At 67.0% G+C, this 57,671-nt stretch carries 43 protein-coding genes (1 of these 43 running past the window's edge); 15 read left to right on the top strand and 28 right to left on the bottom strand.

Annotation, left to right across the window (positions count from 1 at the left end):
• On the bottom strand, window positions 1-3 hold the beginning of the coding sequence (locus tag AC56DV_RS30340; RefSeq protein WP_496317924.1) for a TIGR03862 family flavoprotein. It extends 1,257 nt beyond the left edge of the window; only the first 3 of its 1,260 coding nucleotides appear in the window; it begins with the start codon at window positions 1-3; its stop codon lies off the left edge, out of view.
• A gap of 81 nt (window positions 4-84) precedes the next feature.
• On the opposite strand from AC56DV_RS30340, the gene AC56DV_RS30335 reads away from it, so the two are divergent.
• Entirely contained in the window at window positions 85-318 is a 234-nt protein-coding gene (locus tag AC56DV_RS30335) for a hypothetical protein (protein WP_496317923.1), read from the top strand.
• A gap of 13 nt (window positions 319-331) precedes the next feature.
• Here the strand turns inward: AC56DV_RS30335 and moaD are convergent, their stop codons facing one another.
• The 3 genes from moaD to thrC are packed head-to-tail and all read right to left on the bottom strand — an operon-like array spanning window position 332 to window position 3,273.
• A complete protein-coding gene (gene moaD / locus AC56DV_RS30330) occupies window positions 332-589 on the bottom strand; it encodes a molybdopterin converting factor subunit 1 (protein WP_496317922.1) in 258 nt (85 codons plus the stop codon).
• Window positions 586-1,794 (bottom strand): molybdopterin molybdotransferase MoeA, encoded by a 1,209-nt coding sequence (locus AC56DV_RS30325; RefSeq protein WP_496317921.1) that lies wholly within the window; start codon window positions 1,792-1,794, stop codon window positions 586-588. Before AC56DV_RS30325 ends, moaD begins: the two co-directional genes overlap by 4 nt.
• Window positions 1,795-1,797: 3 nt before the next feature.
• Window positions 1,798-3,273: a threonine synthase gene (gene thrC, locus AC56DV_RS30320; RefSeq protein WP_496317920.1), complete on the bottom strand. Its 1,476-nt coding sequence runs from the start codon at window positions 3,271-3,273 to the stop codon at window positions 1,798-1,800.
• Window positions 3,274-3,483: 210 nt separating this feature from the next.
• Here thrC and AC56DV_RS30315 point away from each other — a divergent pair, with 210 nt between their 5' ends.
• Entirely contained in the window at window positions 3,484-7,929 is a 4,446-nt protein-coding gene (locus AC56DV_RS30315) for a DEAD/DEAH box helicase (protein WP_496317919.1), read from the top strand.
• On the opposite strand, the gene AC56DV_RS30310 is transcribed toward AC56DV_RS30315, so the two are convergent.
• From AC56DV_RS30310 to kbl, 3 genes are read right to left on the bottom strand one after another with little or no spacing between them, the layout of a single operon-like run.
• The gene (locus AC56DV_RS30310; protein ID WP_496317918.1) at window positions 7,926-9,305 is read right to left on the bottom strand and encodes an L-serine ammonia-lyase; all 1,380 of its coding nucleotides are present in this window, start codon (window positions 9,303-9,305) and stop codon (window positions 7,926-7,928) included. The two genes, AC56DV_RS30315 and AC56DV_RS30310, sit on opposite strands and share 4 nt — an antisense overlap.
• A gap of 35 nt (window positions 9,306-9,340) precedes the next feature.
• Entirely contained in the window at window positions 9,341-10,303 is a 963-nt protein-coding gene (locus AC56DV_RS30305; RefSeq protein WP_496317917.1) for an NAD-dependent epimerase/dehydratase family protein, read from the bottom strand.
• Between the two features lie 22 nt (window positions 10,304-10,325).
• Window positions 10,326-11,531 carry a glycine C-acetyltransferase gene (kbl, locus tag AC56DV_RS30300; protein WP_496317916.1) on the bottom strand — a complete coding sequence of 402 codons (1,206 nt, stop codon included), beginning with the start codon at window positions 11,529-11,531 and terminating at the stop codon, window positions 10,326-10,328.
• 183 nt (window positions 11,532-11,714) lie between these two features.
• On the opposite strand from kbl, the gene AC56DV_RS30295 reads away from it, so the two are divergent.
• Window positions 11,715-12,290 carry a helix-turn-helix domain-containing protein gene (locus AC56DV_RS30295; RefSeq protein WP_496317915.1) on the top strand — a complete coding sequence of 192 codons (576 nt, stop codon included), beginning with the start codon at window positions 11,715-11,717 and terminating at the stop codon, window positions 12,288-12,290.
• Window positions 12,291-12,334: 44 nt separating this feature from the next.
• Here AC56DV_RS30295 and AC56DV_RS30290 read toward each other — a convergent pair whose 3' ends face one another.
• The 4 genes from AC56DV_RS30290 to AC56DV_RS30275 all read right to left on the bottom strand — a co-directional run bounded on the left by AC56DV_RS30290 (window position 12,335) and on the right by AC56DV_RS30275 (window position 19,605).
• Window positions 12,335-13,393: an oxidoreductase gene (locus AC56DV_RS30290; protein ID WP_496317914.1), complete on the bottom strand. Its 1,059-nt coding sequence runs from the start codon at window positions 13,391-13,393 to the stop codon at window positions 12,335-12,337.
• A 72-nt stretch (window positions 13,394-13,465) separates the two neighbouring features.
• Window positions 13,466-14,668, bottom strand: coding sequence for an ammonium transporter (locus AC56DV_RS30285; RefSeq protein WP_496317913.1), 1,203 nt, complete (start codon window positions 14,666-14,668; stop codon window positions 13,466-13,468).
• Between the two features lie 175 nt (window positions 14,669-14,843).
• Complete coding sequence (locus AC56DV_RS30280) at window positions 14,844-17,363, bottom strand: zinc-dependent metalloprotease (RefSeq protein WP_496317912.1); 2,520 nt, start codon at window positions 17,361-17,363, stop codon at window positions 14,844-14,846.
• A gap of 70 nt (window positions 17,364-17,433) precedes the next feature.
• Window positions 17,434-19,605 (bottom strand): prolyl oligopeptidase family serine peptidase, encoded by a 2,172-nt coding sequence (locus tag AC56DV_RS30275; protein ID WP_496317911.1) that lies wholly within the window; start codon window positions 19,603-19,605, stop codon window positions 17,434-17,436.
• A gap of 247 nt (window positions 19,606-19,852) precedes the next feature.
• Here AC56DV_RS30275 and AC56DV_RS30270 point away from each other — a divergent pair, with 247 nt between their 5' ends.
• Window positions 19,853-21,391, top strand: coding sequence for a peroxidase family protein (locus tag AC56DV_RS30270; RefSeq protein ID WP_496317910.1), 1,539 nt, complete (start codon window positions 19,853-19,855; stop codon window positions 21,389-21,391).
• Here AC56DV_RS30270 and AC56DV_RS30265 read toward each other — a convergent pair.
• Complete coding sequence (locus AC56DV_RS30265; protein ID WP_496317909.1) at window positions 21,388-23,844, bottom strand: putative bifunctional diguanylate cyclase/phosphodiesterase; 2,457 nt, start codon at window positions 23,842-23,844, stop codon at window positions 21,388-21,390. The genes AC56DV_RS30270 and AC56DV_RS30265 overlap by 4 nt on opposite strands.
• Before the next feature lie 8 nt (window positions 23,845-23,852).
• A complete protein-coding gene (locus AC56DV_RS30260; protein ID WP_496317908.1) occupies window positions 23,853-24,482 on the bottom strand; it encodes a methylamine utilization protein in 630 nt (209 codons plus the stop codon).
• Window positions 24,483-24,618: 136 nt separating this feature from the next.
• On the opposite strand from AC56DV_RS30260, the gene AC56DV_RS30255 reads away from it, so the two are divergent.
• Window positions 24,619-26,421 carry a GGDEF domain-containing protein gene (locus tag AC56DV_RS30255; protein ID WP_496317907.1) on the top strand — a complete coding sequence of 601 codons (1,803 nt, stop codon included), beginning with the start codon at window positions 24,619-24,621 and terminating at the stop codon, window positions 26,419-26,421.
• A gap of 18 nt (window positions 26,422-26,439) precedes the next feature.
• On the opposite strand, the gene AC56DV_RS30250 is transcribed toward AC56DV_RS30255, so the two are convergent.
• From AC56DV_RS30250 to AC56DV_RS30240, 3 genes are all read right to left on the bottom strand, one after another.
• Complete coding sequence (locus tag AC56DV_RS30250; RefSeq protein ID WP_496317906.1) at window positions 26,440-27,858, bottom strand: SEL1-like repeat protein; 1,419 nt, start codon at window positions 27,856-27,858, stop codon at window positions 26,440-26,442.
• A gap of 102 nt (window positions 27,859-27,960) precedes the next feature.
• A complete protein-coding gene (locus AC56DV_RS30245; protein WP_496317905.1) occupies window positions 27,961-28,599 on the bottom strand; it encodes a 3'-5' exonuclease in 639 nt (212 codons plus the stop codon).
• A complete protein-coding gene (locus AC56DV_RS30240) occupies window positions 28,599-29,855 on the bottom strand; it encodes an Hsp70 family protein (RefSeq protein ID WP_496317904.1) in 1,257 nt (418 codons plus the stop codon). The genes AC56DV_RS30245 and AC56DV_RS30240 overlap by 1 nt, the downstream gene beginning before the upstream one ends.
• 198 nt (window positions 29,856-30,053) lie before the next feature.
• Here AC56DV_RS30240 and AC56DV_RS30235 point away from each other — a divergent pair, with 198 nt between their 5' ends.
• A complete protein-coding gene (locus tag AC56DV_RS30235) occupies window positions 30,054-31,148 on the top strand; it encodes a LacI family DNA-binding transcriptional regulator (RefSeq protein WP_496317903.1) in 1,095 nt (364 codons plus the stop codon).
• Window positions 31,149-31,154: 6 nt separating this feature from the next.
• Here the strand turns inward: AC56DV_RS30235 and AC56DV_RS30230 are convergent, their stop codons facing one another.
• The 4 genes from AC56DV_RS30230 to AC56DV_RS30215 all read right to left on the bottom strand — a co-directional run bounded on the left by AC56DV_RS30230 (window position 31,155) and on the right by AC56DV_RS30215 (window position 36,875).
• Window positions 31,155-31,628 (bottom strand): hypothetical protein, encoded by a 474-nt coding sequence (locus AC56DV_RS30230; protein ID WP_496317902.1) that lies wholly within the window; start codon window positions 31,626-31,628, stop codon window positions 31,155-31,157.
• A gap of 77 nt (window positions 31,629-31,705) precedes the next feature.
• Window positions 31,706-32,071: an MmcQ/YjbR family DNA-binding protein gene (locus AC56DV_RS30225; RefSeq protein WP_496317901.1), complete on the bottom strand. Its 366-nt coding sequence runs from the start codon at window positions 32,069-32,071 to the stop codon at window positions 31,706-31,708.
• A 16-nt stretch (window positions 32,072-32,087) separates the two neighbouring features.
• Window positions 32,088-34,658, bottom strand: a complete 2,571-nt coding sequence (cphA, locus tag AC56DV_RS30220; protein WP_496317900.1) for a cyanophycin synthetase — start codon at window positions 34,656-34,658, stop codon at window positions 32,088-32,090.
• Window positions 34,659-34,709: 51 nt separating this feature from the next.
• Entirely contained in the window at window positions 34,710-36,875 is a 2,166-nt protein-coding gene (locus AC56DV_RS30215; protein ID WP_496317899.1) for a cyanophycin synthetase, read from the bottom strand.
• Window positions 36,876-37,087: 212 nt separating this feature from the next.
• Here AC56DV_RS30215 and AC56DV_RS30210 point away from each other — a divergent pair, with 212 nt between their 5' ends.
• From AC56DV_RS30210 to AC56DV_RS30190, 5 genes are all read left to right on the top strand, one after another.
• Window positions 37,088-39,370: a cyanophycin metabolism-associated ABC transporter gene (locus tag AC56DV_RS30210; RefSeq protein WP_496317898.1), complete on the top strand. Its 2,283-nt coding sequence runs from the start codon at window positions 37,088-37,090 to the stop codon at window positions 39,368-39,370.
• The gene (locus AC56DV_RS30205) at window positions 39,360-39,851 is read left to right on the top strand and encodes a cyanophycin metabolism-associated DUF1854 family protein (protein ID WP_496317897.1); all 492 of its coding nucleotides are present in this window, start codon (window positions 39,360-39,362) and stop codon (window positions 39,849-39,851) included. The genes AC56DV_RS30210 and AC56DV_RS30205 overlap by 11 nt, the downstream gene beginning before the upstream one ends.
• Before the next feature lie 10 nt (window positions 39,852-39,861).
• The gene (locus AC56DV_RS30200; protein ID WP_496317896.1) at window positions 39,862-40,305 is read left to right on the top strand and encodes an NUDIX domain-containing protein; all 444 of its coding nucleotides are present in this window, start codon (window positions 39,862-39,864) and stop codon (window positions 40,303-40,305) included.
• A gap of 143 nt (window positions 40,306-40,448) precedes the next feature.
• Window positions 40,449-40,994 carry a hypothetical protein gene (locus tag AC56DV_RS30195; protein ID WP_496317895.1) on the top strand — a complete coding sequence of 182 codons (546 nt, stop codon included), beginning with the start codon at window positions 40,449-40,451 and terminating at the stop codon, window positions 40,992-40,994.
• A gap of 90 nt (window positions 40,995-41,084) precedes the next feature.
• On the top strand, window positions 41,085-42,098 hold the full coding sequence (locus AC56DV_RS30190; RefSeq protein ID WP_496317894.1) for an alpha/beta fold hydrolase: 1,014 nt from the start codon (window positions 41,085-41,087) through the stop codon (window positions 42,096-42,098).
• A gap of 9 nt (window positions 42,099-42,107) precedes the next feature.
• Here the strand turns inward: AC56DV_RS30190 and AC56DV_RS30185 are convergent, their stop codons facing one another.
• The 4 genes from AC56DV_RS30185 to AC56DV_RS30170 form a co-directional block, all read right to left on the bottom strand.
• Window positions 42,108-44,207: a TonB-dependent receptor plug domain-containing protein gene (locus AC56DV_RS30185; protein WP_496317893.1), complete on the bottom strand. Its 2,100-nt coding sequence runs from the start codon at window positions 44,205-44,207 to the stop codon at window positions 42,108-42,110.
• Between the two features lie 70 nt (window positions 44,208-44,277).
• Window positions 44,278-45,921, bottom strand: a complete 1,644-nt coding sequence (locus AC56DV_RS30180; protein ID WP_496317892.1) for a M56 family metallopeptidase — start codon at window positions 45,919-45,921, stop codon at window positions 44,278-44,280.
• A 2-nt stretch (window positions 45,922-45,923) separates the two neighbouring features.
• On the bottom strand, window positions 45,924-46,298 hold the full coding sequence (locus AC56DV_RS30175) for a BlaI/MecI/CopY family transcriptional regulator (RefSeq protein WP_496317891.1): 375 nt from the start codon (window positions 46,296-46,298) through the stop codon (window positions 45,924-45,926).
• A 99-nt stretch (window positions 46,299-46,397) separates the two neighbouring features.
• Window positions 46,398-46,595 carry a hypothetical protein gene (locus AC56DV_RS30170; RefSeq protein WP_496317890.1) on the bottom strand — a complete coding sequence of 66 codons (198 nt, stop codon included), beginning with the start codon at window positions 46,593-46,595 and terminating at the stop codon, window positions 46,398-46,400.
• A gap of 237 nt (window positions 46,596-46,832) precedes the next feature.
• On the opposite strand from AC56DV_RS30170, the gene AC56DV_RS30165 reads away from it, so the two are divergent.
• Together AC56DV_RS30165 and AC56DV_RS30160 are read left to right on the top strand one after the other, a co-directional pair.
• Complete coding sequence (locus AC56DV_RS30165; RefSeq protein WP_496317889.1) at window positions 46,833-47,333, top strand: hemerythrin domain-containing protein; 501 nt, start codon at window positions 46,833-46,835, stop codon at window positions 47,331-47,333.
• A 93-nt stretch (window positions 47,334-47,426) separates the two neighbouring features.
• Entirely contained in the window at window positions 47,427-47,666 is a 240-nt protein-coding gene (locus AC56DV_RS30160; RefSeq protein WP_496317888.1) for a YodC family protein, read from the top strand.
• Here AC56DV_RS30160 and AC56DV_RS30155 read toward each other — a convergent pair.
• Complete coding sequence (locus AC56DV_RS30155) at window positions 47,647-48,039, bottom strand: YbaN family protein (protein ID WP_496317887.1); 393 nt, start codon at window positions 48,037-48,039, stop codon at window positions 47,647-47,649. The two genes, AC56DV_RS30160 and AC56DV_RS30155, sit on opposite strands and share 20 nt — an antisense overlap.
• Window positions 48,040-48,430: 391 nt before the next feature.
• Complete coding sequence (locus AC56DV_RS30150) at window positions 48,431-48,574, bottom strand: hypothetical protein (RefSeq protein WP_496317886.1); 144 nt, start codon at window positions 48,572-48,574, stop codon at window positions 48,431-48,433.
• Between the two features lie 76 nt (window positions 48,575-48,650).
• Here AC56DV_RS30150 and AC56DV_RS30145 point away from each other — a divergent pair, with 76 nt between their 5' ends.
• Window positions 48,651-51,512 carry a glycosyl hydrolase 115 family protein gene (locus AC56DV_RS30145; RefSeq protein WP_496317885.1) on the top strand — a complete coding sequence of 954 codons (2,862 nt, stop codon included), beginning with the start codon at window positions 48,651-48,653 and terminating at the stop codon, window positions 51,510-51,512.
• A gap of 18 nt (window positions 51,513-51,530) precedes the next feature.
• Entirely contained in the window at window positions 51,531-54,506 is a 2,976-nt protein-coding gene (locus AC56DV_RS30140; protein ID WP_496317884.1) for a glycoside hydrolase family 2 protein, read from the top strand.
• 9 nt (window positions 54,507-54,515) lie between these two features.
• Here AC56DV_RS30140 and AC56DV_RS30135 read toward each other — a convergent pair whose 3' ends face one another.
• Together AC56DV_RS30135 and AC56DV_RS30130 are read right to left on the bottom strand one after the other, a co-directional pair.
• Window positions 54,516-55,163, bottom strand: a complete 648-nt coding sequence (locus tag AC56DV_RS30135) for a GntR family transcriptional regulator (protein WP_496317883.1) — start codon at window positions 55,161-55,163, stop codon at window positions 54,516-54,518.
• 131 nt (window positions 55,164-55,294) lie between these two features.
• Window positions 55,295-57,589 carry a TonB-dependent receptor domain-containing protein gene (locus tag AC56DV_RS30130; RefSeq protein ID WP_496317882.1) on the bottom strand — a complete coding sequence of 765 codons (2,295 nt, stop codon included), beginning with the start codon at window positions 57,587-57,589 and terminating at the stop codon, window positions 55,295-55,297.
• Window positions 57,590-57,671 lie beyond the last annotated feature (82 nt).

Here is a 57,671-nt window from a genome sequence, read left to right as displayed (position 1 = left end):
CATGGGGGAATTCCGGGTGAAATATTGAGGCAATCCGGCATTCTAGGGCATACTGGCACGCATCTACCAATTTGGGAGGCAGTCATGGGTGCAGCATTCTGGATCAAGCGCTATTTGCTGGCGGCGGTGCCGCTGTTTGCCATATTGGCCGGTGTGGAATATGTGAAGGGAACGCCGACCCAGGCGGACATCCTGAGCGCCGGCGCCTGGGCTGCCGTGGCGGCCGCCATTTTCGTCGGTACGCAATACCGGCGCTACCGCAAGAACCAGGCTTGCGCCCCCTGCGACGCAGTGGGCAAGCCCACCAAGCGGCCCTGACGGCGCGCCGGCGTCAGCCGCCGGTGACCGGGGGGAAGAACGCCACTTCGGCGCCCTCTTGCACCGCCGTCTCCGGCTGGCACATCACCTGGTTGCAGGCCATGCGCAAGGCGCGGCCTTCGCCCAGTGCCTGCGCCCAGGCGCCGCCGCGCGCCACCAGCAGGGTGCGGATCGCAGCGACCGTGTCCACGCCGGCCGGCAATTCCAGCACCTCGGTGGACGTGCCCACCGCTTCGCGCACGCTGGCGAAGAATTTCAATGTAACGTTCATATCAATTCGGAAAACGGAATAAAGCGCACAGTATCGCCGGGCTGGATGGCCTGGCCGGGCGGGTTGTCGATCAGTCCATCGCTCCACACGGTGGACGTGAGCACGCCCGAACTCTGGTTGACGAACAAGTCCAGCCCGCCCTGCTCGTTCAGGCGCGCGCGCAGGAATTCATTGCGGCGGTCCGCTTTCGGCCAGCTGAAGTCGGCGCGCAGCTGGTAGGCCTTGGGCGCCAGCGCTTGCGGATCGCTCACGCCCTGCAGGCGCAGGATGAAAGGCCGCACGAACAGCAGGAAGGTGACGAAACTCGACACCGGATTGCCCGGCAGGCCGACAAAGAATGCGTCCTGCACCTCGCCGAAGGCCAGCGGCTTGCCCGGCTTGACGGCGATCTGCCACATGTTCAGCTTGCCCTCCGCCTCCACCGCGGGCTTGATATGGTCTTCCTCGCCGACGGACACGCCGCCGGAGGTGATGATCAGGTCATTGCCCCGGGCGGCCTGGCGCAGCACGGAACGGGTGGCGTCCAGCGAGTCCGGCACGATGCCGAAGTCGCTGATCTCGCAGCCCAGGTTTTCCAGCAGCGCGCGCAGCGTGAAACGGTTGGAGTTGTAGATGGCGCCCGGCGCCAGCGGCTCGCCCGGCATGGCCAGCTCGTCGCCGGTGAAGAACACCGCCACGCGCAGCTTGCGCCGCACCGGCAGTTCGGCCAGGCCGACCGAGGCGGCCAGCCCCAGCTCCTGGCTGCGCAGGCGCGTGCCCGCCGGCAGGATGACGCTGCCGTTGGTGATGTCCTCGCCGGCGCGGCGTATCCATTCGCCGGCCCTGGGCGCATGTTTGACGGTGACGACACTGCCGGCCAGCTCGCACTGCTCCTGCATCACCACCGCGTCCGCCCCCTCGGGGATCAGGGCGCCGGTGAAGATGCGCGCGGCGGTGCCGGGCAGCAGCGGCAGGCCGACATGGCCGGCCGGGATGCGCTGCGACACCGTCAGCGTGGCCGCGCCGCTGGCGCAGTCGGCCGCGCGCACGGCGTAGCCGTCCATCTGCGTGTTGTCATGCGTGGGCACGTTCATGCCGGAAACCTGCGCCTGCGCCAGCACGCGGCCGTTGGCGGCCAGCGTGGACAGCGTTTCGATGTCCGCCACCGGGCGCGCGGCGGCCAGCATGAAGTCCAGCGCCTCGCGCACCGGCATCAGTGGTTTCATGACTTAGAGTCCCGTGTTGGTGGCGATGTAGTCCTTCATCCTGGCCACGTCGGCCGGCATCACGACGAAGCGCTGCTCCAGCGCCTCGATGTTCTCGAAGCCGGCCGGGCGCTCCGCGTCCTCGCCCAGCGCTTCCAGGATGGTTTCGTTGAACTTGGCCGCCAGCGCGGTTTCCAGCACGATCATCGTCACGCCCGGCTCCAGGTTCTCGCGCGCCACCTTGATGCCGTCGGCGGTGTGGGTGTCGATCACGATGCCGTAGTCGTCGGCCACGTCGCGGATGGTGTCCAGGCGGTCCTTGTGGGTGGACTTGCCGGACTTGAAGCCGTACTGGGCCACCTTGGTGAACTCGTCGCCGTCGCTGCCCGGGTAGCCGGACAGGTCGAAGCCGCCGTGCGTTTCCACTTTCAGGAACAGCGCGCGGGTGCGCTCGGCGTCGCGGCCCACTAGGTCGTAGATGAAGCGCTCGAAGTTGGAGGCCTTGGAGATGTCCATCGACGGGCTGCTGGTGTGGTAGGTCTCGGCCGACTTGCGCACGCGGTACACGCCGGTGCGGAAGAATTCGTCCAGCACGTCGTTTTCGTTGGTGGCGGCCACCAGCTTGTCGATCGGCAGGCCCATCATGCGGGCGATGTGGCCGGCGCAGATGTTGCCGAAGTTGCCCGACGGGACCGTGAAGGATACCTTCTGGTCGTTGCTGGTGGTGGCGGCCAGGTAGCCGCGGAAGTAGTACACCACCTGCGCCACGACGCGCGCCCAGTTGATGGAGTTGACGGTGCCGATCTTCTGCCTGGCCTTGAACGGCAGGTCGTTGGAGACGGCCTTGACCATGTCCTGGCAGTCGTCGAACACGCCTTCGACTGCGATGTTGAAGATGTTCGGGTCCTGCAGGCTGAACATCTGCGCGGTCTGGAAGGCGCTCATCTTCTTGTGCGGCGACAGCATGAACACGCGGATGCCCTTCTTGCCGCGCATGGCGTATTCGGCGGCGCTGCCGGTGTCGCCCGAGGTGGCGCCGAAGATGTTCAGCTCAGCGTTCTTCCTGGCCAGCGCGTATTCGAACAGATTGCCCAGCAACTGCATGGCCATGTCCTTGAACGCCAGCGTGGGGCCGTTAGACAGCGCCTGCAGCACCAGTTTCTTGCCCTTGGATTCTTCCAGCACGCGCAGCGGCGTGATGTCGGCGGACGATTCGCCCTCGCGCGCGTTGCGGTACACGTCGGCGGTGTAGGTCTTCGCGGTCAGCGCCTTCAGGTCCGCCTCCGGGATGTCGGTGGCGAACTTCTTCAGGATCTCGAAAGCCAGTTCGGCGTAGGACAGCTTGCGCCAGGCATCGAGCTCGGCGCCGGTCACTTGCGGGTATTCGGTGGGCAGGTACAGGCCGCCGTCCGGGGCGAGGCCGCCCAGCAGGATGTCGGAGAACTGTTGCGGAGACTGCGATGCGGCCGACGCTGCGGCGCGGGTAGACACATATTGCATAGATGAGAAAGTCCGGTTGGCGTGCGAAATCGAGCGTCTATTATAGTGCGGCTCGGCCATCGCTGTTATATCGCATTGTTTTATGTATATTTCGAATAAGGGCGCGGCGGCTGATCTTATCAACATGGCAATCTGATATGATTGCCACTTTCGCGCCCCGGCAGGCTCGCCGCCCTTGCCATCCACGGCGGCGCCCCCACCTGAACCGCTATGAACAAGCGCACGCCACTGGCCAGCATTGCAGGCGACTTTCATCCCGCCGTCGCGGCGTGGTTCGCTGCGGCCTTCCCATGCGCCACCGAGGCGCAGCTGCGCGCCTGGCCGCTGATCCAAGCCGGCCGCCCCACGCTGGTGGCCGCGCCCACCGGCTCCGGCAAGACCCTGACCGCCTTCCTGGCCGCCATCGACGCGCTGGTGCGCGCCAGCAGCGCCGCGCCGCTGCCGGACGAAACCCGGGTGCTGTACGTGTCGCCGCTGAAGGCGCTGTCCAACGACATCCGCCTGAACCTGGAGGCGCCGCTGGAAGGCATCGGCGCGCAGCTGGCCGCCATGGGTTTGCCCGCGCACGGCATCCGCGCCGCCGTGCGCACCGGCGACACCACCACCGCCGAGCGCAACGCCATGCGCCGGCGCGCGCCGCATATCCTGGTCACCACGCCCGAGTCGCTGTACGTGCTGCTGGGCTCCGACAGCGGGCGCGCCATGCTGTCCACCGTGCGCACGGTGATCGTCGACGAGATCCACGCCGTGGCCGGCAGCAAGCGTGGCAGCCACCTGGCGCTCAGCCTCGAGCGCCTGGACGCGCTATGCGCGCTGCAAGGCGCGCGGCCGGTGCGGGTGGGCCTGTCCGCCACGCAAAAGCCCCTCTCGCTGGTGGCCGAGTTCCTGGTCGGCAGCGGCGGCGAGCATGACTGCGCAGTGGTGGACGTGGGCCATGTGCGGGCGCGCGACCTGGCGCTGGAGCTGCCGCCCGTGCCGCTGGAACCGGTGATGGCCAACGAAGTGTGGGAGCGCGTGTACGACCGCATGGCCGAACTGGTGGTGCTGCACCGGACCACGCTCATTTTCGTCAACACGCGGCGGCTGTCCGAGCGCATCGCGCGCCACCTGGGCGAGCGGCTGGGCGCCGAACACGTGGCCGCGCACCACGGCAGCCTGGCCAAGGAACACCGGCTGGCGGCCGAGCAGCGGCTCAAGAAGGGCGAGCTGCAGGTGCTGATCGCCACCGCGTCGCTGGAGCTGGGCATCGATATCGGCGACGTGGACCTGGTGTGCCAGGTGGGTTCGCCGCGCAATATCGCCGCCCTGCTGCAGCGCGTGGGCCGCTCCGGCCACCATGTGGGCGGCATGCCAAAGGGGCGCCTGTTCCCCACCTCGCGCGACGACCTGATCGAGTGCGCCGCGCTGCTGGACTGCGTGCGGCGCGGCGAGCTGGATGCGCTGCGCATCCCGGCCGCACCGCTGGACGTGCTGGCGCAGCAGATCGTGGCCGAAGTGGCGTGCCGGGAATGGGGCGAGGACGAGCTGTTCGAGCTGCTGCGGCGCGCGCAGCCCTACGCGCGGCTGGAGCGGGCGCGCTACGACGCGGTACTGCGCATGCTGGCCGAAGGCTACACCACGCGCAACGGCGTGCGCGGCTCCTATCTGCACCGCGACGCGGCCAGCCGCTCGCTGCGCGGGCGGCGCGGCGGCAAGCTGGCCGCTGTCACTTCGGGCGGCACCATCCCGGACAATGCGGACTACACGGTGCTGCTGGAGCCGCAGGGGCAGTCGGTCGGCACCGTCAACGAGGACTTCGCGGTGGAGAGCATGGCGGGCGATGTTTTCCAACTGGGGAATACGTCCTACCGCATACTCAAGATCGACGCCGGCAAAGTGCGCGTGGAGGACGCGCATGGCGCCGCGCCCAATATCCCGTTCTGGCTGGGCGAAGCGCCCGGCCGCAGCGACGAGCTGTCCGCCGGCGTGGCGCGGCTGCGCGCCGAAATCGAGCGCGAGCTGGCGGGGCCGGCCGGGGGCGGCGGCGGCGATGACAGCGGCAGCGGCGAAGCAGCGCTGGACCGCGCGGTGGCGTGGCTGGAAGAGCATCTCGGTTTGAGCGACGCCGCCGCGCGCCAGATCGTCGACTATCTGGCGGTGGCGCGCGCGGCACTGGGCGTCCTGCCCACGCAGGACACGCTGGTGATGGAGCGCTTCTTCGACGAATCCGGCGGCATGCAGCTGGTGATCCATGCGCCCTACGGCAGCCGCATCAACCGCGCCTGGGGCCTGGCGCTGCGCAAACGCTTCTGCCGCACCTTCAACTTCGAACTGCAGGCCGCCGCCACCGAGGACGCCATCATCCTCTCCCTGTCGACCAGCCACAGCTTCCCGCTGGACGAAGTGTGGCGCTACCTGCGCTCGAACGGCGCCGAGCACATACTGGTGCAGGCGCTGCTGGACGCGCCGCTGTTCAACGTGCGCTGGCGCTGGAACGCCACCACGGCATTGGCCCTGCCGCGCTTCACCGGCGGGCGCAAGGTCGCACCCCAACTGCAGCGCATGAAGAGCGACGACCTGCTGGCGTCCGTGTTCCCGGACCAGGCGGCGTGCCTTGAGAACATCGTCGGCGAACGCGAACTGCCCAGCCACCCGCTGGTGGACCAGACCCTGGACGACTGCCTGCACGAGGCCATGGACAGCGAGGGCTGGCTGGCGCTCCTGCGGCGCATGGAAGCGGGCGAGGTGCGCCTGATCGCGCGCGACCTGCCGGCGCCGTCGCCGCTGACGATGGAGATCCTCAACGCCCGCCCCTATGCCTTCCTGGACGACGCGCCGCTGGAAGAGCGCCGCACCCAAGCCGTCATCAACCGCCGCTGGACGGATCCCGCCAGCGCCGGCGACCTGGGCGCACTCGATGCGGACGCCATCGCCGGCGTGGCGGAGGAAGCGTGGCCGGCTGCCCGCAACGAGGACGAAGTGCAGGAGGCGCTGGTGGCCTTGGCCTGCCTGACGCACGAGGAAGCACAGCGGCAGGACGGCTGGCCGGCATGGCTGGCCGCCCTGGCGCAGCAAGGCCGCGCCGCCCGCCTGCGCGGCGGCGGCAGCGCGACCAGCGGCAGCGGCGACCGCCCGGGCGCAGATGGCGGCGGACCGGATCTCTGGGTCGCCCTGGAACGCCTGGACTGCCTGCAAGCCGTTTATCCCGGCGCCACCGCGTCCCCAGCGCTGGCCATCCCCGACAGCCATCGCGGCAACGGCCCTGACGACTGGATGCGCGACGCCGCGCTGGTGGAGCTGCTGCGCGCCCGCCTCACCGGCTTCGGCCCGCAGCCGCTGGCCGCCATCGCACGCGCGCTGGCGCTGCCCGAAAGCACCGCCGCCATCGCCCTGGCCCAGCTGGAAAGCGAAGGCTATGTCATGCGCGGCCAGTTCACGCCCGGCGCCGCTGAGGAAGAATGGTGCGAGCGCCACCTGCTGGCGCGCATCCACCGCTACACCATCAAGCGGCTGCGGCGCGAGATCGAACCTGTCGAGCAGCAGGACTTCATGCGCTTCCTGTTCGACTGGCAGCACCTCACGGAAGACACGCAACTGCAAGGCCAGGACGCGCTGCCCGGCGTGCTGGCACAGCTGGAAGGCTACGAAGCCGCCGCCGGCGCCTGGGAGGCCGACCTGCTGGCGCTGCGCCTGCGCGACTACTCCATCCTGTGGCTGGACGACCTGTGCCGCGCCGGCAAAGTGGTGTGGACCCGCGTCGGCGCTCCGCGTTCGGCTGCGGGCGGCCCGGTGCGCAGCACGCCCATCGTGCTGCTGCCGCGCCGCCAGGCCGCGCTGTGGCACGGCTTGAACGGCGCCGGCGAACCGCCCGAGGTGTCGTCCCGCGCCGCCGGCGTGCTGGAGCTGCTGCAGCGCCACGGCGCCATGTTCCTGGACGAACTGCAGCAGGACGCGCGCATGCTGCCGGTGGAGCTGGAAAACGCGCTCGGCGAACTGGTGTCGGTCGGCCTGGTGAACGCCGACAGTTTCGCCGGCATGCGCGCCATGCTGCTGCCCGCGTCCAAACGCGCCAGCAACGACAAGCGCCGCCGCCGGGGCGCCGGGCCCACCATGGAAGAAGCGGGCCGCTGGGCGCTGGTCCGGCGCGACGCCGCAAACGCGGCCAGCGTGGTGGCCACGCCCGCGCCTGGCAAGCCCGCCCGCAGGCCACGCCTGCCGCCCGAAACGCTGGAATACGTCGCCATGACACTGCTGCGGCGCTACGGTGTGATGTTCTGGCGCCTGCTGGAGCGCGAAGCATCCTGGCTGCCGTCCTGGCGCGAGCTGCTGCCGGTCTACCACCGGCTCGAGGCGCGCGGCGAAATCCGTGGCGGGCGCTTCGTGGCGGGATTCTCAGGCGAACAGTTCGCGCTGCCCGAAGCCATCCCCTTGCTGCGCGAAGTGCGGCGGCGAGAGCACAGCGGCAGCCTGGTCTGCATCTCCGGCGTGGACCCGCTCAACCTGTGCGGCACGCTGCTGGCCGGAGACAAAGTGCCCGCCGTTCCAGGCAACCGCATCCTGTTCCGCGAAGGCCTGCCGGTGGCGACCATCGTCGCCGGCAAGATCAGCTACCTGTCCCCACCCGGCGCCGAGCGCGAACTCCTGCACGCACGGCTGGTAGGCAGGCGTACTGTCTAGCAGGCGGCGTGGTTGACGGTGACCACGTGGATGGCGAGGCCGCCCAGCGAGGTTTCCTTGTATTTGACCTGCATGTCGGCGCCGGTCTGGCGCATGGTTTCGATCACGTCGTCCAGGCTGACGAAATGGGTGCCGTCGCCCTTCAGCGCCAGCGAGGCTGCGGTAATGGCTTTCACCGCGCCCATGCCGTTGCGCTCGATGCAGGGGATCTGCACCAGGCCGCCGATCGGGTCGCAGGTCATGCCGAGGTGGTGTTCGATGCCGATTTCGGCCGCGTTTTCGATCTGAAGATTGCTGCCGCCCAGCGCCGCCACCAGGCCCGCCGCCGCCATCGCGCACGCCACGCCGACTTCGCCCTGGCAGCCGATTTCGGCGCCCGAGATGGACGCGTTGCGCTTGCACAGCATGCCGATGGCCGCAGCCGTCAGCATGAACTCGCGCACGCCCTTGACCGGGTCGCTCGGGTGGCAGTCTTCCGCGTAGTAGCGCAGCACGGCCGGGATGATGCCCGCCGCGCCATTGGTCGGCGCCGTCACGACCCGGCCGCCGGCGGCGTTTTCTTCGTTTACCGCCATGGCGTACAGGCTCACCTGGTGCAGCGCGTCGTGCGGCAGCGCGTTGGCGACGTCGCCGCCCTTGGCCTGCAGCCACAGCCCGGCCGCGCGGCGTTTCACATTCAGGCCGCCCGGCAGCTGGCCGGCGGTTTCCAGCCCGTGCGCGATGCAGTCCCGCATCACGTGCCAGATGCGGTCCACGCCCGCGTTCAATTCATCTTCCGACACGCGCATCAGCTCATTGGCGCGCAGCATTTGCGGGATGGTCAGGCCGGTGCGCTTGCCGTGCTCCAGCAGCTGGGCCATGGTGTCGAACGGGTATGGCAGCTCCACTGCGGGCCGGCCGTCGATGCCGCCGGTCTCGCCCTCTTCGCGGATAAAGCCGCCGCCCACCGAGTAATACACCTTGCTCAGCACCGAGCCGTCGGCGCGCTTGAGCGTGAAACGCATGCCGTTCGGGTGCTCCGGCAGCGTCTCGCTCTTGTGGAACAGCAGGTTGGCCGCGCGCGTAAACGGCACCGCGTGGGTGCCGAGCAGCGCCAGTTCCTTTTTCTGTTCGGCCGCCGCCAGCATGGCGTCCACTTGCGTGGGATCGACGTGCTGCGGCGTTTCGCCCATCAGGCCCAGGATCACCGCCTTGTCGGTGGCGTGGCCCACGCCGGTCAGCGCCAGCGAGCCATACAGGGCCGCTTCCACCGCCACGACGTCATCCAGGGGACCGGCGTCGACCAGGAAACGGCGCGCCGCCACCATCGGTCCCACGGTGTGGGAACTGGATGGCCCGATGCCGATTTTAAACAGGTCGAATACGCTCATGTCCATTGGATGTCTCTTTATAGTAGTTAGCGGGTAGCTATTCAGGCGGCCTGGCCCAGGCTGACGTCGATGTTCGCCAGCATGTCCTTGACCATCTCTTCGGTGCCGACCCTGGCTCTCCAGCCCCAGTCGGCAGTCGCGTGGCAGTCGTCCAGACTGTGCGGCCAGGTATCTGCAATCGCCTGGCGGCTGTCCGGCTTGTATTCGATCCTGAACCCCGGCACGGCGCGAGTGATAGCCTCTGCCAGCTGCGCGGGATTGAACGACACGCCGGCCACATTATAAGAGGAACGGACTTTAATTTGCGACGCGGGCGCTTCCATCAATTCCACAGTTGCGCGGATCGCGTCGGGCATGTAGATCATCGGCAGCGTGGTCTGCGGGCCGAGGAAGCACTCGTAGGTCTCGCCGCGCAGCGCCGCGTGGAAAATGGCGATGGCGTAGTCGGTGGTGCCGCCGCCCGGAGGCGACTTGTAGCTGATGATGCCCGGGTAGCGGATGCTGCGCACGTCCACGCCGTACTTCAGGAAGTAGTACTCGCACAGGCGCTCGCCGGCCAGCTTGCTGATGCCGTAGATGGTGGTCGGGTCCATGACGGTCAGCTGCGGCGTGTCGTGCGACGGCGTGTTCGGGCCGAAGGCGGCGATCGACGACGGCCAGAACACGCGCAGCGGCTTGCCCTGTTCGCCGCGCACACGCGCCACTTCCAGGATGTTCAGCAGGCCGTCCATGTTCAGGGTCCAGGCCTTCAGCGGCGCCGCTTCCCCGGTGGCCGACAGCATGGCCGCCAGCTGGTACACCTGGGTGATGTTTTCGGAAGCCACCAGGGTCGCCAGTGCTTCCTTGTCCAAAACGTTCAGCACCTGGTAGCGCGCTGCGTTATAGACATTCCTGGCGCCGATATCGGTGGCGATGACGTTCTGGGCGCCATGTTTTTGCGCCAGCGCGTCCACCAGTTCACTGCCGATCTGGCCGTTTGCGCCAATGACTAAAATGCGTTCCATGCTGTTCTTTCTGTTCTCTGATTTAGTTCTTCAGCAAGCCGAGTTCACGGCCCGCCTGCTCGAATGCTGCCAGTACCGTGTCCAGCTGCTCGCGGGTGTGGGCGGCGGACAGCTGCACACGGACGCGGGCCTGGCCCATCGGTACTACCGGGTAGAAGAAGCCGCTGAGCAAAACGCCCAGCTCATACATTCGTGCAGCAAACTTCTGCGCCACCGGCGCGTCGAACAGCATCACCGGCACCACCGGGTGGGTGCCCGGCTTGATGGTGAAGCCGATGCGCTCGATCTCCTTGCGGAAGTAAGCAGTGTTTTCGTGCAGGCGGTCGCGCAGCTCGGTGGAGGCGGACAGGCGCTTCAGCACTTCCAGCGAGGCGCCGGCGATCGACGGCGCCAGCGTGTTGGAGAACAGGTAGGGACGCGACTTCTGGCGCAGCGTGTCGATCACTTCCTTGCGGCCCGAGGTGAAGCCGCCCATGGCGCCGCCCAGGGCCTTGCCCAGCGTGCCGGTGATGATGTCGATCTTGCCCAGCACATTGTGGTGCTCGTGCGTGCCGCGCCCGGTCTTGCCCATGAAGCCGGAGGCGTGGCATTCATCGATCAGCACCAGCGCGCCGTATTTCTCGGCCAGCTCCACGATCTTGTCCAGCTGGGCAATGGTGCCGTCCATGGAGAACACGCCGTCGGTGACGATGATCTTGTTGCGCTTGCCGGCCGCGTCCTGCAGCTGCTTTTCCAGGTCGGCCATGTCGTTGTGGGCGTAGCGGAAGCGCGCGGCCTTGCACAGGCGGATGCCGTCGATAATGGAGGCGTGGTTCAGCGCGTCCGAGATGATGGCGTCGTTCTCGTCGAACAGCGGCTCGAACACGCCGCCGTTGGCGTCGAAGGCGGCCGCGTACAGGATGGTGTCCTCGGTGCCCAGGAAGGCGGAAATGGCCTGCTCCAGTTCCTTGTGCACGGTCTGGGTGCCGCAGATGAAGCGCACCGACGACAGGCCGTAGCCGTATTTCTCGGTCGCGTCGATGGAAGCCTGGGCCACCCACTCCTGGCCGGACAGGCCCAGATAATTGTTGGCGCACATATTGATCAGCGTGCGGCCGTCCTGCGCCACCACCTCGGAACCCTGGCGGGAAGCGATCACGCGCTCCGGCTTGTACAGGCCCTGTTCGCGCAGGGTATCCAGATTCTGCTGCAGGCCGGTGTAGAAGGCGTTTTTCGCTTGTTCGCTCATGATCTTCCTCTTTTGGTGGTGTGGGGTTATGCTGTGGGTTGAATGGAGTTTACTCCAATTTTTTCACCGCACTCCTGAAATCCGTTATTTCGAACTCAAGTTCAATATAATGGATATTACCGAACGCTGGTGAACTTTGCAACCGCTATTGAACTTTGCAACATATATAAGAACGAAAACCGCATGAAAGCACCCGCCCCGAATAACGCCCCGCCCGAAGTCGGCGCCGCCCTGCAACGCCTGCGCCTGGCGCGCGGGCTGACGCTGGAAGACCTGTCGCGCATCGCGGGGGTATCGAAGTCCATGCTGTCGCAGATCGAGCGCGAGAAGGCCAACCCCACCATCGCCATCACCTGGCGCCTGGCCAACGCGCTGGGCGTGGCGATCGGCGAGCTGCTGTCGGACTCGGAGCGCGCGGTGGAAACGATACGGGTCCTGGACGCGCACGAGACGCCCACCCTGCCCGGCGCGCACGCCGGCTACACCATGCGCATCCTGGGCCCGATGGAACTGGCGGGGAAATATGAGTGGTATGAATTGACGCTGGCCGCTGGCGGCGAGCTGGTGTCGCAGGCGCACGACCCCGGCACCACCGAGCACCTGACCGTACTGCACGGTTCAATGGAGCTGGAAGTGGGCGGCAGCAAGAAGAAGATCAAGATGGGCGGCACGGCCCGCTACCCGGGCGACCTCGATCACGCCATCCGCAATCCGGGCAAGACCGAGGCCAAGGCCATTTTGGTGGTCATCCACCGCTAAGCCGCACGGCGCTGCCCAACGCGCCTTCGGGCGTCTGCGGCCGCTTACATCGGAAAATCGACGGTACGGCGTGCGCGGTGGCTTACCCGGGCCGCCTCGATGATGCGCACCACGCTCAATGCGTCCGCCGCGTCCACCGGGACAGGCTGGCCGGCGTTGATCGCACGCCCCATGCCGGCGTAGTAGCTCTCGTAGCCGCCGGCCAGCGTCGGCACCCGCCGGGCCACCGGCGCGCCGTCCGCCATCACGGTCACAGTGGCGTAGTGGGCGCTGTCGTCTGCACCCCAGCCTGCATCGCCCGGCCTTGCGCCTTCTTTCAAGGCCGATTCCTGCCCGTCTATGCCGTATTTGGCGAAGCTGCCCTGCGTGCCGTGCACTTCGTAGCGCGGGCCGGGCGCGCACACCTGCATGCCGGCGCGCAGCACCGCCTTGCAGTGGCCATAGTCCAGTGTAAGGTGGAAACAGTCCTCCACCAGGGCCCCTGCGCGCTGCACCGACAGATCCGCCGTCACGGCGCGGGGCAAACCAAACAGTTGAAGCGCCTGGTCGATCAAGTGGGACCCCAGGTCCCAAAGAACGCCCGCGCCCGGCTGCTGCTCCTCTTTCCAGCGCGCCTTCACCTGCGGCGCATAGCGGTCGAAGTGGGCGTAGTAGGAATGCACCTGCCCCAGGCTGCCGGACTCGATGCAGCCGCGCAGCGTAAGGAAGTCATTATCCCAGCGGCGGTTGTGGAACACGCTGATGAGCAAGCCTTTCTCCTTCGCCAGCGCGATCAGCGCTTCGCCCTCCGCCGACGACACCACGAAGGGCTTGTCGACCACCACATGCTTGCCCGTCTCCAGCGCGGCGCGCGCCAGCGCATAGTGGCTGGCGTTGGGCGTGGCCACGACGATCAGGCCGATCTGCGGATCGGCCAGCATGGCCTGCGGCCCTGAGTCCAGCATCACGCCGGGATAGCAGCGCCGCACCTCGTCCGCGTCGGCGCTGCTGCTGGAGATGCGGGCCAGCTTCAGGCCGGCGTCGGCGGCGGCAGCAATCAAGGGGGCATGGAACACTTTGCCGGCGAGGCCATAGCCGATCAGGCCCACGGAACAGGGTTGCATAGAATAGCCTTTCTTGTGCGTGTTAATGTGACAGAGCTCCGCAACTATAGACGATAGGCGCCGCCGTCCGCGTTACCAATTGGACTCGCGCTCCGGCGTGGAGCTGATGCGGTGCACCGACAGGTCGGCGCCCTGGAACTCCTGCTCAGGGTCCAGGCGCAGGCCCACGGCGGCTTTCAGCGCGCCGTAAATCACATAACCGGAAACGCCGGCGATGACCACGCCCAGCGCAGTGCCGATCAGCTGCGACACGAACGACACGCCGCCCATGCCGCCCAGCCCCTTCAGGCCGAAGATGCCGGCCGCGATGCCGCCCCAGGCGCCGCACAGGCCGTGCAGCGGCCACACGCCCAGCACGTCGTCGATCTTCCATTTGTTCTGCGCCAGCGTGAACATCCACACGAACACGGCGCCGGCGATGCCGCCGGTGACCAGCGCCCCCAGCGGGTGCATCAGGTCGGACCCGGCACACACAGCCACCAGCCCGGCCAGCGGGCCGTTGTAGGCGAAGCCGGGGTCGTTCTTGCCCATCAGGACCGCCACCAGCGTGCCGCCCACCATGGCCATCAGCGAGTTGACGGCCACCAGGCCGTTCATCTTGTCGAGCGCCTGCGCGCTCATCACGTTGAAGCCGAACCAGCCCACGGTGAGTATCCACGCGCCCAGCGCCAGGAAGGGAATCGACGACGGCGGGTGCGCCGCGATGGCGCCGTTTTTCATGTAGCGGCCGCGCCGCGCGCCCAGCAGCAGCACGGCCGGCAGCGCGATCCAGCCGCCCATGGCGTGCACCACCACGGAGCCGGCGAAGTCGTGGAACTCGGCGCCGAAGCTGTGCAGCAGCCATTGCTGGAAGCCGAAGCGCTGGTTCCAGACCATACCTTCAAAGAAGGGATAAACGAAGCCGACCAGCAGCGCGGTGGCGATCAGCTGCGGATTGAAGCGCGCCCGCTCGGCAATGCCGCCTGAGATGATGGCGGGGATGGCGGCGGCGAAAGTGAGCAGGAAGAAGAACTTCACCAGCTCGTAGCCATTCTTGGCCGCCAGCACCTCGGCGCTGGCGAAGAAGTCCACGCCGTAGGCGATGCCGTAGCCGATGAAAAAATAGGCGATGGTGGAGACCGCAAAGTCGACCAGGATTTTCACCAGCGCGTTGACCTGGTTTTTCTTGCGCACCGTGCCCAGCTCCAGGAATGCGAAACCCGCATGCATCGCCAAAATCATGATGGCGCCAAGCAGGATAAACAGCGCGTCCGCACCAGAATTGCTACCAGCCATAACCAACCACTCCCCAAAAGAATGCAAAATCAAATAAAGAATGTTCTTAAAAGCAAAAATCGTACCAAATTGGTGCGAATTGCTAAGCATTTGATTTGACTGGGTTTCGGCGCCAATCGCCGCGCCGCGCGACGGTGCAGGCGCACCATTGCGGGGCGCCAACTTGGTGCGTAGATCAGATCGGAGCGCCGGGCGGCACGGACGGCATGGTGCGCAGCTTCACGCTGCGCGGGTCGGCCAGGTAGGCGCGTACCAGTTCCGCCGCCTGCTTGCGGCTAGCGGCGGTTGCGCCCTGCCCCGGATTCTTCGCCAGCCACGCGGCAAACTCGCCCGCCACGCCGCGCAGTTCGGCCTGCACGCCGGGGTGCAGCTTGCCGCCATCCAGCAGGTTCAGCGTACCGTCCAGCAGAACCCAGTTGGCGGCCATCTGCACAGCTTCCCCGCCCGGCACCGAGGCCGGTACCGCCTCCCGCTTCCAGGTGCGCTGCAGCAGCAGGTTCAGCGCCTCGGCCGCGCCGGGCTGCTGTGCGTCGCGCGCGTGCTGCCAGGACAGGCGGTTCAAGCGCGCCGGATCCAGCAGGAAGCCGGCGCTGTGCGCGGCCCCCGCCTCGGCCGCCGACAAGGCGTCGAACACGCTGTCCATGCGGGTCTGGAAGTACTCCCGGTTGCGTTCAAAGCCTTGCGCGGGCGGCGTGAGCAGGTCCAGCACATTGGCCGGCAGCGCCAGGTACTCCGCGCGCAAGGTGTCGGCGAGACGGGCCAGCGCCTGGCGCTGGGTTGCCGCCGGCACCGCGCGCACGCCGCCCTGCGCCAGGCCCGCCTTCACGTCGCCGCTGGTGGCGTATTCGAAATCGCCGCCGCCGATCAGGCGCGCCAACGCTTCGCCCTGGTAACGCTGCAGCAGGTACACCGGCACCAGGCGCGCTTCCAGTTCGCCGGCCTGGCGTTCATCGGGCAGCACGTCGAAGGAGAACTTCTCCAGAGCGCGGCGGCGCACGGCGCCCAGGCTGTCCCAGGTCTTGATGGAGTCCGGGCCGAAGTCCCACAGCAGGCCTTGCGGGTGCGCCGCACCGGCCGAGCGGGCGTCGCTGTCGCCGCTGTATTCGAGGCCGGCGGCGCGCGCTTCGGCGCGGAGCTTGGCCAGCGCGGCCTGTTCGTCGCCGGGGAACTGGCCGTAGACATGCTTGACGATGTAATCGTCCCAGGGGCCGACGCCGACGCCATAGGCGTCCTGCAGGTCGATCTCGCCTTGCGCGTTGATCTTCAGCACCGGATGGGGGTAGTCCATCACGGAACCGTTGCCGTGGCGGCTGGCCGCGAAGTTGTGGGCGAAGCCCAGCGTGTGGCCCACCTCGTGCGCGGACAGCTGGCGCAGGCGGGCCAGGGCCATGGCTTCGGCCAGCTTCTGCTTCTCGGCGCCGGCGTCCTTGCCCGTCTTGCCCGAGTTACCATACGGCGCCAGCAGGCTTTCGGCGATCAGGATGTCCTGCCGCACGCGCTGCGAGCCGAGGTTGACGGCGCCGCGGATGATTTCGCCGGTGCGCGGGTCGGCCAGCGCGTTGCCGTAGGACCAGCCGCGCGTGGCGCGGTGGGTCCAGGTGATGACGTTGTAGCGCACGTCCATCGCGTCCGCGCCTTCGGGCAGCAGTTCCACCCGGTAGGCGTCCTTGAAGCCGGCCTTCTCGAAGGCGCTGGCCCACCAGCGCGCACCGTCCAGCAAGGCGCTGCGCACCGGCTCGGGCGCGCCACGGTCGACGTAGAAGACGATCGGCTTTTTAACCGGGCTGGGGAGGCCGGCGGCAGCGGCGGCGGGATCGGACTTTTCCAGCCGGTGGCGCACTTGCCAGCGCACGTCCAGGCTCTTGGCCAGCGGCGTGGCGAAGTCGTAGTAGCCGGTGTCGAAGCCGCCGGAAGCGGGATGGTAGACGCGCGGCCGGTAGCGTGCGGCGGCGCTGCCGGCGCCGGCGGACGCGGCGACCGGGCCGGTGTCCGGCAGGCGCACCAGGCTGATGTGCTGGCGCATGGACAGGCTGGCCGGGTCGGCCGCCACCTGCTTGACGAAGTCGCCCTGGCCCGGCCCCTGGAAGGTCAGCAAGGCTTCGAGCTCGGTATTGTCGGGGAAGCTCTTGGCCAGTTCGGGCAGCACCGCGCTGCGCCTGGCGTCCACGCTGTACGCGCCCTGCTTGGCGGCGGCGATGCGGCCCGCCACGCCGTGCTGGTCGGCCAGCAGGAAGCTGGAGAAGTCCACCAGGTGCTTGCCGCCGTCGCTGGCGAGGATGTCGCCGGCCCACAGCACGGCGCCGGCGAACGATTCGGCGACGGCGGCGCGCTCGTCGGCGTCGCGCGAGTTGGCCACGAAGCGGGTGTTGTCCTGCACCAGGAACAGGCGGCTGCCGTGCTTCTGGAAACGCACCAGCTTCACCTCGCCGGGCTGGCCACGGTCCAGGCCCACGTCGTTCGAACCCAGCGCGTACGGCAGCGAGCTGACCAGCAGGAAGGGCTGGTCCAGCACGGACACGGACAGCAGCACGCGGCCCTTGTCGCTGTCGCGCCAGAGGTCGATGAAGCCGGGCTGCGCCTGCAGGCCCTTGGTGTGGTCGGACAGGGTCTTGGGCGCGTCGGCGGCGAGGACGGGGACGGCGGTCAGCAAGGATAGGACGAACAGCGCGGCGGGAAGCGTAGCGGGCTTGGTCATGGGCATGGTCTGTGGATGGTAAAACGCGCCCCGGAGGGCGCGTGGAAAAGTGATGCCGGGGGCGCGGCGCTTACTGGCTGCCGCCGGAGACCGGGGCGGCCGGCGCGTCCATCTGCAGGGCGCGGGTCAGGAAGCCCCAGCGGTCGGCCACTTCTTCGATCTGTTTCGCGGTCGGCTTGCCCGCGCCGTGGCCGGCTTTGGTGTCGATGCGGATCAGGATCGGATTCGCGCCCGCTTGCGCGGCTTGTGCTGCGGCGGCGAACTTGAAGCTGTGCGCCGGCACCACGCGGTCGTCATGGTCGGCCGTGGTGACCATGGTGGCCGGGTAGCAGCTGCCCGCTTTCAGGTTATGCAGCGGCGAGTACTTGACCAGCGCCTTGAACTCTTCCGGGTTGTCCGACGAACCGTAGTCCGAGGTCCAGGCCCAGCCGATGGTGAACTTCTGGAAGCGCAGCATGTCCATCACGCCCACGGCCGGAATGGCGGCCGCGAACAGGTCGGGACGCTGCGTCATGGCCGCGCCCACCAGCAGGCCGCCGTTGCTGCCGCCGCCGATGGACAGCTTGGCCGGCGAGGTGACCTTGTTGGCCACCAGCCACTCGGCCGCGCCGATGAAGTCGTCGAACACGTTCTGCTTCTGCAGCTTGGTGCCGGCCTTGTGCCAGGCTTCGCCGTACTCGCCGCCGCCGCGCAGGTTGGCCAGCACGTACACGCCGCCCATTTCCAGCCACGCCAGGTTGGCCACCGAGAACGACGGCGTCATCGAGGCGTTGAATCCGCCGTAGCCGTACAGATAGGTCGGGTTGCTGCCGTCCATCTTGATGCCCTTCCTGGCCACGATGAACATCGGCACCTTGGTGCCGTCGCGGCTGGTGAAGAACTGCTGGCGGGTTTCATACGCGGCCGGGTCGAAGTCCACTTTCGGCTGGCGGTACACGCTGCTCTTGCCGGTCTTCATGTCGTAGCGGTAGATGGTGGACGGCGTGGTGAAGCTGGTGTAGGCGTAGAAGGTTTCCGTGTCCTTGGCCTTGCCGTTGAAGCCGGCCGCCGAACCGATGCCCGGCAGGTCCAGCGTGCGCACCGGCTTGCCCTTCAGGTCGAAGATCTTGACCGCGCTGTGCGCGTCGGTCAGGTAGTTCAGCACCAGCTGCTTGTTGATGATGTTGGCGGAGGTCAGCGTTTCGGCCGCTTCCGGCACCACTTCCTTCCACTGGTCCGGCGCAGGCTTGCGGATGTCGATGGCGATGATGCGCGACTTCGGCGCGTTCTTGTCGGTGCGGAAGTAGAACAGCGGACCTTCGTTGGCGATGAAGTCGTAGGCCGCGTCGAACTGCTCCAGCAGGCCGGCCACTTTGGCGTCCTTCTTGCTCAAATCCTTGACGAAGACGCGGTTCTTGCGCTCGGTGCCGTGGCTGCCGTTGACGATCAGGTAGCGGCCGTCGTCGGTCACTTCGGCGCTGAAGCCCCATTCCTTCTGGTCGGGACGGTCGTACACCAGCACGTCCGCGCTTTGCGGCGTGCCAATCTTGTGGAAGTACAGCTTCTGGAAGTAGTTCACGCCGGCCAGCTTGGTGGCTTCGGTCGGCTCGTCGTAGCGGCTGTAGTAGAAGCCGGAACCGTCGTGGTTCCACGCGGTGCTCGAGAACTTCACCCACTTGATGTGGTCTTCCGTGTCCTTGCCGCTGTCGATGGCGCGCACCTTGATCTCGTTCCAGTCCGAGCCGGAGGCGGCGGTGCTGTAGGCCAGCAGCTTGCCGTCCGGGCTGACGGCGGCGCCGGCCAGGGCCACGGTGCCGTCCGTGGACAGGGTGTTCGGGTCGAGCAGCACGCGCGGCGTGTCGCTCAGGTTTTTCATGGTGTACAGCACCGACTGGTTCTGCAGGCCGTCGTTGCGGCTGTAGAAGTAGCGGCCGCCTTCCTTGTACGGCACGCCGTAGCGCTCGAAGTTCCACAGCTTGGTCAGGCGCGCCTTGATCGCTTCGCGCGCGGGGATCTGGCCCAGGTAGCCTTGCGTCAGCTTGTTCTGCGCGTCCACCCATTCCTTGGTTTCGGCGCTGTTGGCGTCTTCCAGCCAGCGGTAAGGATCGGCCACGATGGTGCCGTGGTAGTTGTCCTGCTGGTCGACCTTCTTGGTCAGCGGATAGCTGACAGCCGAGCCGTTGCCGGGGCAGGTTTGCGCCAGCGCGGCGCCGCTAAACGCTGCGGCCAGCGCGAAGATCAGGGAAGCACGTCGTAATTGCATAAGGATTGGTCTCATCCGGTTGATGGGGAAATCGATCATAGCGTGGAATATGACAAATATGAAATGTTCCATGCCCCGCCGCAGCATATTAAATTCGCCGCTGCGGCATGCCGGGCATTTTTTTCTCAGCGCCTATCCCAGTGACTATCCCAGTGACAATTCGTGTATTTTCGACATCTATTTTTGACTAAAGTGTAGCCACGCTTCCCCACCCCACCCCGCAGCCAACCTGCCAAGGAGAGCCACCATGGGCATACTCGACGAGATACTGGGCGAAATCCACGAAATGCCGCTGCTGGGCACCGCCATCAGCCGGCTGGCGATCAACCACATCGCCGGCAGCACCGAGGCGCGGCCGCGCGCGTTCAGCCTGTGGTCGCCGGAGCCGCCCGGCGCGGGCGCGCTGGGGCCGGTGAGCGACTACACGTCCTGGCCGGCGCTGACGGACCGCCGCTACTCGGGCCGCCATCTGCCGCCCGCCAGCGAGGCGAGTGTGGACGAACTGCCGCCGCTGGCGGACGTGATGCCGCTGTTCGACCGCGGCGCGGCCATGATCCCCAGCCGCTCCAGCCTGCTATTCATGTTCTTCGCCCAATGGTTCACCGACAGCGTGCTGCGGGTGGACCCGAATGACAGGCGCAAAAACACCTCCAACCATGACATCGACTTGTGCCAGATCTACGGCCTGGACGAGGAAACCGCCAGCATCCTGCGCGCGCACCACGACGGCTTGCTGCTGAGCCAGGAGATCGGCGGCGAGAGCTATCTGCCCTACCTGTTCGAGGAGCACGGCGGCCAACTCAAGGTCAAACCGGAGTTCCAGCGCCTGCCCTACGCCGGCCATGTGGACAAGATCTTCGCCGGCGTCAGCCCGGACCGCAAACGCAAGGCCTATGCCACGGGACTGGAGCGCGGCAACTCCACCATCGGCTACGTGGCGCTGAACACCATGTTCATGCGCGAGCACAACCGCATCTGCGGCGACCTCAAGGAGAACAATCCGGGCTGGGACGACGAGCGCCTGTTCCAGACCGCGCGCATGATCAACACCGTGCTGCTGCTGAAAGTGGTGGTGGAGGACTACATCAACCATATCGCCGGCAAGCGCGTCTTCACGCTGGAAACCGGCTTTGCGGAGGAGCAGCGCTGGTATCGGCAAAACTGGATCGCCATCGAGTTCGACCTGCTGTACCGCTGGCATTCGCTGGTGCCGGACGTTATCAAGGTCGGCGACGCCGAACTCGATCACACGGGCTTCATGAACAACAACCCCGTGTTCGAGCAGACCGGCCTGGCGCACCTGCTGACCGCCCTGTCCGGCCAGCCGGCCGGCCGCATCGGCCTGTTCAATTCGCCCATCGTCATGCGCCCGGCCGAGCTGGCTGCCATGTCGATGGCGCGCAGCTTCCGGCTGGCGCCCTACAATGACTACCGCACCCGTTTCGGCCTGCCGCGCATCGAATCGATCGACGACCTGTGCAGCGACCCGGGCACCCGCGCCCGCTTGCACACGTTGTACGGCAATATCGACCGGGTCGATTTCCTGGTCGGCCTGTTCGCAGAGGACCGCGACGTGGGCAGCCTGTTCGGCAGCCTGCTGAACATGATGGTGGCGTACGACGCGTTCACGCAGATCTTCACCAATCCGCTGCTGTCGGAGAATATCTACAACGAGCGCACCTTCACGGCCTATGGCCTGGAGCTGATCAAGGACACCCGCTCGGTGCAGGACATTGCCGAACGCAACGCCAAAGGGCCGGTGCGCGCCGACCTGGGCGCGCGCTAGCCGGCCAGCGTGACCGTGCCGCCGGCGCCGGGGGACGCCTCCGGCGCCGCTTCCACAGTCGCCTCCGCGCCCGCCAGCGCGATAGGCGGCCGCCATTTCTCCAGCCAGCCGGCCAGCTGCGCGGCCGGCATGGGGCGGCTCATGAAATAGCCCTGGCCCTGGTCGCAGCCCATGCGCGCCAGCAGGCGCCACACGGCCTCGGTTTCGATGCCTTCGGCCACCACCCGCAAGCCCATGTTGTGGCCGAGGTCGATGGTGGAGCGGACGATCTTGGTGTCGCCGATGTCGTTCTCCATGTTCATCACGAAGGACTTGTCGATCTTCAGCTCGTCCACCGGCAGCCGCTTCAGATAGGCCAGCGAGGAGTAGCCGGTGCCGAAATCGTCGATGGACAGTTCCAGGCCCATGGCGTGCAGGCGCTCCAGCGTGTTCTGCGCGCGCACCGGGTCGTCCATGATGGCGCTCTCGGTGATCTCCAGGCAGAACGAGCCCGGCCCCAGCTGGTGGCGCGCCAGCATGTCGGCGAACTTCACCGGCAAGTCCTGGTCCATCAGGTCGCGCGTGGACAGGTTGACGGAAATCTTCAGCGCAATGCCCTGCCCGGCCAGCTCGCGGCATAGCGCGGCGGACTGCTCCATCACCCAGCGCGTCAGCACGCGGATGAAGCCGGTCTGCTCGGCGAAGGGGATGAACTGGTCCGGGAACACGTTGCCGCGCTCCGGGTGCACCCAGCGCACCAGCGCTTCGGCGCCCACCGCCTTGCCGCTGCCCAGCATGATCTTGGGCTGCACGAACAGGCGGAACTCGTTGCGCTCGACCGCGTTGCGCAGCTCGGTCAGCAGCGACAGGCTTTGCTCGCTGGACTTGTCGAAGCCGGCGTCGTACACCACCGCGCCGTCGTTGCGCTGCTTGGCGGTGTACATGGCCACCTCGGCCGCGCTCAGCAGGGCTTCGGCGCCGTCGCCGTGCAGCGGGTAGCCGGCGATGCCCAGCCCGGCGCCGATGTCGACCATCTGGTCTTCCAGCGACATCGGGGTTTCCAGCGCAGCCAGGATTTCGCGCGCGATCAGCTGCGCCTGCTCCAGCGCGGTGTCCGGCAGCAGCACCACGAATTCGTCGCCGCCCAGGCGCGCCACCTGCGCCGAGGTGTTGCGGCGGTTGGCCAGCTGCAGCTGCAGCCGCCCCGCCACCTGGCGCAGCAGCGCGTCGCCGAAACTGTGGCCCATCACGTCGTTGACGTGCTTGAAGCGGTCCAGGTCCATCATCAGCACGAACACCGACGATTCGCGCTTGCGCGCCTCGGCGATGCAGTCGTTCAGCAGCAGCACGAACTGGGCCCGGTTGGGCAGGCCGGTCAAAGTGTCCCAGTACGCCAGGCGGCGGATTTCCTGCTCGCGCTTGGCGATCCCGTCGCGCATGCTGTCGAAGGCCTGCGCCAGCGCGCCGATCTCGTCCTCGCGCTTGAATTCGATCTGGCCCTTGTAATCGCCGCGCTCGAGGCGCTTGGCGGTGTCGGCCAGCAGGGTCAGCGGCTGCGCGATGCGCTTGGCGGTAAACACGCTGACGGCTGCCGAGATGATGATGCCGGCGATGGTCAGGCCCAGCAGCCAGCGCTCCAGGCGCTCGTATTCGGAAATGGCTTCGTCGATCGAACGCGCCAGCAGCACGCTGACGGCCTGGCCGGCGTCCTCGCCGATCAGCAGCTGGCGCACGCTGTAGCGCGCGCCCTGCACGTCGGCCTCGAACGGCGCGTCCGGGCGCGGCGGCGCGGCGCGCAACTGCTGCACCACGCTGGAGACGGCGGGCACGCCGAAGGTGGACGCCACCGGCAGCAGGCTGCCCTGGCGGTCGCGCGTGACGATGGAAGTGTGCAGGCCGCTCACGCTTTGCATCTCGGCCGCCAGCTGGCCGTCGATCGGGAAGGTCATCACGATGTAGCCGATGACGATGGGCGCTTTCACCGGCATCACCACCACCTGGTAGGGGTAGCGGTCCACCACGGCGATGCCGTTGGCGCCGTCCGACGCCTCGGCCTGGTCCAGCATGCTCATCACCAGCTTTTCCAGCCCGGCCGACTGCGCCTCGCTGGTGGTGGCGGTGATCTTGCGCTCGGCCGACACCAGCATGGAGGCGGTGGCCTTGATGCGGCGTCCGCTGTTGGCCAGCGCCGATTCAATGGTGGCGCGGTCCGATTCGTCATTGTTGCCGATGGCGGCCACGAAGGCGGTGTCGCGCGCCAGCAGGCGGGCGCCGAAGCGCAGGCTTTGCGCGTTCTGGTCCAGCAGGCGGCGGAACACCTTGGCGCCGTTGTTCAGTTCCACGCCGATGGCGGCGCGCGCATTGCTGTCGATGCCGCCCTGGATCACCAGCAGGCCCACCACCTGCACCGCGATGATCAGCAGCAGGAACAGCGTGACGATGCGGCTTTCCAGGCTGCGGAATCGGAAGCGCATGCGGGCTCCTACAGCGCGTCGCCGCTGGAAGGCGGCTTCATGGCCAGGCGGAAGCTGGCCGTGCCGAGCGCGTCGCCGGCCTTGACCACCACCGCCTGCTCGGACGGCTGGCCGCCGGCCATGTTGAAATGCCAGACCTTGAGCAGGTACTTGCCGGCCGGCGCGTCCACCCGCCCCAGGCCGCTGGCGTCGGCCTTCGCGAAGTACGGCGTGTCCACCACCCGCACATAGGCCACCATCTTGTCGTGGATATTACAGCCCAGCACCACCACGCCGGCCTTGTCGAAAATCTGCGGCGTGGCCGAGGTGCCCGAGTACAGCTTCTGGTCGAACTTGTGGGCCGGCGAGAAGGAATAGATGTGGTGGCGCACCTTGTCGTTGTTCGGGAAGTCGATGCGGCTGCCGGTCTGCACCACGGTCACCAGCGGCAGGAATTTCAAGCCCTTCTGCTCGATCTCCGCGCCCTTGGCGGGCTTGGACTGGCCCTGTCCGGCTTCCGGCTCCAGCCAGGCCACGGCGTCCGCCAGCGGCGCGCCGGCGGTGTCGGCCACGTGCACGGCCACGCCGGAGGCGCCGGCGCCGCCCGCCATCAGGTACAAGGTAGCGGCAGCGGCCAGGCGGGAAAACAGTTTGCTCATCGGGAGGGCACGGGCGGATCAAGGAAATCCTATTGTAGCGCCAGCCGCCGGACGCGTTAAGTAGTTTCCTAAATTCATCAGCTTGTCATATTCGAACCCTAATATGGCAGGGTTGCTACTTCCTTGCCTGCCTATCATGAACAATGTGGCCTACCTGCGGCCCGCGCCCGACGACGATGCCTTGCTTCGTATGCAACTGAACGACATCATCGAACGCCGCCAGCTGAGCGCACTGCTGCAGCCCATCGCCCGCATGCAGGACGGGGAGATCATCGCCTACGAAGGGCTGATCCGGGGGCCGTCCGACAGCCCGCTGCATTCGCCGCTGAACCTGTTCAAGGCGGCGCGCGCCTGCGGCCGCACGGTGGAGGTGGAGCACCTGTGCCGGCGCGTGGTGCTGGAGCGCTTCGCCGAACTGAAGCTGCCGGGCAAGCTGTTCCTCAACGTGAGCCCGGAATGCCTGTTGCTGCAACCCGACGGCACGCGCGGCGAGACCTTGCAGTACATCCATCAGATCGGCATCAATCCGGACCGCGTGATCATCGAGCTGACCGAAAACCAGCCCACCTATGATTACGAACTGATGCGCGAGGCGGTGCTGCATTATCGCAACATGGGCTTCCAGATCGCCATCGACGACCTGGGCGAAGGCTTCTCCAGCCTGCGCCTGTGGTCCGAGCTGCGGCCCGAGTATGTCAAGATCGACATGCACTTCATCCAGGGCATCAACCATGACCCGGTGAAGCTGCAGTTCGTGCGCTCGATCCAGGAGATCGCCGACAAGTCGGACACGCTGGTGATCGCCGAGGGCATCGAAACCCAGGCCGAGCTGCTGGTGCTGCGCGACATCGGCGTGGCCTACGGCCAGGGCTACCACCTGGGCCGGCCGCACAGCGCGCCGGCGCGCGCCTTGCCGGCCGAAGTGGCCAAGGCGCTCAGCCGCAACGGCGTGGCGGTGTATCCGCAGCGCAGCGGCGAGAAGCAGGCCGCCACCATCGCCAAGCTGCTGCACGAGGTGGCGGCGGTGCCGCCTTCGCTGTGCAACAACGAAGTGTACGAGATCTTCATGGCCGAGCCCAAGCTGCTGATCATCCCGGTGGTGGACGACGGCGTGCCGCTGGGGCTGATCAGCCGCTTCGACATGATCGACCATTTCGCGCGGCCCTACCAGCGCGAGCTGTACGGCAAAAAGTCCTGCCGCCAGTTCATGGACCCCAAGCCGCTGATCGCCGACAAGGACACCAGCCTGCAAGACCTGTCCTACCGCATGGTGGAGTCGGCCGCGCACCATTTGTTCAACGGCTTCATCATCACCGAGCACGGGCGCTACCTGGGCATGGGCACCGGCCACGATTTGATGCGCGAGATCACGCAAATGCAGATCCACGCCGCGCGCTACGCCAATCCGCTGACGCAGTTGCCGGGCAACGTGCCGATCAACGAGCATATCGACCGCCTGCTCGAGAGCGGCACCCGGTTCTGGGTCTGCTATTGCGACCTGGACCACTTCAAGCCCTTCAACGACGTGTACGGCTACCGCCGGGGCGACGACGTGATCCAGATGACGGGCCGCATCCTCAGCGGCCATTGCGACCCGGACCGCGATTTCATCGGCCACATCGGCGGCGACGATTTCATGCTGCTGTTCCAGAGCGAAGACTGGGAAACGCGCTGCCGCGCCATCCTGGCCGATTTCGCGGCCAGCGTGCTGGACTACTACAGCCTGGAAGACCGCGACCGGGGCGGCTACATCAGCGAGGACAGGCAGGGCAAGAAGGTGTTCTATTCTCTGATGAGTTTGTCGCTCGGGACGATACGGGTCGAGCCGCACCAGTATTATTCGCACCACCAGATCGCCACCCAGGCGTCCGAAGCGAAGAAGCAGGCCAAGAAGATTCACGGCAACAGCCTGTTCGTGGACCGCCGCCACCCGGCGTAGCGCCGGCACGGCAGCGGGTCAGGCGCCCGCCTCCGAGCGGTCTTCGCGGCCGGCGGCGCCGGGACCGGCGTTGGGGCCGGGGCCGGGCTGGAATTGCTCGGCCAGCGCCCGCCCGTCGGCCAGTTGCGCCGCGCTCAGCCTGGCGCTCATCTGCTCGCGCTGCGTGGCGGCGCTGGCGTTGCCGCTGGCCGCCGCCAGCGAAATCCACATGAAGGCCCGCACCGGATCGCGCGCCACGCCGCGCCCGCCGTTGTACATGCCGCCCAGGTTGTACTGCGCCAGCACATGGCCCTGTTCGGCCGCCTGGCGGTAGCAGGCCACCGCGTCCGCGTCGCTGCGCGCCACGCCATGGCCGTTGGCATACATCACCCCCAGATTGTTCACGGCGCTGGCGTCGCCCTGCGCGGCCGCCGCCTGGTACCAGGCCACGGCGCGCGCCTCGTCGCGCTCCACGCCCTGCCCGTTGGCATACATGACGGCCGCGTTGAACTGCGCGTTGGCCACGCCCTGCGCGGCCGCCTGGCAATACCATTCCAGTGCGCGCGCCGGGTCGGCCGCCACGCCGCGCCCCTGCGCGTACATGGCGCCCAGGTTGTATTGCGCCAGCGCGTGCCCCGATTCGGCCGCGCGGCGGTACCAGATGAACGCTTCGGGCTCGTCGCGGTCCACGCCCAGGCCGTTGGCCAGCAGCACGCCCAGGTTGAACTGCGCATCGACGTCGTCCTGCGCGGCGGCGCGCGCCAGCCAGCAATAGGCGCGGCGCTGGTCGGGCGCCACGCCGCGCCCTTCCGCATAGGCCACGCCGACCCGGCGCTGCGCCGCCGGATGGCCCTGCGCGGCGGCTTGCCGGAACCAGGCCAGCGCAGCCGCGTCGCTGGGCGGCACGCCCTGGCCGCGCCGGTGCATCAGGCCCAGGTTCAGCTGGGCGCCGGCGTCGCCCTGCAGCGCGGCCTTGCGCAGCCAGGCCAGCGCCAGCGGCTCGCTGCGGCGCGTGCCCAGGCCCAGCAGGTAAGCCTCGCCCGTCAGCGCCTGCGCGCTGGCCACGCCCTGCGCGGCGGCGCGGCTGAACCAGGCCAGCGCAGCCTCCTCGCTGTGCGGCACGCCGCGCCCTTTGCGGTACATCTGCCCCAGGTTCTGCTGGGCCGACGCTTCGCCCTGATCGGCGGCGAGACGGAACCAGAACGCGGCCTCGCCGTCGCGGCAGGGCGTGCCGCGTCCGTTGTAATACATGGCGCCGACGTGGTTCTGTGCAAAGGCCAGCCCTTGCAGCGCGGCCAGGCGCATCCAGACGAAGGCTTTTTCCTCGTCGCGGCGCACGCCCTGGCCCTTCTTGTACAGCAGCGCCAGGTTGAACTGGGCATAGGGATCGCCGCGCGCGGCAGCATCCCGGTACCAGGTGAAGACGGAGCTGTCGGCAGTGGAGTGGCGGTGGTCCATGATGGCCCTTTGCGTCGCGTGTGCCTCAAGCTTAGACAGTCAGGCGGACGCGCGTTTGATCCCGCTCAATCGTGGTTGCGAATTGATAGCCTTATGGAAATCTTAACGTTGCGCGCCGGCGCCCGACTGCTTGAGCAGGTAGGCGTGCACCTTGGCGGCGGCCAGCTTGTTGACCGACAGCAGCAGTTCCGGCGCCACGGCGGGCAGGCCGTAGGTGTCGCCCAGGTGGCGGGCGATATGCAGCAGCACTTGCGCCGCCACTTCCGCGTCCGACTCGGCCCGGTGGGCTGCGCTCTTGAAGCGGATGCCGAGCTGGCCGGACAGTTGGCCCAGCTTGTAGCTGCCCAGCGCGGGGAACACGCGGCGCGACAGCTTCAGCGAGCATACCGTGCCCTGGTGCGCGGGGGCCAGGCCCAGGCGGGCGCTTTCGGCGCGCAGGAATTTTTCGTCGAAGCTGGCGTTGTGCGCGGCCAGCGCGTCGGCGCCGATGAAGTCCAGCAGCGCCGGCACCACCTCGCCCACCGGCGGCGCGTTGTCCACCATGTGCTGCGTGATGCCGGTCAGTCCCGTGATGAAGGACGGAATGCGCACGCCGCAGTTAATCAGCGACACGTAGCGCTCCGTGATGCGGCCGTCCTCGATGCGCAGCGCGGCCACTTCGGTGATGCGGTCGCCCATGTCGGGCGAGAGGCCGGTGGTCTCGAAGTCGATCATCACGATGGGCTTGCTGTACACCGCCATCACGCGCCCCCGAACTTGCGCACCGCGTCCAGCGCCAGGCCGGCGCCGATGCTGCCGAACAGGTCGCCTTCCACCTTGCGCGCCGCCGGCAGCACCGCACCGATGCGCTCGCGCAGCGACAGCACGCCGCTGGAGCCGCCGGTGAAGAACACCGTGTCCACCTGCTCCGGCTTCACGCCGGCGTCGGCCAGCATTTTCTGCACGGTCTGCTCGACCGAGCCCACCAGGTGGCCGATGGCGGCGTCGAAACCGCTGCGGCTCAGATCCAGCGTGACGGCGGGCGACAGCCGCTCCAGCTCGAGCGCCACGTTTTCCGCGCCGGACAGCGCGATCTTGCCCTCTTCCACCTTCATCGCCAGCCAGTGGCCGGCGCGCTCGTCGATCAGCCTTTGCAGGCGGCCCAGCTTGTCCTGCTCGCGCGCGTCGCGCACCAGTTCGGACAGCTGGGTCCACATCTTCTTGGTGTAAGCCAGGTTGATGGTGTGCCAGGTGGCCAGGTTGAAGTAGTAGCTCGACGGGACTTCGCTGTTGTTGTTCAGCTGGCTGCCGTAGCCCAGCAGCGGCATCACCGCCGACAGGCTCAGGTATTTATCGAAGTCGGTGCCGCCGATGTGCACGCCGCCGGTGGCCAGGATGTCGTCGCGCCGCTCGGCCTTCTTGGCGCGCTCGGGCGACAGGCGCACCAGCGAAAAGTCCGAGGTACCGCCGCCGATGTCGGCAATCAGCACCAGCTCTTCGCGGTCGATCTGCGACTCGTAGTCGAAAGCGGCGGCGATCGGCTCGAACTGGAAGGCGATATCCTTGAAGCCCACCGAGCGGGCAATCTCGGCCAGCGTGTCCTCGGCCAGTTGGTCGTTGGCGGCGTTGTCGTCGATGAAATACACCGGGCGGCCGAACACGGCCGAGTTGAACTGGCGGCCGGAGGCCTGCTCGGCGCGCTTCTTGACTTCGCCGATGAAGTTGGCCAGCAGCATGCGGAACGGCAGCGCGCGTCCGCCCACTTCGGTCTGGCCGTCGATCAGGCTGGTGCCCAGCAGGCTTTTCAGCGAACGCATCAGGCGGCCTTCGTAGCCGGCCAGGTACTCGCCCAGCGCGGCGCGGCCGAAGGTCACTTCCTCGTCCTCGGCGTTATAAAACACCACCGAGGGCAAGGTGGTCTTGCCGTCCTCGAGGGCCAGCATGGTGGGATGGCCGGGACGCACCCAGCCAACCGTGGAATTGGACGTGCCAAAATCGACTCCGCAAGCTATGGCCATGTCTCTCTTCCAGTGTGTTGAAGGGGCGGTAGTCTACCAGAAACCGCCGGGTCCGGCTACCGGCCGGCCGCCACGGTCTTGCTGCGCCGAAATAGCGACACTTGCGCGCCAAATGATTGCAAACTATTGCCATGAGGTAAGACCCTAAGTTATCCTCAGGTAACAACTATAAACATGCAACGGCTGGCCTACGAGACAATGAGAACAAGAAAAGACGCGCCAGCACCCAGTATCGCCGAGCACAAGGCCGCCATCCAGCGCGAAAACCGCCGCGTCACCTCCTACGACGTGGCGCTGGTGGCGGGCGTGTCGCAGTCGGCCGTGTCGCGCTGCTTCAAGCCGGGCGCCAGCGTGTCCAAGCACACTTACGCGCGGGTGATGCAGGCGGCCGAGGGCCTGGAATACATTCCGAACGCGGCGGCGCGCAGCCTGATCACGCGGCGCAGCAATATGGTGGCGGTGATTATTTCCAACGCGGCCAATCTGTACTATCCCGAAGCGCTGTCCGAACTCAGCAAGCAGATTGCCCGGCGCGGCAAACGCGTGCTGCTGTTCACGATGCAGCGGGAAAGCGAACTGGACGCGCTGATGAACGACGTCTGGCAATACCAGGTGGACGGGGTGATCGCCGCCGCCACGCTGAGCGAGGCGCAAGTGGCCGAGTTCGAGCGCCGGCGCGTGCCGCTGGTGCTGTTCAACCGCAACCTGCGCGGCCAGACCGCCAACACGGTGGCCTGCGACCAGTACGAGGCGGGCCGCGCGCTGGCCTCGCGGCTGGCGGCGGCCGGGCACCGGGTGTTCGGCATGATAGACGGCGCGCAGGACAACGCGGTGGCCAGCGAGCGGCGGCGCGGCGCCTGCGAGCGCCTGGCCGAGCTGGGCCTGCCCGAACCGGTCATCGTGCGCGGCAATTTCGACTACGCCAGCGGCAAGCTGGGTCTGCGCGAGATTATCGCCCGCAGCGGCGGCCGGGTGCCGGACGCCGTCATCTGCGGCAGCGACGTGATGGCGATCGGCTGCCTGGACTGCGCGCGCCACGAACTGGGCCTGGCCGTGCCGGCGCAGCTGTCGGTGGCCGGGTTCGACGCGGTCGAGGCGTCCAACTGGCTCAGCTACGACCTGACCTCCCTGCGCCACCCGATGCAGCAAATGGCCTCGGCAGCGGCCGAGCTGCTGCACAAGCTGATCGACCACCCCGGCGGCGCCGCCGAAAAGCGCATGTTCGCGCCCCAGTTCATCGAGGGCGCCACCGCCCGCCTGGCCCCGCCGGCCAGCATGGAACTGGCGGCGTAGCGGCCGCTAGCCGTTCTGCGGCCTGGTCGCCAGCGCCACGATCGCCGCGCCTGCCGCCACCATCAGCGCGTCCTCAATCAGGCCGCTGCGGGTCTGCCCGATGCGCGCCATGGCCCGCTTGCGGGCGGCCAAGGTAACGTAAGCAAGCGGTACGGCCGTGGCGACGGCGACCGCTGCGCCGGCGCGCTCCCGGCCCTTCGGGGCCAGCGCCGCGCCCGCAATGCCGGCGCTCAATACACGCGCCAGCAGCCCCAGGAACACGGTGCGGTCGGGCGCGGTCTTCATCTTGTCGCCCGCCAGTTCGCCAAGCCCCATCGCCAGCGCACCGAGTTTGACCGCCGGCCGGTCCAGGAGGACCAGCTCTCCGCTGGTACGCCGGTGCGCAAGGCGCGCCGCCGCGATGGTCGCCATGGGCGTCATGGACCGCGCGCTGGCGACGGCGCCAATCAGGGCGGAGGAAAGCAGGCTGGGAATCTTCATCTTTATACCCCTGTGCAAGTGGAATCGCGTGAGAACCCCACCTTAAGGGTTATTTCGCATTCCATCCGTTAGATGGGTCATATAGCTTCAGAAAGGGCCGCCAGCCGCTTGGGCCTGCTGAGGCCGGACAAGGCCTTGTCGTAGGACCATTGCACCAGTTCGGTCAGATAGTCCTGCGGGAAATGCTGCACGTTGACGATGGTGACCCAATGGAAGCGCCCCATGTAGCGCGCCGGCTTGACGCCGGGCACGCCCGTCAGTTCGAGGAAACGGTCGGACGAGGCGCGGAAGCTGAAGCGCCAGCGCTCCGGCTCGCTCGTCTTGAAGTAGGCGAATGTCTTGCCACCCACCGCATATACCAGGATGTTGCCCGGCGCCCCGTGCAGGGTCGCCACGGCGCCGGGAAATTGCGCGCAATGCGCCTTCAGCTGTTCAGCATCCATTCCGGCGCCGGCCGCTTTACGCTTCAGCCACGCGCTTGGCGATGTGCGCCAGCGACTCTTCCACCTGGTCCACCAGCACCAGGCACAGGTCGCCCGGCTGCAGGCGGGCCAGCGCCGTATCGATGGCGATGAACTCGCCGTTGATCTCGTCGACGTAATTGGTGCGCGGCGCGCCCGCCAGGCCCTGGCGCAGCAGCGCCACCACTTCGCCGTCGGCGCGGCCGCGCTGGCACTGGTCCTGGTACAGCAGCACGTCGTCGAAGGCCTTGCCGAGGATCTCGGTCTGCTGGCGGATGTCTTCGTCGCGGCGGTCGCCGGCGCCGGAGATCACCACCGAACGGCGCTTGGCCGGCAGCGCGTCCACCGCCTGCACCAGCGCCAGCATGGCGTCCGGGTTGTGGCCGTAGTCGGCGATCACGGTGGCGCCCTTGTACGAGAACATGTTGAAGCGGCCCGGCGCGTTGTCGCTGTCGTTGGCGAAGGTGGCCAGGCCCTTGCGAATCGATTCCCAGTCGACGCCCGCGCCCCACGCCGCCGCCACGGCGGCCATCACGTTCTCCACCTGGAAGCCGATGGCGCCGTTGCGCGTGATCGGCACTTCCGACAGCGGCACCGCTTCCGCGTGCTTGCCTTCGGCGGCGATCAGCTGGCCGTCTTCGATGTAGACGGTGCGGCGGCCCTGCGCCAGGTGGGTGGCGATGACCGGGTGCTCGCGGTCGGCGCCGAAGAAGGTGACCTTGCCGCGGCACGAAGCGGCCATGCCGGCCACGATAGGATCCATCGCGTTCAGCACCGCCACGCCGTTCTTGTCCACGTTCTGCACGATGACGCGCTTGAGCACCGCCAGGTCTTCCACGGTGGTGATGTAGTTCAGGCCCAGGTGGTCGCCGGCGCCGATGTTGGTCACCACGGCCACCTTGCAGCGGTCGAAGGCCAGGCCTTCGCGCAGCACGCCGCCGCGCGCGGTTTCAAACACGGCCGCGTCCACGTCCGGATGCTGCAGCACGTTGCGCGCGCTGCGCGGGCCGGAGCAGTCGCCGCTGTCGGTGCGGCGGCCGTTGATGTAGACGCCGTCGGTATTGGTCATGCCCACCCGCAGGCCGCTGGCGGCCATCAGGTGCGCGATCAGGCGTACGGTGGTGGTCTTGCCGTTGGTGCCGGTCACCGCCACCACGGGAATGCGGCCGTCGTCGCCGTCGGGGAACATGGCCGAGATAATCGCTTCGCCCACCGGACGGCCCTTGCCGTAGGAAGGCGTCAAGTGCATGCGCAGGCCGGGGGCGGCGTTCACTTCCACCACGCCGCCGCCTTGCGCTTCGATCGGTTGCAGCACGCTGTCGCACACCACGTCCACGCCGCAGATGTCGAGGCCGATCATCTGCGCCGCTTCCACCGCGCGCGCCGCCACTTCGGGGTGCACGTCGTCGGTCACGTCGGTGGCGGAGCCGCCGGTGGACAGGTTGGCGTTGTTGCGCAGGATGACGCGCTGGCCTTTCGGCGGCACGGAGTCGGCCTCGTAGCCTTGCAGCGCCAGGCGCGCCAGCGCGATGTCGTCGAAACGGATCTTGGTCAGCGAGGTGGCGTGGCCGGAGCCGCGGCGCGGGTCGGCGTTCACCAGCTCCACCAGTTCGCGTACCGAGTGCACGCCGTCGCCCACCACGTGCGGCGGGTCGCGGCGCGCGGCGGCGATCAGCTTGTTGCCGATCACCAGCAGGCGGAAGTCGTGGCCCGGCAGGAAGCGCTCGACCAGGATGTCGTCGCGGAATTCGCGCGCGGCGGCGAAGGCCTTGAACACCTGCTCGCGGGTGGTGATGTTGACCGTCACGCCCTTGCCCTGGTTGCCGTCCTTCGGCTTGATCACCACCGGCAGGCCGACCTCGTTGGCGGCCTTCCAGGCGTCTTCCTCGTCCACCGCCGAGCGGCCGTGCGGCACCGGCACGCCGGCCGCGTCCAGCAGCTTCTTGGTCAGTTCCTTGTCCTGCGCGATGGTCTCGGCGATGGCGCCGGTGGAATCCATCTCGGCGGCCTGGATGCGGCGCTGGCGCGAGCCCCAGCCGAACATCACCATGGAGCCCTTGGTCATGCGCTTGAACGGGATGTTGCGCACCATGGCGGCATGCACGATGGCGCCGGTGCTCGGGCCCAGGCGCACGTCCTCGTCCAGGTCGCGCAGCTGCGCCAGCGCGCCGGGCAGGTCGAACGGGGTGTCGTCCAGCGCGGATTCCAGCAGCTGTTCGGCCAGATCCACCGCCAGGCGGCCCACTTCTTCTTCGGTGTATTCCACCACCATCTGGTAGATGCCGGTTTCCAGCGTCGGCGTGGTGCGGCTGAAGGTCACCGGGCAGCCGGCTTCGGCCTGCAGGGCCAGCGCGGCCAGCTCCAGCACGTGCGCCATCGGAATCGCGTCGTCATGGCCGATCGGCTGCAGCGCGGCGATCCCAGGGAAGCGCGCGCGCAGGCGCACTTCGAAGCCGGGCAGCTTGTCGATGTTCTCTTCGTCCGGCGTGCAGGAGACGATGGCTTCGACCGCCGTGTGGTGACTCCAAAGATTGGGGCCGCGCAGCGCGCGGATGCGAATAACTTCCATTACCTGTGTCCTGTAGGGTGGTCTGCTTTGATACTGGTATTAATACGTGTATTAGTTCGCCTTGAAGGTGCGCAGCGCGGCGGCGATCAGGCCCGGTTCCAGGCCCAGCGCCCAGCCGGCGGCGATCGCGGCCAGCAGCGCTTCCTCGTTGCCGGCCTGGCTGGCCGGCATGCAGGACAGCGGCAGCATGGCCACTTCATTGGCGCCGGCCGCCAGCACGAAGCCGGTGGCGCGCAGGAACACCGCGCGCTCGCCGTCCTGGCGGTGCTCGACGATGGCCGGCAGCTGCTCGTCCAGGCCGTAGAAGATCACGGCGCCGTCGCACAGCTCGGCCATTTCCACCACTTGCGGCTCGGCGGCGTTCAGCACCGCGGCGCCGTCCGGCAGCACCACGTCGATCTGGGTGCGCAGCACACCGTACATGTCGTCTTCGTCGCCGATGTAGAACTCGGACAGGTCGCCGTGGCCGGCGGTGTCGGTGACGATGCCCACCGAGCACTTGTCGTAGGCCAGGCCTTCGGTCAGGATCATGCGGCTGCCGTTGTGGAACACGGCCGCTTCCACGTTACGGTTGAGCAGCAGGCGCTGGCCCGATTCCCACGCCGACAGCGGGCCGCGCGGCACCTTGCGGCCGTTCAGGTAAATGCCTTCTTCGCAGCTCAGGCCGACCGATTTGCCGCTCACTTCCAGCAGCCAGGCGGTCAGGTTGGCGATCAGCACGCTGTGCCGTTCGCCGGCCACGCCCACCACGGGAATGCGGCCGGTGTCTTCCGGCGCGAACAGCTGGTCGACAATGGCGGCGCCCACGGGACGCGGCTGGCCGCCCTCGGCCGGCTTCAAATGGGCCAGCAGGCCCGGGCTGGCGTTGACTTCGATGACGGCGCCGCCCTGCTGTTCCAGCGGGCGCGAAATGTCCTGCGCCACCAGGTCGATGCCGGCGATGTCCAGGCCGATCACGCGCGCGGCCAGGGTGGCCATGTCGGCGATGTCCGGGTGCACCAGGTCGGTCACGTCCATCGCCACGTTGCCGTTCGGCTGGATCAGCACCTTGTGGCCGGCGGCCGGCACCGACTCGTGCGTCATGCTCTGGCGCTTGAGCTCGAGGATGATTTCGGCCGACACGTCCGGCTTGATCAGGCCCAGCGGCGAACCTTCGGTCTCGCCGCGGCGCGGGTCGATATTGATGTGCAGGTCGCACAGCTGCTTGATGGTGTGCTGGCCGTCGCCCGTCACCCACAGCGACTCGCCCTTGGCGGCCGCGATCAGCTTCTTGCCCACCACCAGCAGGCGGTGTTCGTCGCCGGCGATGAAACGCTCCACGATCACGCTCTTGCTGCCGCCCTTGCGCGCGGCCAGCTCGTAGGCCGCGTGCACGTCGGCCTCGGTGGTCAGGTTGAGGGTCACGCCGCGGCCGTGGTTGCCGTCGTAGGGTTTCACCACCACCGGCAGGCCGATGTCCTCGGCCGCTTCCCACGCCTCTTCGGCGCTGCGCACCAGTTCGCCCTCCGGCACCGGCACGCCGGCCGAAGCCAGCAGGCTCTTGGTCAGGTCCTTGTCGCTGGCGATGCCTTCGGCGATGGCGCTGGTGGCGTCGGTCTCGGCGGTCCAGATGCGGCGCTGGCGCGCGCCGTGGCCCAGTTGCACCAGGTTGCCGTCGGTCAGGCGGATCGATGGAATCTTGCGGTCGGTGGCGGCATCGACGATGTTGGCCGTGCTCGGGCCCAGGCACAGCGACTCGACCATGTCGGTCAGCTCGGCCACGGTGGCGGCCAGGTCGTACGGGCGGTTTTCGATGGCGGCCATCAGCAGCTCGCGGCCGGCGGCCAGCGCGGCGCGCCCCACCTGCTCCTGGCGGGTGCGGAACGCCATCTTGTAGATCACGCCGTCCTCGGAGGTCTGGCGCGTTTTGCCGAAGCCGGTGCGCATGCCAGCCAGGTTCTGCAGCTCCAGCACCACGTGCTCGAGGATGTGGCCGGCGTAGGTGCCGTCGCGCAGCCGCTCGTTGAAGCCGCCGCGCTCGCCCACGCCGCAGCGGTGCTCGACCAGGTGCGGCAGGATGGCCGTCAGGCGCTCGTACAGACCGGGGATTTTGTCAGAGGGGAAATTTTCGAGCTCGCCAATATCCAGCCACGCCTCGATTACCGGGCGGTAAGTCCAGATATTTGGTCCGCGCAAATGTGTTACACGGAGAAATTCAATGTCTTTCTTCTTTGTCATGTTTTTGCTCTTGTACCTCTTGCGGTATACTCCGCAAAAGCAGGCCGCACTCGGCGGTCCCCCTCTTTTATTTCGTCAAATGATGAATAACTGACAGAATACCGTAAATCACTGCTTAGCTACGACGCGCTTACGACTTCCTGCTTCGCTATTTTCCCACTGTTTCTCTTTCCTTGCCAATTGGCAAAGCCCGCACTGGAGTATGTTGCACAATGATAACAAAACAGCTTTCCTCGGAACTCAGCCATACAGAACTACCAGAAGTATGGCGGTCCGAGGTGCATGCACAACTTTCCTCCGGGGAAAACGTTTCAAGTGCCCTCGAGGTTGACCTCGACGCGCGCCTTCATTTTTCCAAGGGCCTCATCCTCGTTACCGAGCGCCGCATTATGGCACGCGCGCCGGGGGAAACGGTATGGCAATCTTGGCCTTACGCGCAGGATTTAACGTTAAAACTGCACGACCATGCGGGCGTCGGCCACCTGGAGTTATTTAACAAACAAGGCCGCCTGGCCAACTGGCGCTTCACCCTGGGCCAGAACCTGCTCGCCATCCGCCTGGCCGAGAAGTTCGCCGCGCTGCGCGAAAGCGCCGTCACGGGCCAGCCCATGGTGCGGGACGAGGAGCATACCTGCCCCTCCTGCAAGGCGCCGCTGGAGCCGGACCAGGACGAGTGCCCGATCTGCACCAAGGTGGTGTACACGCCGCCGTCCACGTGGACCCTGTTCCGCCTGTGGCGCTTTGCCGCGCCCTACCGCTGGCCGCTGCTGGCCGGCTTCCTGCTGATGCTGCTCAGCACGGCGGCGCACATGATTCCGCCGTACCTGACCATGCCGCTGATGGACAATGTGCTGATTCCTTACCAGAACGGCAAGCCGGTCGACACCGGCCTGGTGACCTTGTACATGAGCGGCCTGCTGGGCTCGGCCGTGCTGGCCTGGATCCTGGGCTGGGGCAAGACCTATGTGCTGGCCCTGGTGTCCGAGCGCATCGGCGCCGACCTGCGCACCACTACCTATGAGCACCTGCTGCGCCTGTCGCTGGAATACTTCGGCGGCAAGCGCACCGGCGACCTGATGTCGCGCATCGGCAGCGAATCGGACCGCATCTGCGTGTTCCTGTCGCTGCACCTGCTGGACTTCGCCTCCGACGTGCTGATGATCATCATGACCGGCGTGATCCTGGTCTCGATCGACCCGTGGCTGGCCGCCATCACCCTGCTGCCGCTGCCCTTCATCGCCTGGCTGATCCACCTGGTGCGCGACCGCCTGCGCACCGGCTTCGAGAAAATCGACCGCGTGTGGGGCGAAGTGACCAACGTGCTGGCCGACACCATCCCCGGCATCCGCGTGGTGAAAGCCTTCGCCCAGGAATCGCGCGAAGCGAACCGCTTCCGCGTGGCCAACAAGCACAACCTGGCCGTGAACGACAAACTGAACAAGGTGTGGTCGCTGTTCTCTCCCACCGTGTCCTTCCTCACCGAGCTGGGCCTGCTGGTGATCTGGGTGTTCGGCATCTACCAGGTGTCGCAATCGAACATCACGGTGGGCGTGCTGAGCGCCTTCGTGGCCTACTCCAGCCGCTTCTACGGCCGCCTGGATTCGATGAGCCGCATCGTGTCGGTGACGCAGAAATCGGCCTCCGCCGCCAAGCGCATCTTCGACATCCTGGACCACGTGTCCTCGGTGCCGGAACCGGCCAAGCCGGTCAAGCTGGGCAAGGTGGAAGGCAATATCGCGCTGCGCGACGTCGGCTTCCGCTACGGCAACCGCGCCGTCAACCGCAACATCAGCATCAACATCAAGGCCGGCGAAATGGTGGGCCTGGTGGGCCACTCCGGCTCCGGCAAGAGCACGCTGGTCAACCTGATCTGCCGCTTCTACGACGTGACCGAGGGCGCCATCCTGCTGGACGGCGTGGACATCCGCGCGCTGGGCGTGTCGGACTACCGCCGCAACATCGGCCTGGTATTGCAGGAACCGTTCCTGTTCTTCGGCACCATCGCCGAGAACATCGCCTACGGCAAGCCGGACGCCACCCGCGAGCAGATCATCGCCGCCGCGCGCGCCGCCCACGCGCATGAATTCATCCTGCGCCTGGCGCAGGGCTACGACTCCATGGTGGGCGAGCGCGGCCAGGGCCTGTCCGGCGGCGAACGCCAGCGCATCTCGATCGCGCGCGCGCTGCTGATCGACCCGCCGATCCTGATCCTGGACGAAGCGACCGCCTCGGTGGACTCGGAAACCGAAAAAGAGATCCAGAAAGCGCTGGACAACCTGGTCACCGGCCGCACCACCATCGCCATCGCGCACCGCCTGTCCACGCTGCAGAAGGCCGACCGCCTGGTGGTGCTGGACCGCGGTCGCGTGGTCGAGGAAGGCGGCCACGACGAGCTGATGGCCGCCGAAGGCGCCTACTACCGCCTCTACATGGCACAGGCGCGCAACGTCGACACCGACCTTGACGACGCACCCGGAAAACGACATGACGACTGATATGACGACGCTGAGCATCCACAACTTCATCCTGGCGCGCGACGCCTTCGGCCGCCTGAACCTGACCGACGCCGCCGGCACGGTGCACGAAAACGTGGCGCCGGTGCGCGCCTTCCCGATCCAGGCGCCCGAACAGGGCATCTCGCTGGTGACCACGGACGGCAAGGAAATCGCGTGGATCGACGCGCTGGCCGACCTGAGCGACGCCAATGCGGCGCTGGTGCGCGAGGAACTGCAAGGGCGCGAATTCATGCCCGAAATCGCCCGCATCCTGTCCGTCACCAGCTACGCCACGCCGTGCACCTGGACCGTGGACACCAACCGCGGCCAGACCGATTTCGTGCTGCGCGGCGAGGAAGACATCCGCCGCATCGGCAGCGACACGCTGCTGGTGTCGGACAACCACGGCATTCACTTCCTGATCCGCAACCAGTACGAGCTGGACAAGCACAGCAAGAAAATCCTGGACCGTTTCCTGTGACGGCGCGGCAATGAAACAGAAATCGCTCTCGGCCGGCGCGGTGGTGCAGCATGGCAGCGGCGACGCCCGCCGCTACCTGTTGATGCGCTGCTTCCAGTACTGGGACTTCCCGAAAGGGATGGTGGAGCCGGGCGAGTCGCCCTTCCTGGCGGCGCAGCGCGAGATCGCCGAGGAAGCCACGCTGACGGACTTGAGCTTTCCGTGGGGCGAACAGTTCACCGAAACCGCGCCCTACGGGGACGGCAAGGTGGCGCGCTACTACCTGGCGGTGAGCGCCACGCGCGACGTGGTGCTGGGCGTGAGCGAGGAACTGGGCTTTCCCGAGCACGACGAATTCCGCTGGGTGGACGTGGACGAGGCCCGCTCCCTGCTGGGCCCCCGCGTGCGCGCCGTGCTGGAATGGGCCCACCAGCTCAGCGCCACGCCGCACGCGCCGGATGCCGGCCACCGATAGCTGAAGTAGCCGAAAAGCAACGTCTTTTTCCCGAAACAGCCGCGCTCGTCGCGGCTTTTTGTTTACACGGCGCGCACGAAGGTCTAGCATGATAAACATAGGCAACTAAAATTGCCTATAGTGAATTCACGCCGGAGACCGCCATGTGCCGCACCCCAACCGTCCGTCAACTGTGCTCGCTGCTCGCAGCCGGCTGGCTGGCTGCGGGTACGCCGCCGGCTTCGGCCGCCGCCATCGCGGCAAGCGCCGCCCCGGCAACAGGTCCTGTGGCCTCTGCGGCTGGCCCGCTCAGCCCTTCCGGCCCGCGCGCCGCCTTCGCCTCCGCCTCGCCCGGCCCTGCCGTCGCCCTGTCTGCCGCCGCCGATGCGCAGGACCAACCCGATCCGCAACTGCTGGCAGCCGCCAACAGCGTCACCCAGGCCTATTTGACGCCCTCCAGCTTCTCCAAGGCGCAAGCCAACGACAGCAACGCCAGCCGCCTGCACCTGCCGCGCCAGGACCCGGACCTGGACAGCATCGATCCCTACAAGCGCTACCCATCCAGCGCCGAGGAAGGCCTGAACCCCGCCGTGCTGTGGATTTCCATGCTGGGCCTGATGACGGCCGCCATCTCCGGCATCCTGCAATACGCGCGCAACCCCATCACCCGCAAGCGCAAATACCGCAACTACGACCGGGCCGAGCCGTAGCAGCAGTACACTTAAGCTGCCACAGCGGGCTGTTCCCTCAAAGCGCGACGAATCAGTTACATTGCCAATTCATCAATCGATTGAATAGCCATGAAATCCTGCTCCCTGTTGTTCGCCGCCCTGCTTCTGTTTCCACGCGCCGCCTCCGCGCAACCACTGAACGAGGAAAGCTACGTCCAGATAGGCGGTATCCAGCAGTGGATAACCGTGAAAGGCAGCAGCCGCGCCAACCCGGTAGTGCTGATGGTGCACGGCGGCCCGGGCAACCCCATGAGCCCATATTCCGCCAGGCTGTATGGCGCCTGGCAACAGCACTACACGCTGGTGCAGTGGGACCAGCGCGGCGCCGGCCGCACCTATGCCAAAAGTCCGCCGGCCGAGGGCGAGATGCTGACCGTGGAACGCCTGGCCGCCGACGGCAACGAGGTGGCCGCCTACATCGCCGAACGCCTGGGCAAGCGCAAGCTGATCCTGATGGGCAGTTCCTGGGGCTCCATCCTGGGCGTGCACATGTTGAAGGCGCGCCCTGAACTGTACGCTGCCTACGTGGGCACCGCGCAGGTGGTGAACGGCACGGCCGACCAGGCCAGCAGCTACGCCGCCTTGACGGCGCTGGCGCGCGCCGCGAACGACCGGGACGTGATCGCCAAGCTCGACGCGCTCGGTGCGCCGCCGTGGACCAATCCGCGCAGCTTCGGTGTCCTGCGCCGCGCCATCCGCAAGTATGAAGGCCAGCGCACGGAGCCCGCGCCGAAAGACTGGTGGCAAGCCGAAGCCCAATACGCAACGCCGCAGGCGCAAGCGGACTACGAAGCCGGCGAGGACTACTCCTTCCTGCAGTTCGTCGGCATGAAGGGCGACGGCATGGCGTCCCGGGTGAACCTGCCCGCGCTGGGCAGCGCCTTCACCGTGCCGGTGTTCCTGATGCAGGGCGAGGAGGACCTGCTGACCATACCGGCCGGCACGCGCCGCTACTACGACAGCATCAGCGCGCCGCAGAAGGACTACATCAGCATCCCGCGCACCGGCCACGACCCCAACCAGTCGATGGTGGACGCGCAGTTCAAGCTGCTGCAGGAGCGCGTGCGCAAACTGGCGCAGTAGGATGCTGTACTACCAGCTGCGCTCGAGACCGGCGCGCAGCGTTGGCGACACGTCGGTGCGAGCCAGCAGGCGCTGCACGCCCGCAGGAACCACGGCGCTGCTCCATTCCGACCTGTCCCGCCGCAGCAAGTTCACCGCGCCCAGGCGCAGCCTCGTGGCGCTGTCCAGTTCCCATACCGTGTACAAGTCCAGTTTGCGCACGCTGCCCACCGCCGATGCCTCTCCCGCAGACACCTGCGTGCGCGCCCCACGCTGGTAGTTCAGGTCCGCGCCGGCCTTCAGCCCCGGCCGCAGCTGCCAGTCCAGGCCCGCGTTCGCGCTGAGCGGGGCCTGCCGGTCCAGCCGGTTGTCCGGCCCCGGCACGCTCGCCACGCGCGACCAGTTGCGCGCCACGTTCGCGCGCACCGACAATGCGGCGGACCAGGCAGCCTTCACCTCCAGCGCCACGCCGTGGGTGTCCGCCCGCCCCTGGTTCGACGGCGTGCGCACCCAGCGCCCGCCGTCCCGGAACAGCAGCGGCAGGGTTACATCGTCGATGCGGCGGGCGTAGGCGCTGGCGCTGAACAGCCCGTCCTTGCCGAAATAGTGGTCATACCCGGCGTCCAGGCCCCACGCCAGCTCCGGCCGCAGCGCCGGATTACCCTGCGTGTCGGGATTGGTGGCGCTGTTATTGTTGTCGGTCGTATAGCGGCGCGGTATCAGGTCCACCATGGTGGGGGCCTTGAAAGTGCGCGCCACGCTCAGCCGCACCTGCCGCTGCGGCGACAGCTTGAGCATCCCCTGCAACACGGGACTGAGCACGGGAGAGCGCTGGGCCAATGTGCCGGCCCCGTGCTGTGCCACCGAGGTCTCCAGCGCCTCCCAGCGCAAGCCCGCCGACAGCGACCAGTCCTTGCTCAGCTCCCACTCGTCCTGCGCAAACACCGCAAGGCGGGTGATCAGGCCACGGTAGCGCTCATCGTAAGCGATGCCGGCCGTGTGATCCTGCTCCTCGCGGCTTTGCGTGCGCCGCGTGCGGCCGGCGTCCCAGCCTATGGCCAGCGCATGCCCGCCGCCCAGCGGCAGCTGGTATTTGCCACTGAGGGTGACGCCCAGTTCACCAATATCGGCGTGCACCACCTTCAGGTCTTCCGAGCGCACGCGGCCGGCCAGCGAATGGAACTCGAAATCCGAACTGCGCGGATTCGCCAGTATCCCCACCTTTGCTTCCAGCCGCGCGCCCTGCTGCAGCGCGCGCTGCCAGGTCAGGTCGCTGCGCAGCAGCACGCCGCGAAGATCCACGTGGTGCCCGTTGTCCGGGAACTGGGTTGGTCCGCCGGCCAGCACGGTTTCATGCGATTCCACGCCCATGCTGCGCTCATACAGGTTCACAAAGGTTTGCGAGGCCAGCGTGCCGCCACCGCTGTTCCAGGTAAAGCGCGGCGCCACGCTGGCCGCACGCGCCACGTTGAAGTTGCGCTGCGGGCTCACGCGCGACAAGGCCGGGGCACCGCCCTGCCCGTCCTGCGCCTCCACGGTTTCGTACTCCATGCGCCACTCCGGCGCGGTGACCCTGCTGGCCGTTGCCGCCACCGTGTAGCTGTAGCCGTCCACCTTATCCGACGCCTGCCACGCCAGGCTGGGGGAACGCGTGCCCGCCAGCGCATCCAGTCCCAGCTTGGCCTCCTGCCGCGCGCGCGCCGCGCTCTTGCGCAGGATGATGTTGACGGTGCCCGCGATGGCCTGGGTGCCCAGCTCCACCGAAGCGGTGCGCAGGATCTCCACCTTCTCGATCAACTCGGGGGCCAGGCTTTCCACGTTGAAGCCCGGCGGCACCGCCACGCCGTTCAGCAGGATCTGCGTGTAGCCGTTGCCCAGCCCCCGCATGCGGATCTCGCTGCCCTTGGCGCCATCGCCGATGGTGATGCCCGGCACGCGCTTCAGCGCGTCGGCCAGCGTGCTGTCGCCCTGATGCCGCAGCTCCTGCGGACCGATGATGATGGCCGCAGCGGTGCCCTCGCGGCGCTGATCCAGCTTGGCGCCCGTTACTTCGATCTTCTGCATCTCCTGGGCCGCCGCAGCAAACGGGAACGCGACAGCGACGGCAAATGCACAAACGTGTAATTTCATGGTTTTCCTCAAGTGTACGGACGTGCGAAGTCCTGCCGCGCAGGCATGGACTTCGTTGAAATAAAGGGAGTTAGTTGGCCAGTGCGGCCGAACGCGCACGCAGCGCGGAAGGGAATGCGTTGAAGTCCAGGTTGGCGATCAACAGCGCCGGGTCGACATGCTCGCCGTTGCGCAGCACCTCCAGGTGCAGGTGCGGCCCGCTGACACGCCCAGTGGCGCCGGACAAGCCGATTGTTTGGCCCGCAGCCACTTTGGCGCCAATGCGCACCGAGCGCCGGTCCAGATGCGCATACATGGACCGCAAGCCATTTCCATGGTCGATCACGATGACCTGCCCGAATTTCGGCTGACCGTCATACAGCGCAGTGGACTCCACCACCGTGCCGGCCGCAGGCGCCAGCACAGGCGTGCCGCGCTGTGCCGCAAAGTCTATCCCGTGATGGAACGCGCTGCTCGATGGCAGCGGCTTGCTGCGCGCGCCATAGAAGCTGCTCACACGCGCCGCATCAAGCGGCGCACGCCACGACGGCAGCGCCTGGCCCGCGCCCGGCGTCCCGACTGCCGGGCTTTGCGCCGCAGCCGCAGCTACGCCTGCCGCATCGCCAATTCGCCACGCAAACGCCGGCTGCAACAGCACGCTCGCCGCCAGCAGCGCCACCGTGGCGCAGCCCAGCAGGGCCTTACCCGCCGCGCCCAGCACGCCGGCGCCGCCAGCGCGTATCAGCTTTATCCTGTCACCCAGCGCAGCCACGCCCGCGCCGCCAAACGCGGACGCCGCATAAGCGCCCGACATCATCGCTTGCTGCAGCTTCAGCTGCGCCACCAGCGCCGCCGCATAGCTCTGGCGCTGTTGCGCGGTACGCCCCGCCAGCACTTGCTGGTCGCAGGCCAGTTCCTGCGCCCAGTTCATTTTCGCCCGCATCAGCCGAACGGCCGGATTGAACCAGAACAGCGTCTGCAGCAGCAGGCTGGCGTGCAGCCATACATGATCGCGGCGGCGCCAATGCGTGAGCTCATGCGCCACGATCAGCTGCTGTTGCTGCACGTCGAACTGCGCCAGATGGCTGGGCAGCAGCAGGCGCGGTTCCAGCAAGCCGACCAGCATCGGCGACACCGGCACGGGCGTCTCTAGCACCGGCGGACCGCGATATGGCGACACCTCGACGAAACCCTTATGCGCTTTCAGCGCCGCACCGCTCACACGGTCCGCCGTGCGCAACACAGCGCGCAAGGCCCGCTGCGCGCGCACCCAGCGGCCCGCCGCATACAGCAAACCCGCGCCGTAGCAAGCCAGCCAGGCAAGTGACAGCAGCGACAACCAGCGCGGCATGGTCATGCCATGCGATGCAGCCGGCCCAGCATCGGCATCATTGGCAGCAGCGCCATCGAGCGAGGCCCAGCCGTTACCGTCCAGCGTCCCCGGCGCGCCCGGCACCCGCGAGGCCGGCTCCGGGCCAACCGGCGCGTGCGACGCGTGCTGTGCGGGCTGCGACAGCTCAATCGCAGGCACAACGCTCAACTCCGCGCTGCGCGGCACGAGCGCCAGCGCGAACGTTACCGCGACCGCCAGCTGCGCCAGCAGCCACACCGCGCGCTGCGCAGCGATACCCGGCCACACGCGCTCGGCCAGCTTCAACAGCGCCCACGCGAGCGCACCCGCCACCAGGCAAGTAGCACTGGCCAGCAAAAACAGGAAAGGGGAAATGGCCGGCATGCTCAGTCGTTCTCCGCAGGCCAGTCTTGCAGCAATTGATCCAGCGCGGCCAGCTCCTGCTGGTCCACCAGTTTGCTGCCCGTGAACATATTGACCGGCAACGGCGCATCCATCTCCATTACGCGCTTGCCAAAGTCATGCGCGAAAGCGGCCAGCGTGGCCACCTTCTCCAGCGCCGCCGTATAGACGTTCACGCCGTGCACCGTCTGCTGCGCCACCATGTGCTTTTCCAGCATCCGGTCCAGCGTCTTGCGGGTGGACGAGTACGACCACTCCAGCTCATCCACAACCCGCTCATGGATCTCGCGCGCGCTCAGCGGCTGCTCCTTCCACAAGCACTTCAACAAACTCAATTCCGTTACCGATGGCGTAGACATGGATCGCCCCTATGTGACTAGAGACGCCATGATACGACAGTTGTCGCACACCTGCAATCGCTTTATGCGACAACTGTCGCAGGCCCTGACCGAGCAGTATTAGCGGTTCTGCTTGCTCCCGCCGGAAGAGCTGCCCGAGCTGCCGGACTGCTTGCTGCCCGACGAACTGGCGTTGTCATTCTTGTGGCTTTGACGGCCAGCCTCCACATGCTGCTCGTGCGTGCCGCCCTGCGTGCCGGCGCGCGAGCCGCTGGATTTGGCGCCGCGTTTTTTGTCGTCCTTGGATTGGTTCGGCATGATGCTTTCTCCTGTCAAGTTTATAGCTACCGGCACCATGCCGGTATGCACGCATCATGCGCGCCACGATTTCCGCGAAACATCAGAGCGCAAGCAACAAGCGCGTAGGACTGAACTGAGTTCCCCGGGAACATACAAGCGTTGTGTCGGTTAGGTGAGATAGCGCACCGAGGCGCGTGCGGTGCGGCATCAGACTGGCCCCTGCTCTGTTCACCCTAACAGCCTGAGGAGGCCACTATGCGTACCGATAAAACCCCATCCAAAGCCATGCCTAAAGCAATGCCCACCAAAACCGGCGAGACCGATGCGATCAGCCTGCTGATGGCGGACCATGAACACGTCAAGGACATGTTCGAGCAATTTGAAGACATGACGGACCGGGCCGTGGTCAGCAAGAAGAAGCTGGCCGACGAAATCTGCAGCGAACTGACCAAGCACACCCAGGTGGAAGAAGAGATCTTCTACCCGGCCGTGCGCGCCGCCGGCAAGGAGTTCGAGGACCTGATCGACGAGGCCGTTGTGGAACACGGCTCCGCCAAGCAGCTCATTGCCGACATTGAGGCCATGGACCCGGGCGACGAGCTGTACGACGCGAAAGTGAAGGTGCTATCCGAAATGATCGAACACCACGTGCAGGAAGAGGAAGGCGAGCTGTTCCCGAAAGTGCGCAAGGCCAAGCTGGACCTGGTTGAACTGGGCCAGCAGATGGCCGAACGGAAGGAAGAAATATCGCTGTAGCTTCACAAGCGTGGCGCCCAGGTAACCAAACGGCCCGGCAAAAGGGATAAACTAGCATTCCGTAAGTTGGCCGTGGCGACGCATGAGGCGAACATGGAACGGTTCAAAGAGGGCGATCTCGTACAAGTACGAGGCGGCGGTCCCGAGATGCTGGTGGTCGGCGCGTACGAAGAGTTGCAGTGCGGCGACGAGGCAGTGGTCGGCATATTTTGCGTCTGGGACTGCAACCACCAGTTGAACGAACGGGTGTTCGCCCCGGACGAACTGGACATCATCCGCTATGAGCGCCGCCGCTTCCCACGGCCCGGCTCGGTCAGCGTTCCCCGGAACTGACCTGCGCCGCGCCGGCCTGCGGCGCGGTTGGCAGTCTCAGCAGGTAGATCGTGACGCCGCAGGCTATGAAGAACAGCATCACCTTCAAGCCGATGTAGGGCACACGGTACATCGAATAAACCATCGACGGCCACATCAGCCCCAGCGCCAGCACCTTGCCGCGCAAGGGTATCCCGCGCCCATCCTCAAAGTCCGACAGATAGCGCCCCAGCGCGCCGTGATTGCGCAGCCACCGGTGCAAGCGCTCCGAACTGCGTGCGAAGCAGGCCGACGCCAGCAGCAGGAACGGCGTGGTCGGCAGCAAAGGCAGGAACACCCCCAGCACCGCGAGCGCGAGGAAGATGCAGCCGAGGGCGATGAGGAGGAGTTTCATGTGGGATACAGTATAACTCAGGCTGGGTGAGGGCTACCTGCGCATTGCAGCGAGAGCGGCAGGCGCGGCAAGGGAGTTCCCCCCGCCATACCATCGGTAGAAACCGGTTGACGCCAGCTACGAGCCTCAGGTCACGGATGCCTACGCCCGCTGCCTGGCCAAGGAGGACGGGGCGGCGATCCAAGCCATGAAGGCCGACTATCTGGCCGGCGTTGATAGCGCCATCTCCGCATGAAGGCGGACTCGCAGCGTGTGTACGGGCGCATAATTCCGCAAGTGCTGCTGACTCACCTGGGCGGCTGGAGCGCCGTCACGCTGCCGGACGTCATGGCCAGGCTCAACGCGGCCGGGGCGCGCCACGTCACCCTGGCACAGGCGCAATCCGATCCGCCTACGCCATGCCCGGCGGCGGCTCCGTCATTTCCCGCGCTGCCAGCGCAAAAGGCATCAGCCTGGCCCACACCAAGCCTGCCGCAGCGCCGCTGGACGTCGCCACGCCGTGGCGGTAATGAGCTTGCGCGGATGAAATAGTCATCCGCGTGAGCGAATGGGGCGGGGGCGACGCTGTTCTGCCATGCTAATATTTCAGCGCCTTCACTTCCGGCCTCTCCATGTTGACACTCACATCCAAACTGGCTCCGCTGCTGCCTGGCTTGCCGCTTGGCCTGCTGCTCGGCCTGCTACTGGTGGCGCCGTCGTCCCATGCCGCCAGTGTCCGCCTGGCCGGTCCCGAAGGCGTGGCCGGCGTGCTGTCCGAAGACAGCGCCACCATGAATCTGGCGGCCAGCCTGCTGCGCCGAGACCTGCTGGCGGTGAGCGGCAAAGCGCCCCGCCGCCTCGCCGCAGGCAGCCTGGACGACTGCGAGCGGGTCTGCGTGGTGATCGGCCACCACGACAGCCCGCTGCTGCGCGAGCTGGCCCAGCGCGAACACCTCGATTTCTCGGCCCTGGACGGCGAATGGGAACGCTATATCCGCGTCAGCCAGCCCTCGCGCAGCAAGCCAGGCGTGCAGCTCCTGGTGATCGCCGGCTCGGACGCCCGTGGCGCGGTGTATGGCACGGTGGATCTGAGCCGCGAACTGGGCGTATCGGCCTGGGAATGGTGGGCCGACGTGCAGCCGGCGGTGCGCAGCGTGGCAGAGGTGCGCGCGGAACGCATCCTGTCCGAGCGCCCGTCCGTGCAATACCGGGGCGTGTTCCTGAACGACGAGGACTGGGGCCTGCAGCCGTGGGCCGCCAAGACTTACGACAGCAGCGGCGACATCGGCCCCGCCACCTATGCGCGCATCTACGAGTTGCTGTGGCGGCTGAAGGCCAATCTCATCTGGCCGGCAATGCACGACTCCACCAAGCCCTTCTACCAGATGCCGGGCAACGCGCAGACCGCGCGCGACTACGCCATCGTGGTCGGCACCTCGCACGCCGAGCCCATGATGCGCAACAATGTGCGCGAGTGGAAGAAGAGCGACGGCGCCTTCAACTTCTTCACCAACCGCAACGCGCTGGCCAAGTACTGGCAGCAGCGCGTGGATAAGGTGAAAGCCTACGAGAACTTCTATTCCATGGGCATCCGTGGCGTGCACGACTCGGCCATGGAAGGCGCGAGCACGCTGGACGAGGCGCGCAATGGCGTGTCGGCCGTGATCGACCTGCAGCGCGGCATGCTGGCCAAGGCGCTGGCGCAGCCCTTGCCGAAAATTCCGCAGGCGCTCACCTTGTACAAGGAAGTGCTGGACATCTACAACAGCGGCCTGAAGGTGCCGGACGACATGACGCTGATCTGGCCGGACGACAACTACGGCTATTTGCACCAGCTCAGCACACCCGCCGAGGCGGCGCGCAGCGGCGGTGCGGGCCTGTACTACCACCTGTCCTATTGGGGCCGGCCGCACGACTACCTGTGGCTGAGCACCACGCACCCCGGCCTGGTCCGCGACCAGCTGCAGCGCGCAGCGGCCACCGGGGCCGGGAAGGTGTGGGTGGTCAACGTGGGCGACATCAAGCCGGGCGAGTATCTCACGCAGTACTTCCTGGACCTGGCCTTCGACCAGCGCCTGCTGGAGCGCGGCGCCGGCGAGCATATGCAGGCCTGGTTCGCCGCGCAGTTCGGCGCCGCGCAGGCGCCGGCGATCGCGTCCATCATGCAGGAGTACTACAGCCTGGCATGGGAGCGCCGCCCGGAGTTCATGGGCTTCAGCCAGACCGAGCCGACCACGCCCACGCGCCAGAGCGATTATCTGCAGTCGGGCGGCGAGGAGGCCGAACAGCGGCTGGCGCGCTACCAGGCGCTGGTGCTGCGCGCGCAGGCCGTGGGCGCTGCGCTGCCGGCGGCCAGCCAGGACGCCTACTTCCAGCTGGTGCTGTATCCGGTGCGCTCCAGCGCCAACCTGAATGCGCGCATCCTGAAGCTGGACCTGGCGGCGCAGTACGCGCGCATGGGCCGTCCGGCGGCGCAGCTTTATGCGCGGCAGGCCGAAGCCGCGCAGGCGGCCATCGTTGCGGACACGGCGCGCTACAACGCCCTCGGCGGCGGCAAATGGCGCGGCATGATGGACGCGGCGCCGCGCCGCCTGCCGGTGTTCGACGCGCCCGCGTTTCCCACTTACAGCCAGGCGGGCCGCAGCGGATGCGCCCTGGCCTATCCGACGCCGCTGTCGGCACAGGGCGGCGCGCTGGCCTTTACGCGGGGCCGCGCGGAAACCAAAACCATTACGCTGGTCCAGTACGGCGCGCAGCAGCAGCCGTGGTCCGCCGTCTCCGTGCCGGAGGGGATGAGCCTGTCCACAAGCAAAGGCACGCTCAACGAGGGCAACGGCTACGAGCAACGCATCGAGGTTCGCTATGACGGCAGCGCCGGCAAGGCCGCCGCCCTTCGCTTCGCGTGCGGCGACGGACAGCTGCAAGCGAAACTGCAGTGGGCGCCGGGCGCGGCCGACGGCGTGGCGACGGAACACGAACGGATCATCACGCTGCCGGCCGCGAGCGGCGTGGCCACGGCAGGCTGGTCCGCAATCGATCTGGGCAGCTTCGGCAGCAGCATGCGTTCCGACCTCTCCCTGCCGTCGCGCCACCTCGCAACGGCCAACACCGCAGGCACCGCGCCTGCCGCGCCCGCCCTGCTCTACCGCTTCCACAGCCACACCCGGGGCGCCGCGCAGCTGAAAATCGTCGCCGTACCGGTGCATCCGCTCACCTCGGCCAACAAGCTGCGCATCGCCGTCAGCCTGGATGGCCAGGCGCCCGCAGCGCTGGACTACACCACCCACGGCCGCAGCGACGAATGGAAGAACAACGTGCTGAGCAACACCGCCGTGCGCACCATCCCGCTGGCCGACCTGCCGCCCGGCCCCCATACGCTCACGGTCCACGCCCTGGACCCCGGCATCATCCTGGACCGCATCGAGATTGCCTTCGACGGCGCGCCCAGGTACTACGGCAAACCTGCCGCCGCCGATGCGCGGACCACTCCCTGAAACCTAACCTGCCCCGCCATGAAGCCACGTCCTGCGCAACTCCAAAGCCTGCCCCGCCTGCGGCTGGCTGCCGCCCTGATCGCAGCCGGCCTGATGCTGCCCGCCCACGCCGAGCGCCAGACCTACAACTTCAATCCCGGCTGGCGCCTGGCCGTGGCCGATCCGGCCGACGCCGCCCAACAAGCCTTCGACGACAGCGCCTGGAAAGCCGTCACCCTGCCGCGCGCGTGGAATGAGGACGACGCCTTCAGCAAGGACATCGTGGACCACAGCACCGGCGTGGCCTGGTACCGCAAGCACTTCACCCTGCCCGCCTCCGCCGCCGGCCAGAAAGTGTTCCTCGAGTTCGAGGGCGCGCGCCAGGCGGCCGAGGTATACGTGAACGGCAAACGCATGGGCCTGCACGAAAACGGCATCAACGCCTTCGGCTTCGACATCACCTCCCCGCTGCAGGCGGGCGATAACGTGGTGGCGGTGCGCACCGACAACAACTGGGACTACCGCGAAAAGGCCACCAACCAGCGCTACCAGTGGGCCGACAAGAACTTCAACGCCAACTACGGCGGCCTGCCGAAGAACGTGCGCCTGCACGTGACGGACAAGCTGTACCAGACCCTGCCGCTGTATTCCACGCTGGGCACCACCGGCGTCTACGTCTACGCGCGCGAGTTCGACATTGCCGGCCGCCGCGCCACCATCGCGGCCGAATCGGAAGTGCGCAACGAGTACCCTGAGGCGCGCAGCTTCATCTACGAAGTGCGCATCAAGGACCGCGACGGCAAACAGGTGGCGCAATTCGCCTCGCCGGCGCAGACCGTGGCGCCCGGCGCCACCGCCGTGGTCAGGGCCAGCGCCGCCGTGCAAGGACTGAACTTCTGGAGCTGGGGCTACGGCTACCTGTACGACGTGGTGACCACGCTGACAGTGGACGGCAAGGCGGTGGACAGCGTGACCACCCGCACCGGCTTCCGCAAGACCGAGTTCGGCAACGGCATGGTGAAGCTGAACGACCGCGTGATCCAGATGAAGGGCTACGCCCAGCGCACCTCCAACGAGTGGCCCGCCGTCGGCATGTCCGTACCGGCCTGGCTGAGCGACTACAGCAACGGCCTGGCCGTGGCCAGCAACGCCAACCTGATACGCTGGATGCACATCTCGCCGTGGAAGCAGGACACCGAATCGCTGGACCGCGTGGGCATGATGCAGGCCATGCCGCCGGGCGACTCGGAGGCGGACGTGACCGGCCGCCGCTGGGAGCAGCGCATCGAGGCCATGCGCGACTCCATTGTCTACAACCGCAACAACCCGTCCATCGTGTTCTACGAGAGCGGCAACCGCGGCGTGAGCGAAGCGCACATGCTGGAAATGAAGGCCCTGCGCGACCGGTTCGATCCGCACGGCGGGCGCGCCTCGGGCAGCCGCGAAATGCTCAGCGCCAAGCTGCAGCAGGTGGCCGAGTACGGCGGCGAAATGCTCTACATTAACAAGAGCGCGCGCATCCCGATGTGGGCCATGGAATACTCGCGCGACGAAGGCGCCCGCATTTACTGGGACGAATACAGCGCGCCCTTCCACAAGAACGGCGACGGTCCGCCGCACAAGGGCCAGCCGGCGCCCACCTACAACCACAACCAGGACTCGCACGCCATCGAGAACGTGAAGCGCTGGTACGACTACTGGGAGCAGCGCCCCGGCACCGGCACGCGCGTGTCCAGCGGCGGCGTCAACATCATCTTCTCGGACTCCAACACCCACCATCGCGGCGCCAACAACTACCGCCGCAGCGGCGAGGTGGACGCCATGCGCATTCCGAAAGACGGCTACTACGCGCACCAGGTGATGTGGGACGGCTGGGTGGACGTGGAGCAGCCGCGCGCCCACATCATCGGCCACTGGAACTACGCGCCCGGCACGGTCAAGCCGGTGAGCGTGGTGTCCAGCGCGGAGCGGGTGGAGCTGTTCCTCAACGGCAAAAAGCTGGGCCAGGGACGCCAGAGCGAGCGCTTCCTGTTCACCTTCGACAACGTGGCCTGGCAGCCGGGCCAGCTGAAGGCGGTGGGCTACGACGCCAAGGGCAAGGCCATCTGCGAGTCCGTGCTGGCCACGGCGGGCGCCCCGGCCAAGCTGCGCCTGAGCTCGATCGCCTCCCCCAAGGGTTTGCAGGCCGACGGCGCCGACCTGGCGCTGGTGCAGGTGGAAGTGGTGGACGCCAAGGGCCGGCGCAATCCGGTGGCGCTCAACACCGTCGAATTCGAGCTGCAGGGGCCGGCCGAATGGCGCGGCGGCATCGCGCAGGGACCAGGCAACCATGTGCTGTCGCGCACGCTGCCGGTGGAAGGCGGCGTGAACCGGGTGCTGCTGCGCAGCGCCACGCAGGCCGGCAAGATCGTGCTGCGCGCCAAGTCACAGGGACTGGCTGCGGCCGAGCTGACGCTGGTGTCGAAGCCGGTGCAGGTGCAGGATGGCTTGTCGGCCCAGTTCCCGGCCGACGGCTTGCCGCTGAACCTGCAGCGCGGGCCTACGCCCGCCACGCCGTCCTTCCAGGTGACGCGCGTGCCGGTGGCGGTAGCTGCGGTCGAGGCGGCCAGCAACGCGGCCGATGCGGGCAACACGGTGGACGACGACGAAACCACCAAGTGGTCCAGCAAGCCGGGCGAAGGCAGCATCAGCTTCAAGCTGGCGCGGACGGCCAGGCTGAGCGAAGCGGTGCTGAAATTGTCCGGCTGGCGCGAGCGCAGCTATCCGCTGCGGATCGAGGTGGACGGCAAGCAGGTGTATGAAGGCACGACGCCGAAGAACCTGGGCTACGTGACGCTGCCGCTGGCCGCCAGCAGCGGGCAAACGGTACGCATCACGCTAAACGGCGTGGCCGACGAGAACAATGCCATCAAGCTGACCGAGGTGGCGAACCAGGCCATTGCGGACACCGGCGCGAACCAAACGCCGAAGGGCGTGCTGTCCATCGTAGAGGCGGAGTTTTACGAGCGGCCGTAACGGCGAAGGTCAGGGATTCGGCAGCATGAAGCTCGGATACTTGAGCTTCAGCTGCTCGATTTCCGACAAGGTACCCGACAGGTGCTGGCGCACGCACTGCTGCGCGGCGGCAGGGTCGCCGGCGCCGATGGCATGCGCGATGGCGCTGTGTTCTTCCAGGATCGATTGCGCCTTGCCGTTCAACGGCAGGTGCAGGCGCCGCAGCCGGTCCAGGTTGCCGCTGCCGCTGCGCATCACGGTCCACAGCTGTTCCAGCTGCGCCGCTTCATAAAGCTGCTGGTGGAACGCCAGGTCGATGCGGGTGAAGTTCTTCAGGTCGCCCGTTTCCAGGCAGGCGCGCTGCTGCTCCACCAACTGCAGCAGGGTGCGCTCAAGGGCGGGATCGGGCCGCTCGGCCAGCATCCGCACCATTTCCAGCTCCACCGACAGCCGCAGGAAATGCGCCTGCCGCGCCGACGCCAGATCCACGCTGCGCACGCGCGTAATATGCTGCGGGAAGATGTCCACCAGGCCTTCGTCGCCCAGGCGGGTCAGCGCGTCGCGGATGGGCGTGGCCGATAGATTGAAGTAGCGCGTCAGTTCGTTGCGGGGCAGCACCGCGCCCGGTTCCAGCGCCAGCGTGACGATCAGCTCGCGCAAATGCTCAAACACTTGCACCGTGGCGTTTCTCGACCGGTCCAGCTGAAAAGTCCCCGGAATTGCTGCAGTTTCCATAGTGCCGCGCGCGCTGATCCAAAGCTTGGATACTAACATATCAGCTTCAAAAATCAGTGCGCGCCGGCACGCTGTCAGAAGCCGGGACCGCCCCCTTCGCCGCGCGGCGGGCCACCCGCTCCCGGGCCTTGACGCGGGCCCTGGAACGGCTGGTCGCCACGGGATTCCGCCGCGCTCGACGCGCCGCCGATGCGGTACGACAGGCCGACATAGAACACCCGCCCGTCGAAGCGCCGTATCGTGTTTTCCTTCAGCAGCGGCGTGTCGATGACGGTGGCCATTTTGTTCTTGTCGAACACGTCGGTCACGTTCATTACCAGGTTGAGCTGCGGCGTCAGCGCGTGACGCACACTCAGGTTCAGCGTGTGGTTCGGCTCGCGGTAGCCCTGGCCGGTCAGCGTCTTGCCCTGCATTTGCAGCATGGCCTGCAGCTGGGTGGCGCTGTCCAACTGGTAGTTCAGGCGGGCGCGGCCGCTCAGCGAGGTGGCGTTGCGGGTGATGTCGGCGCCGCTCAGGTCGTGCGAGGTCAGTTCGGTGCGCGCCAGGTTGCCGCTGGTGTTCAAGGTCAGCGACGGCGTCAGCTTGCCGCTCACGGTGAACTCCATGCCGCTCGAATGGCTGGCGCCGCCGTTCTCGCGCGTGGTCAGCAGCACGGTCGGGCTGATGAAGGTGCTGCGCTCGACGATGGTGTCGGTCTCGTCGCGGTAGTAGGCGCGCAGATTGGTTTCCAGCGTGCCGAACTTGGTTTCGTAGCCCACTTCGAAGGAATCGGTCTTGGCCGGCTTCAGCATCGGGTTGCCGGACGACACGTTGAATTCATCGCGGTACACCACGTAGGGATTCAGGTCGTTGGCCATCGGGCGGCGGATGCGGTGCGCGTAGCTGAAGCGCATATTGGCCGTGTCGTTCACCTTGTAGGTGGCGAAGAAGCTCGGAATATAGTTGGTGTAGCTGTTCCTGGCCTCGATACCGCTGGTGATCTGTTCGATGTCCATGGAGGTATGCTCGGCGCGCAGGCCGGCCAGCGCGCCCCAGCGCTCATTCAGGCGCATCTGGTAGGAGCCGTACAGCGCGATCGTGGTTTCGTCCAGGTTGAAGCGGTTGGTGCGCGAGGGGTTCACCGTTTCGGCCAGCGTGGCTGGGTCGATGTCGGCGTACAGCGTGTCGAAGCTGCTCTTGGTGTTGGCCGCCTTGTAGCCCAGCTTGGCGCTGCCGCCGGCAATGTTGCGCTCGTAGTCGCCGGTGAGGTCGATGATGCGGTTGCCGGTGTCGTTGGACAGGCGGCTGCGGTCGGCCGGCGCATTGAACGGGCGCACCGCGTAGGCGTTGCTGTAGGCGGTGTCGCTGTCGTTGTCGGAGCGGGACACGCGCAAGTCCGTCTTCAGGCTTTCGCCCGGCGCGTCGCCCTTGTGGTCCCAGCGCGCGCCCCAGCTGTAGCTCTTGCTGTCGCCTTCCCGCTGCGTGGTGCGCTGGTAGTCGCTGATGGTGGCCGTGCCGTTGCCGGTCACATAGTGTTCGCTGGACTTCTGGTCGTTGCCGCGCCCGGTGAAGTTGGCGCTGGCGGTGAGCGTGTCCTTGGCGCCCAGGTTGTAGCTGACGGTGCCGTTCAGGCCGACCGAATCGTTCAAGCCCTTGCTGGTGGAATTCTGCGTGCTGTGCTCAACGGCGCCGGTGACCGGATTGACGCGGTCGCGCACCGTGGCTCCCGTGGAATCGCGGCCGTCGTGGCGCACGTTGATGCCGCCCTGGTAGCCCCACGCGCCTTCGTTGTAGCTGCCCGACACGGCGCTGTTGTAGCGGCCGTCCTTGCCTGCGTTGGCGTTGATGGTGGCGAAGCCGCCCGGCTTGCGGTTGCGGCGCATCACCAGGTTCAGGATGGGACCGCCGCCGCCCTCGTTGCCGAACTGCGCGCCGGGATTGTTGATCACCTCCACCGATTCGATATCGTCGGCCGCCATGGCGCTCAGCGTGGCGCCCCGGTTATCGCCCTGCATCATGGCGGACGGCTTGCCGTCCACCAGGATCTGCACATTGCTGCTGCCGCGCAGCGTGACCGAGCCGTCCGGGTCCACCGCCACCGAGGGCACGTTGTTGAGCGCGTCCGCCGCCGTGCCGTTGCTGCTGCCCACGTCGGACTTCACGTCGTACACCTGGCGGTCGATGCGGTTGGTGGGGCGCTCGGCCGCCACCGTCACCGACGGCACCGGCACGCCGGTATCGGTGGATTTTTCCAGCGGCTTGGGTTCTTTTTTCGGCGGGGCGCCCTTCACCACTACTTCAGGCGTGGCGGTGGATTGGGCCAGCGCGGCGCTGTCGGGATACAGCGCCGCGCTGCCGGCCACGCAGCATGTCAGGAGAATTTTTTGCATTGGACAAAGTGTTTGATCGGTTGCCCGCATTCTATCCGCATCGCGCCCGGCAAACTATTGTCATTACGTAATTTTACATGGC

It is taken from the genome of Massilia sp. BGA-UO-ETr-WB1 (genome assembly GCF_059567845.1).
Note: the sequence above shows the minus strand (reverse complement) of the source record. Positions and strands in the feature narration are given on the sequence as shown.

What these genes read in the sequence shown, in the direction of transcription:
- AC56DV_RS30335 (WP_496317923.1), top strand. Translation starts at nt 85, where the DNA reads ATGGGTGCAGCATTCTGGATCAAGCGCTATTTGCTGGCGGCGGTGCCG.
- moaD (WP_496317922.1), bottom strand. Translation starts at nt 589, where the DNA reads ATGAACGTTACATTGAAATTCTTCGCCAGCGTGCGCGAAGCGGTGGGC.
- AC56DV_RS30325 (WP_496317921.1), bottom strand. Translation starts at nt 1,794, where the DNA reads ATGAAACCACTGATGCCGGTGCGCGAGGCGCTGGACTTCATGCTGGCC.
- thrC (WP_496317920.1), bottom strand. Translation starts at nt 3,273, where the DNA reads ATGCAATATGTGTCTACCCGCGCCGCAGCGTCGGCCGCATCGCAGTCT.
- AC56DV_RS30315 (WP_496317919.1), top strand. Translation starts at nt 3,484, where the DNA reads ATGAACAAGCGCACGCCACTGGCCAGCATTGCAGGCGACTTTCATCCC.
- AC56DV_RS30310 (WP_496317918.1), bottom strand. Translation starts at nt 9,305, where the DNA reads ATGGACATGAGCGTATTCGACCTGTTTAAAATCGGCATCGGGCCATCC.
- AC56DV_RS30305 (WP_496317917.1), bottom strand. Translation starts at nt 10,303, where the DNA reads ATGGAACGCATTTTAGTCATTGGCGCAAACGGCCAGATCGGCAGTGAA.
- kbl (WP_496317916.1), bottom strand. Translation starts at nt 11,531, where the DNA reads ATGAGCGAACAAGCGAAAAACGCCTTCTACACCGGCCTGCAGCAGAAT.
- AC56DV_RS30295 (WP_496317915.1), top strand. Translation starts at nt 11,715, where the DNA reads ATGAAAGCACCCGCCCCGAATAACGCCCCGCCCGAAGTCGGCGCCGCC.
- AC56DV_RS30290 (WP_496317914.1), bottom strand. Translation starts at nt 13,393, where the DNA reads ATGCAACCCTGTTCCGTGGGCCTGATCGGCTATGGCCTCGCCGGCAAA.
- AC56DV_RS30285 (WP_496317913.1), bottom strand. Translation starts at nt 14,668, where the DNA reads ATGGCTGGTAGCAATTCTGGTGCGGACGCGCTGTTTATCCTGCTTGGC.
- AC56DV_RS30280 (WP_496317912.1), bottom strand. Translation starts at nt 17,363, where the DNA reads ATGACCAAGCCCGCTACGCTTCCCGCCGCGCTGTTCGTCCTATCCTTG.
- AC56DV_RS30275 (WP_496317911.1), bottom strand. Translation starts at nt 19,605, where the DNA reads ATGCAATTACGACGTGCTTCCCTGATCTTCGCGCTGGCCGCAGCGTTT.
- AC56DV_RS30270 (WP_496317910.1), top strand. Translation starts at nt 19,853, where the DNA reads ATGGGCATACTCGACGAGATACTGGGCGAAATCCACGAAATGCCGCTG.
- AC56DV_RS30265 (WP_496317909.1), bottom strand. Translation starts at nt 23,844, where the DNA reads ATGCGCTTCCGATTCCGCAGCCTGGAAAGCCGCATCGTCACGCTGTTC.
- AC56DV_RS30260 (WP_496317908.1), bottom strand. Translation starts at nt 24,482, where the DNA reads ATGAGCAAACTGTTTTCCCGCCTGGCCGCTGCCGCTACCTTGTACCTG.
- AC56DV_RS30255 (WP_496317907.1), top strand. Translation starts at nt 24,619, where the DNA reads ATGAACAATGTGGCCTACCTGCGGCCCGCGCCCGACGACGATGCCTTG.
- AC56DV_RS30250 (WP_496317906.1), bottom strand. Translation starts at nt 27,858, where the DNA reads ATGGACCACCGCCACTCCACTGCCGACAGCTCCGTCTTCACCTGGTAC.
- AC56DV_RS30245 (WP_496317905.1), bottom strand. Translation starts at nt 28,599, where the DNA reads ATGGCGGTGTACAGCAAGCCCATCGTGATGATCGACTTCGAGACCACC.
- AC56DV_RS30240 (WP_496317904.1), bottom strand. Translation starts at nt 29,855, where the DNA reads ATGGCCATAGCTTGCGGAGTCGATTTTGGCACGTCCAATTCCACGGTT.
- AC56DV_RS30235 (WP_496317903.1), top strand. Translation starts at nt 30,054, where the DNA reads ATGAGAACAAGAAAAGACGCGCCAGCACCCAGTATCGCCGAGCACAAG.
- AC56DV_RS30230 (WP_496317902.1), bottom strand. Translation starts at nt 31,628, where the DNA reads ATGAAGATTCCCAGCCTGCTTTCCTCCGCCCTGATTGGCGCCGTCGCC.
- AC56DV_RS30225 (WP_496317901.1), bottom strand. Translation starts at nt 32,071, where the DNA reads ATGGATGCTGAACAGCTGAAGGCGCATTGCGCGCAATTTCCCGGCGCC.
- cphA (WP_496317900.1), bottom strand. Translation starts at nt 34,658, where the DNA reads ATGGAAGTTATTCGCATCCGCGCGCTGCGCGGCCCCAATCTTTGGAGT.
- AC56DV_RS30215 (WP_496317899.1), bottom strand. Translation starts at nt 36,875, where the DNA reads ATGACAAAGAAGAAAGACATTGAATTTCTCCGTGTAACACATTTGCGC.
- AC56DV_RS30210 (WP_496317898.1), top strand. Translation starts at nt 37,088, where the DNA reads ATGATAACAAAACAGCTTTCCTCGGAACTCAGCCATACAGAACTACCA.
- AC56DV_RS30205 (WP_496317897.1), top strand. Translation starts at nt 39,360, where the DNA reads ATGACGACTGATATGACGACGCTGAGCATCCACAACTTCATCCTGGCG.
- AC56DV_RS30200 (WP_496317896.1), top strand. Translation starts at nt 39,862, where the DNA reads ATGAAACAGAAATCGCTCTCGGCCGGCGCGGTGGTGCAGCATGGCAGC.
- AC56DV_RS30195 (WP_496317895.1), top strand. Translation starts at nt 40,449, where the DNA reads ATGTGCCGCACCCCAACCGTCCGTCAACTGTGCTCGCTGCTCGCAGCC.
- AC56DV_RS30190 (WP_496317894.1), top strand. Translation starts at nt 41,085, where the DNA reads ATGAAATCCTGCTCCCTGTTGTTCGCCGCCCTGCTTCTGTTTCCACGC.
- AC56DV_RS30185 (WP_496317893.1), bottom strand. Translation starts at nt 44,207, where the DNA reads ATGAAATTACACGTTTGTGCATTTGCCGTCGCTGTCGCGTTCCCGTTT.
- AC56DV_RS30180 (WP_496317892.1), bottom strand. Translation starts at nt 45,921, where the DNA reads ATGCCGGCCATTTCCCCTTTCCTGTTTTTGCTGGCCAGTGCTACTTGC.
- AC56DV_RS30175 (WP_496317891.1), bottom strand. Translation starts at nt 46,298, where the DNA reads ATGTCTACGCCATCGGTAACGGAATTGAGTTTGTTGAAGTGCTTGTGG.
- AC56DV_RS30170 (WP_496317890.1), bottom strand. Translation starts at nt 46,595, where the DNA reads ATGCCGAACCAATCCAAGGACGACAAAAAACGCGGCGCCAAATCCAGC.
- AC56DV_RS30165 (WP_496317889.1), top strand. Translation starts at nt 46,833, where the DNA reads ATGCGTACCGATAAAACCCCATCCAAAGCCATGCCTAAAGCAATGCCC.
- AC56DV_RS30160 (WP_496317888.1), top strand. Translation starts at nt 47,427, where the DNA reads ATGGAACGGTTCAAAGAGGGCGATCTCGTACAAGTACGAGGCGGCGGT.
- AC56DV_RS30155 (WP_496317887.1), bottom strand. Translation starts at nt 48,039, where the DNA reads ATGAAACTCCTCCTCATCGCCCTCGGCTGCATCTTCCTCGCGCTCGCG.
- AC56DV_RS30150 (WP_496317886.1), bottom strand. Translation starts at nt 48,574, where the DNA reads ATGACTATTTCATCCGCGCAAGCTCATTACCGCCACGGCGTGGCGACG.
- AC56DV_RS30145 (WP_496317885.1), top strand. Translation starts at nt 48,651, where the DNA reads ATGTTGACACTCACATCCAAACTGGCTCCGCTGCTGCCTGGCTTGCCG.
- AC56DV_RS30140 (WP_496317884.1), top strand. Translation starts at nt 51,531, where the DNA reads ATGAAGCCACGTCCTGCGCAACTCCAAAGCCTGCCCCGCCTGCGGCTG.
- AC56DV_RS30130 (WP_496317882.1), bottom strand. Translation starts at nt 57,589, where the DNA reads ATGCAAAAAATTCTCCTGACATGCTGCGTGGCCGGCAGCGCGGCGCTG.